Genomic DNA, 47,551 nt, shown 5'->3' with positions numbered 1-47,551 from the left:
GAATATCAGTAGCCCTATAGTTCAAGGTATTAGCATTTTCTATTGTAAGAATGAATAAAATTAAGTCTAAAAAGGCGTTGAGGCTTACGCTAAATACCCTATTACAAAGTAGACTAACATCTTATATCTTATAGGGGAGTAATCTACCACAAATAACCTGTGGATAAAACCTTGTTTTCTGGGGATAAGCCTGTGGATATTTATGTGCATAAGTAATCATAATAAGTTATCCATATTTCACCCACAGGTTATACACAGGGTTACCCATAGCTTAAATTATTGATAATAAATGTAAATTGTTACTTAACCACAGAAAATCAGCTTCCCAATAACAACAATATCTATATATATTAATCAATTAATTATTATTAGAATCAACAAAAACTGTGGATAACTTTAAAATCATCGTCAATAATACAACTTGTTTTCAAACTAGCTAATACGACTTACAGTAATAAATTTATCAAGTACGCAGAGAATAACTAACTTCTTAGATGGATTTTTAAAATCCATAAGCTTTTTACAAAAAGTAAAAAATCGAATAGCGATATCATACTGATTTGAAACGTAGTGAATAGTTTATTGACCCACATCCTATGCAGTGATATAATCCTCCGTTATTACGAATTTAGTCCATTATTTTGATAGGTGAGTTATGAAACGTACATTCCAACCAAGCGTGATCAAGCGTAAACGTACTCACGGTTTCCGTGCTCGTATGGCAACTAAAAAAGGCCGTCAGGTCTTAGCTCGTCGCCGCGCTAAAGGACGTCATCGCCTTACTGTATAATCAGTAGATTGCGATAAGCATGGCTCATAGTGCTTGTTGTGTTTCTATTATTTATAGATTGCGATAGTCAATCATCACAACTGACACTTAGCCATATATTAAAAGCGCCCACATCGGCGCTTTTTTTGTCTCTATATTTTGTTATTATTTTTACTATCGTTATCATCTCTTATACTAGGTTGTACTATGTCTAATACTCCTCCAGCGACACTTAATGCCCGCTTTACTAAAGGGCAGCGATTACTCACGCCTGCAGCCTTTCGTGAGGTCTTTGACGCGCCTGAGCGTAAGCTACATCAGAGCCATCTGATGGCGTTTGTGCGTACTAACACTCATGAGCAGCCACGAGTTGGTATGGCTATTACCAAGCGCAAAGTCCCTACGGCAGTGGCGCGGAATCTAATAAAACGTCAAATACGTGAGCAGTTTCGAATAAAAGCTTGTGGTTTAGAAAACAAAGATATTGTTTTTATCGTTAAAAGTTCTGTTAAAGGTTTAAGTAATAAAGAAATAAAAATGGAAGTAATTAATATTTTAAAAAAAATAGAAAAAAAATAATATGAATTTATTTGTAAAAAAAATAAATAAATACTTATATAAATTAATTTATAATTTAATAATCTTTTATCAAAAAATAATAAGTCCTATATTACCTGCTCGTTGTCGATATTATCCAACCTGTTCAAACTATGGTAAACAAGCTCTAGCTTGGTATGGTGTTTGGAATGGGATTTTACTATTGTTAAAACGCATTAGTCGCTGTCATCCATTGGGCGGACATGGAGTTGATTTTGTGCCTCTACCTTTAGCTTCTTATCATTATCAATACTTGTCCTGTAATCTATCAACTCATGGACAATTTCATGGTTTTTATGTTTATCGAGATAATCATGGCTATGTGACTCGCCTAAATCATATGATGAAATTGACCTAAGACGTAAGCTTTACTAGGCGTTTCAACATATCTACCTAGTTACCCACAAGTTATCCACACTGTTGGTATCATTTAGAACTGTTTTTTAGTAAAATGATGAACATTTTATGTGATTGACTGCTGACATTACCGCTCATTATATGGGTCAATGCTGTGTAGTAGTCATAACACATGCCCTAGTTTTTTTATTCCCTAATTTTTTAATCTAGGAAAGGTTTATGCAAAAGATATTTCGGGTGATGATCATCATTGCGATGTTAATCACCGCTTATCTGCTGATTTTGGCATGGCGTGATGATTATGCAGATGCCCCAGCTGTAGACACGGTGCCAGAAACTGCAGCTTCAGTAGGAGCCGATATTCCTTCTACTAGCGGTGCAGCAGGTGATATTCCAGTACAGACGCTACCTGTGGACAACGGTACAATTGATAGTGCTGTGACTGCTACACCTGCTACTGATGCAGGACTAATCACAGTCACTACTGATCGTTATGACATCAAAATCAATCCAGAAGGCGGTGACATCGTTTATGCTGCGCTAAAGCAGTATGATGCGACCCTTGATAGCGACAAGCCTTTTGTATTGCTAGAAAACAACAGTAACCGCGTTTACGTGGCTCAGTCTGGTCTGATTGGTCAAAATGGTATCGATACCGCAGAAGGTCGTGCCAAATACAGCCATACCGCTAACAATTACGTGATGGAAAAAGGCCAGCAAACGTTATCAGTGCCGCTTACGTACAAAAAAGATGGTGTGACAATTACCAAGACCTTTAGCTTTACTCACGATAAATATCCTATCGATATCAGCTATAAGATTCAAAATGCTTCTACAGCGGCGTGGCAAGGTCAGATGTTTGCCCAGCTAAAGCGTGATGATAGTAAAGATCCAGGTATGTCTGATAAAGGTGCGCTTAGTATGGCAACCTATTTGGGCGGCGCTTGGGGTATACCTGATGATCCATATAATAAGCTGAAGTTTGGTAAATTTAATGATGGAGAATTGACCACGACCAGTGATAAAGGTTGGGTTGGCATCGTACAGCATTACTTTGTGTCAGCATGGACACCTGAAAACTTTACTGGTAAATTCTTTAGCCGTGAAACGGGTGATGATTATTTCATTGGTTTTAACAGTCAGCCTGTTAATGTTGCGCCAAACAAGCAAGTAACTTTGAATGCGACGTTATATGCAGGTCCTAAGGTTCAATCTGAGCTTAAAGATGTGGCAGAAGGATTGAATCAGACGGTTGATTATGGTCTATTATGGCCAATCTCAAAGATACTATTCGCTATCTTGGATGGTATTCATAAAGTCATCGGTAACTGGGGCTGGTCAATTATTCTATTGACTATCTTAGTGAAGTTGGCATTGATGTGGTTCTCAAACAAGAGCTACTATTCAATGGCGAAGATGCGTGCCATCGCACCACGCCTTGCTGCATTAAAAGAAGAGCATGGCGACGATCGTATGAAAATGTCGCAAGAAATGATGGCAATGTACAAAGAGGAAAAAGTCAATCCAATGGCGGGTTGTCTGCCAATCTTAATGCAAATGCCGATTTTCTTAGCCCTGTATTGGGTGCTAGTTGAGAGTGTTGAGTTACGTCATGCACCATGGATATTATGGATTCAAGATCTATCAGCAATGGATCCGTGGTTTATCTTGCCACTATTGATGGGTGTATCGATGTTTATCCAGCAGCAGCTTAACCCGCAGCCAGCTGATCCGATGCAAGCGAAAGTCATGAAATTCTTGCCGATTATTTTCACCGCGTTCATGCTGTTCTTCCCAGCAGGTCTGGTACTATACTGGACAGTGAATAACTTATTTAGTATGACGCATCAGTATATCGTCAATAAAAAAGTAGAAGAAGAGCAAAAGCTTCGTACAGTTAAAGTACTCGACTAATGAAACATTTGTTATTTTAAAGTATAAAAAACCATTGCTACGGCGGTGGTTTTTTTATGCCATTAATGTCATATCTGGTATGAATACCTACTTAAGACTACCCCATAGTCGCAGCCGCCAAGCTATAGTTAAAATACCTTAAAAACGCTACGGTACTGCTGGTATAAATTTTTTGCAGCCTCTGTCTGCTGTAGGCACAGCAAGCAAGAAAAATTAATATCAGCAGTACGTTATGTATCGATATTGCTTTTCCCTGACTATAGATGATATTGGAAAGGACTTACAACGAGAAGATTGCACTCTTTAAAGATTGTTTTGTCAGTGTGCGTTAAGCCGTCTATAATGGAGTTTTTAGTTATTGAGAGTGCTTGTGGATTCCCAAGAGTTGGCGTTAGCCGCCCCTGAGTCATCAAAAAATCTCGGTTTGTCGAGTCTACCTACCATTGCAGCTATTGCTACACCGCTTGGACGGGGTGGGGTCGGGGTTATTCGTCTGTCTGGCACACGTGCGTATAGCATTGCTTGTACACTGACAGGAAAATCAGCATTTAAACCGCGCATGGCAAGCTTCTGCCGATTTTATCAAGCAGATGGCACGGTCATCGATGAAGGGTTGGTGCTGTATTTTAAGGGTCCGCACTCGTTTACCGGCGAAGATGTGATTGAACTGCAAGGTCATGGTGGCATGATTTTGCAAAATCAGTTGTTGGCGCGCGTGTTTGAATTAGGTGCAAAACAGGCAAGTGCTGGAGAGTTCTCTTATCGTGCCTTTGATAATGATAAGTTGGATTTGGTACAGGCAGAAGCCATTGCAGATGCGATTGATGCGACTAGTGCCGCTGCTGCCAGTAGTGCGATTCGCTCGCTTAGCGGTGAATTCTCGCAAAAAATTAATCAGCTACTTGAGCAGTTGATTCATCTGCGTCTGCATGTTGAAGCAGCCATCGATTTTCCTGATGAAGAAGACGTTGATTTTTTATCAGATGGGGTCATACAAGGTAAGCTTGAACAGACACAAGAAAAAATCCAGCAGGTCTTGGCGACTGCTAAGCAAGGACAATTATTACGTGATGGTATTCATATGGTGTTGGCAGGTAGACCTAATGCTGGTAAATCAAGTTTGCTCAATCGATTGGCTGGTCAAGAGCGTGCTATCGTGACTAATGTGGCAGGTACGACGCGTGATACGCTACAAGAAACCGTGGTGCTCAATGGCTTGACGCTACATTTAACTGATACGGCAGGTTTGCGTGAGACAGAAGACACGGTCGAGCGTATTGGCATTGAGCGCGCGCGGACAGCGATTGCTCAGGCAGATATGCTATTAATGGTTTATGATGTAACCCGTGATCTTGAAGAAGAAATCACCCCGTTACAGCTTGCTGAGCAGCTATTTGGTGAGCTACCAGAAGCCAAGCGCTTGTTAATTATCGCTAATAAAAGTGATTTATTAAACAATAATAGCAGCAAAGAAATAATCTCTATTTCACAACAAGAGATTCATAATCGGGGTTACGAGCAAGTGAATGTTTCATGTGAAACAGGCGCAGGCATCAATGATTTAGTCGAAACTTTGTGTGCCAAAGTAGGGTTTCATCCACCAGAAAACAGCTTAATCGCTCGTACTCGTCATTTAGATGCGTTGAGAAGAACGGCTGAATATTTAGCAGAAGCTCATGAGCAGCTAACCGTTTTTAAAGCTGGTGAGTTAGTTGCTGAAAGTTTGCGTCAAGCGCAGCATAGTCTAGGCGAGATTACCGGCGAATTTAGTGCAGATGATTTGCTTGGCAAGATTTTTGGCAGTTTTTGCATTGGTAAGTAATCTTATTTACGGTTATAAATTTGAATGATGTAGCTTCAAGATAGGATTGTGACTCGTTTAATAGTGCTTCATATAAAGACAAGGAAAGCCGTATGCATTGCCCTTATTGTAATGCGTCAGAGACAAAGGTAATCGACTCGCGTCTTGCTGCTGAAGGTGCGCAAGTGCGCCGTCGTCGTTCATGTAATAGCTGTCAAGAGCGCTTTACTACCTTTGAAGTGGTCGAAGTGGTGATGCCGCGTATCATTAAATCAAGCGGTAAGATTGAGCCTTATGATACTGATAAACTACGACGCTCAATTTTATTACCGTTGCAAAAACGTCCTATCACTATCGATGAGCAAGAAGGGATGATTAGCCGAATTGAAAAACGTGTACGGCAAATGGGTGAGCGTGAGGTCAGCAGTAAAGTCTTAGGTGAAATCATTATGAGTGAGCTTAAAACGCTTGATGATGTGGCTTATGTGCGATTTGCTAGTGTCTATCGTGATTTTCAAGACATTGATGCTTTTCATCAAGAGATTGCCAATATCCGGCCTAATGATAAATAACATTGAGTTAAGGTTTGGTGATTCTTAGTTTCTTACTCCTATTTTATCAGTTTAGTCTTTCAATCGTTATGACCAATCATTTAATAAGTCCATTTTTATGTCAAATTCAGACCATTCTCAAGATGCGAAAGACTGCTATTTTATGATGCTTGCTATCGAGCAAGCAAAGCTTGGCTTGTATACCACTAGACCAAATCCTGCTGTAGGGTGTGTCATTGTTCAAGCAGAGGAAGTTGTTGGTCAAGGGTTCCATCCTAAAGCCGGTCAGCCGCATGCCGAGGTATTTGCCCTAAAAGATGCTGGTATACGAGCAGTAGGCGCTACCGCTTATGTGACGTTAGAACCCTGTAGTCATACTGGGCGTACCCCGCCTTGCGCAAAAGCGCTAATAGAATCTGGTGTCATACGGGTTGTCGTTGCTGGACTAGATCCAAATCCACAGGTGGCAGGTCGCGGTGTGAAATTGTTAGAACAAGCTGGTATTGAGGTGACGGTTGGTATCCTTACCGCGCAGGCAGAAGCGTTAAACAAAGGTTTTCTAAAAGCCATGCGTACCCAAATGCCATACGTGCGACTCAAGATTGCCACCAGCCTTGATGGTCGTACAGCGATGGTGACAGGTGAATCAAAGTGGATTACAGGTCCTGCTGCTCGTGAAGACGTACAAAAGCTGCGAGCGCAAAGTGGCGCTATCATTACCGGTAGCGAAACGGTTATCGTCGATAACCCACAACTAAATATACGTTCTAGCCAACTGGGTATCGCGTCTGAGCAAGTTCCACATCCTAAAGTGGTAATACTTGATAGGCGAGGTCGTTTAAAGCATGATCTACAGTCTGACTATCAGTTATGTCGTCGCCCAGACACCCTGTATTGGTGTGAAGATAATTTGACGGAGTTATTAGAGGTACTGGTCGATGAGTATCAGTGCTATGACGTCTTGATAGAAGCAGGTGCCAGTGTTGCTGGTAGTTTTTTACAACAGCAATTGATAGATGAGCTGATTGTGTATCAAGCACCATGCTTGTTGGGGTCAAGCGCGCGAGCAATGGTTGAAATTAACCCCTTGTCACTAGCTCAGCAGTTACGTTTTGATATTGAATGTCATGAACAGCTTGGTTCTGATCTGAGATTAACCTTATTGCCGCTGTGATTTTTAATTATTTATCCCCAATCTTAAAGAAAACTAGGCCAGTTAGGAATAAACAATGAATATGAATATTGGTTTCACATGAAACTGTGTATAACTTCGTTTCACATGAAACTCTTGATTCTGGTTGAATGTGTATTTTATGAATAATTTGTATTAAAATCAATTATTTGTGTTGTAATGATCAGACATACAAATATTGAATGAAAACAATATTAATTGTGGATAACTTGTTAATAACTAAGGCTTTTAAGCTTGTAAGTAAGTGTTTGCCATCACTTATCCACAGTTTATCCCGAAATATATTTGATATAGCACATTTCTTGCTGGGAAAAGCTATCTATAGGCAAGCCTAAATAAAATAAGTACAAATATTATAACGCACTACTGGTGTAAATTTTCCTTGCTTGCTGTGCCTACGCAGACAGAGGCGACGCAAAATTTATCTGAGTAGCGCGGTGTTCGTTTTACTGTGTTTTTTATAGTGGATCGACTATATAACGACAATAAAATAATGAAAAGAGGTTGATATGTTTACCGGAATTATAGAAAGTGTGGGAAAGGTTAAGTCGATGCAACCGACAGGCGGCGACATTCGCTTGACTATAGAGTCTGACGGCTTAGATTTTAGCGATGTGAAGCTTGGAGACTCTATAGCCTCTAATGGTATCTGTCTGACGGTTGTAGATTTTGGTAATAATCATTACTCCGTTGATGTTTCACGTGAAACTATAACGCGAACAGCGTTAGAAGGCTTGAAACCGGGGCATATTGTCAACTTAGAGAAGGCAATGCTACCGACTACACGTTTTGGTGGGCATATTGTCGCAGGTCATGTCGATGGAGTAGGGGTCGTTAGTAAGTTGCAACAGGATGCGCGTTCTATATATATCGAAATTGAGATACCAAAAGAGCTGGCACATTATACAGCGACGAAAGGATCTATCACTCTTGATGGTATCAGCCTCACAACTAACTTAGTGCGTGATAATATTGTTTCACTCAATATCATCCCACATACAGCTCAAGTGACCAATATTGCACAGCATTGGTTGGTAGGAGACAAGGTCAATGTGGAGGTGGATATTGTGGCTAGGTATTTGGAGCGTTTATTAAATAAGTCGCAGGCAGACACTGCAAATATTAGCCCGCAAAGTAATATTACTGAAGCTTTTTTAGCAGATAATGGCTTTATGAAGTAAGTTATATTTAAGACAATAGTCTTATCTTGCTGCAAATTTTATATTAGTAGTAAGTGAGAAGTATGGAAGCTATAGTCAGGGAAAAGTAATATCGATACATCAAGTACTGCTGATATTAATTTTTCTTGCTTGCTGTGCCTACGCAGACAGAGGCTGCAAAAAATTTATACCAGCAGCACTGTAGCGTTTTTGAAATATTTTAACTATATCTTGTTTTGGTATGGTTTTTTGTAAGTGATCACTAACCTCCTTTATGAGTTTTATTAATATTTTTTAGGGTTTAATTAGTGCTGTTAAGACGTCTTGTAGTTTATCCTTATTAATAGGTTTGCCTAAAAACTCATCCATGCCTACCTTTAAGCACGCTGAGCGGTCTTCTTCAGTATTGTTCGCTGTAAGTGCAACGATAGGAATATCATCGCCTTGCGCTCTAATTGCCTGAGTTGCTTGCAACCCATCCATCACTGGCATCCGGCAATCCATCAGAATAAGATCAATCTCTTGACGCTGCGCTTGCAGTACATCTAATGCTTGCTGACCGTCTTCTGCTACCACGCTACGGTAACCAAGTTTGGCGAGCATTTTGCAGGCAATTTTTTGATTGGTAGGACTGTCTTCTACCACTAAAATCAGAGGTGAGATGATTTCATTAGAGTTATTATCTGCTGACACTACAACGCTGTTGTTATACTTAATATCTGCTGCTTGTATGAGTATCTGTCTGGTAGGAAGTGTTAAGCGCAGTAGCTCAGAGAGCAATAAATTCATATCTAACGGCTTGGTTAAAAATCCATCACATCTATCCAGTAGCATAGAAGCGATGCGGCGCTCAGACTTCATACTTAGTAATATCTTTGGTAGCGATATATTAGCCAATAAGTGATTTAATGTATTCTGTTTGTCAATATTACTAGATAACGTATTTGCTAAATAATCTTCTTTTATTTGTTCCTTTACCATATTGGTATGGATGCTTTTTTCATTTTTCATCTTTGATTGATGAGATAAAGCAAGCGTAATGCTTTCATAATAATCGTAGTCGAGGAGCAATATTGGAGCGAGTGTACGCTGGTTTTGCATCAGTTCGTCGTTGAGTTGCTGTAGGGTCACACTATCAGTAGACATAAAAATAGTGACTTTTATAGATAAATGGGTACATAGGCGTTTTAGATGCTCAGCGGCAAGTGGCTGATTGATGATGGCAATAAGATGCAATCGCGTTAACTGTTGATTGAGATGGTAGATGGGTTGATAGTTTGGATTTTGGCAAGGCAGATAAAGATCAAAGGTAGTTCCAACATCAGGTGTGCTGTGTAACTCTATAAAACCACCCAATAATTTAGCAAAACTATGAGCAGTTGTCAGTCCTACATCTGCTTGACTGACTTGAGTATAAATTTGGCGAGCTTTTTGTGAGTAACTCGACTGGTTTAATTGCGTGTTTTCTGGTTGAGCTGTTTGATTAAAATAACTATGAAGTTTATCTCTTTGGGTTGTCTCTAAGCCAATGCTACTATCTTGGATACTAAAGCGAACCCAGTCATGCGCTGGGTTTATTTGTTTGTTGGTATTATCAGGCACTAATTTATTAGTTGCACCGTTCACTAAATCATTAATCAGAAGGGTATTTTTGGCTGATAGTTGTTCTGTATTCACTGCTTCAACCGTCAGTACAACGTAACCTGAACTTGTATATCTAATAGCGTTATCCAGTAAGTTACGTAAGATTGTATGCAAACGTTTATGGTCGGCATCGATGAGGCGAGGGCAATCAGGAGTGAAAAAGTATAGTAACTCAAGCCCATGTTGTCTTGCATCTTTTGTGACCAAATGACAGACCTGTTGTCCTATTTTATAAATGTCGACAGTTTCAATATTCAAACGAGTTTTTCGAACTTCTATCTCCTCTATATCCAGCATCTCGTTGAGCATAATGAGCATAGCATGACTGGTTTCAATCAGAGTATTGACAATCTGGTGCTCTTTGACAGTCAAAACGCTAGTATCAATCGGCTCCAAAGTATCAATCATAGCCTCTAATGGCAGCCGTAAGTCATGACCCATAGTGGATTTGAGTGCATTAAATTCATCGAGTTGTCGCTGTATTTCTATATTTTGTTGCTGCAGCTGTTCGTTTTGGCTAATCAAATCATTTACATTATTCAGTAATACGGTAAAACTGTGAATCTGACCATGCTCACCAAACCACGGGGTAATATGTAGCTGATAAGCTTTTTTATTAGCCCGCCCATATACCATAAGTGTACGTGTAACACGAAGTTTTGCTAGTTGTTGCAGCAGTAACTGGGTGGATTCATCTTCAGTAAAAACAAAATCTGTTAATTTATAATTGCTGTCGTTTTGAAAGGCAGTAGAGAATACTTGTTCAAAACGTTGATTAAAGAAGCTAATTTCACCGTGTCTCATAACCATCAGCATCGGTAGTGGGGCGTGATCAACCAAACGCTCTAGGCGATGCTTTAGAGTGGTAATATGACGATGATTGTTATGCAATTGATAGTTAATACGACTAAGTGCGTGACCCAATTGCAAAAATTCAGGCGTAGATTCTTTGCTGACAAACGGTGGTGGTGTATATGCCTCTTTTGCATGACTGCTTAAGTTGTCAGTATAAAGCAGTAACTGTACCCAATTGGCACGGCGTTTTAGTGCATATAGCAATGCCAAAGTAAAAAACATGATGGCGGTCATTAAAGGCAACCAATAGCGATAAGATACCCAGTTAATATTGATCGGCTTATGACGCAAAACGGTATATAGTTTATGACCGCTTTTAAGCTCAATGGTTCCGATCAGTTTATCGTTGGATAACGTATAGGTGCTATGAGTATTCTTATTTGACAATAGCGAAGTCTCAATGCTTGAAAACATTATCCCCGTAAATTCACGTTCATCAGCTTCAGTTTGATGGTAGATATAGGTCTCACCAGAGGGCATCATAAAAATTAGCTGATAACTGATTCCTGCCAAAAAAGGCTTCTCCATTATCTTTTTAACGGCAGGGTTTATAGGATTGCTAATCTCGGAAATCTGATACTGCAAGGTATGAAACGTCTCTACACTGTGCTGCTTGCTAGCATTCTTCATCTCATGAAACATGATGAAATAATACAATGACAACATGGCAAATAATGTCAAAGTATAGAAAGCCAACAGGCGTTGTAGAGACTGAAAGTGTGGCATAAAGGCATGACCCTAATTCGGCATAATAATACACAGTAAATTTAAAATGGTTTCGTTAGATTTTACTGCTATATTCTTTATTATTAGCCTACAACAAAGCAATAAACAATATTGATAGCTAGTATATGACAATGTAAAAAATGAGACTCAGTCTTATTGCTATTATAAAGATAATCAGATGCATTAGTAGCGCTTGATTGTGGCTATTACAATCATGGCACAACGCCACAAACTCACCTATAATAGCTTTATTACTTATTAATATTGCCTAAACTATGACCATAATTGCTTGTACTCCTGATGTCTCTCTTAATAATGATAACTTTAAACCGACGCGTACAGAGCCGTTAAGAGTGGTATTTGCTGGCACGCCTGAGTTTGCTGCGCTGAGTCTTGAAGTATTAATCAAGCAGCAACAAGCCTTAAATATCGATATTGTCGCTGTCTATAGTCAGCCTGATCGTAAAGCCGGACGCGGACAAAAGCTGGCGGCATCTGCGGTCAAGCAAGTAGCATTGGCACATAATATCGCTATTGAGCAGCCAGAGACCTTTAAAAAATCAAGTATAGAAGGGATGACAGCAAGGCAAACTTTGCAAGACTATCAGCCCGATGTGATGATTGTCGCGGCTTATGGTTTGATTCTTCCTATTGGTGTCTTGAATACGCCGACTTATGGTTGCTTAAACATCCACGCCTCATTATTGCCACGTTGGCGAGGTGCAGCACCTATTCACCGTGCGCTATTGGCTGGTGATGATGAGACTGGCATTACTATTATGCAGATGGATAAGGGGCTGGATACTGGCGATATGCTTTATAAAGTCAGTGCTCCTATTGAGTCGGATGATACGGCTGCCAGCCTTCATGATAAAATGGCTGAGCTTGGTGCGACCGCCATTATTACTGTGTTACAAGATTTACCACACTATCAAGCTCAGGCTGTACCTCAAGATGACAGTCAAGCCAATTATGCTGAAAAACTTATCAAAACTGAAGGTGAAATTGATTGGACGCAGTCAGCTACTCTGATAGAACGACAAATTCGCGGCTTGACCCCATGGCCAGGTACTTATACCTTTTTGGCAGGTCAGCGTGTTAAGGTTTTAGCTAGCTTGCCTGTAAACACAGCGCAGCCAACCGATAAGTCAGCAGGGACGGTCATTAGTGTTGGGCGCAAGGCAATCTTAGTCGCTTGTGGTCATGACAGTAATACTGATAATGGTGTTGAAAAACCGGAAGCCAGCACTTTAGCTATTACTCAGCTACAGTTTGCAGGTAGCAAGCCTATGAGCGCCGAACAAATTTGTCATGGCAATCAGCTCAATGATGGCGATCAGTTCCATAAAGAGACAAAATAATTTCATCTAGATATACATAACCCAAATCGCAAAAGACGCTAACCATTAGACGTCAAGGAAATTCAATTTAATGAGACAAACCAGTACTGCGCCAAGAAACAATAAGCTCAAACCTTCAAGCAACCTTATCATGAATGGTAGCGTTCGCGTTCGTGTAATTCGTACTTTACTGGCGATTCAAAATGGACAATCGCTAGCAAGTGTCCTTGATCCGCTATTAAACAGTTTACATGACGGCGATAAAGGTTTTGCTCATGCGTTGCTGCTAACAACGTTGCGTCAATGGTATGCGCTCGAGCGACTGTTAGATAGTCTGGCTGATAACCCTATTGATGAAAAAGAAGTACGTACGACTATTCAAGTAGGTTTGACACAGCTGCTCTATTTGCAAGTGGCTGATCATGCGGCGATTCACGAAACGGTTGAAGCAGCAAAAGAAATTGAGTTTGCACATGCGACGGGTTTAATCAACGCCATCTTGCGTAAAGTTGCTAAGAACCCAAGTAAGTTCCGTAAGAAGTGTGATAAAAAACACAGCTTACCTAATTGGCTTGCTTACCAGCTCAAGCAAGACTGGAGTGAGCAGTATGATGTTCTGATGCAGGGTTTACGTCAACCCGCGCCGATGTTTTTACGAGTGAATACAGCGGTTACCTCGGTAGAAGATTATCAGCAAGCATTGGTAGAATTTGAAATTGAAGCAGACTTAGTTGAGTTAACGAGTGGTTTTAACTTACTCCACTCGTCAGATACAGCCACATCTAATAGCATATTAACCAAAGGGTTAAGACTACATCAAAGTACCGCAGTCAATGCCTTGCCGCAATTCGCTGAAGGGGCTGCTAGTGTACAAGATATGCATGCTCAGCTTGCAGCGCCGCTTATCCATAACGCGCTACTCAATAAGCTGAATATTAAAAACGATGCTGCAGACGTTGATACAGAGACCAATAGTAACGAGATCCATATTTTAGATGCTTGTGCCGCACCGGGTGGTAAGCTTGCTCATTGGTTAGAAATAATTAGCTCAAATGAGTCGTCGTTGTTTCACGTGAAACAAAACGATGAATCAGTACCTGTGGTTTCAAAAGTGAAGGTTACTGCGATAGATAATGAAGCGCCGCGTATCGAGCGTATTTATACTAATTTACAGCGCTTAAATTTAAGTCAGCACGACTTGCAGCAAGCTGAGAAAAATATCGAGCTTAATATTGTCTGTGCTGACGCCACTACATGGCAAGGGGCTGGTAAGAAAAAAAGCAAACTCGTATTTGACGCTATATTATTAGATTCACCTTGTACAGCGACTGGCGTGATTCGTCGTCATCCTGATATCAGTATATTGCGTACTGAAGAAGACGTCGAGCAAACGGCATTGCTACAAGCCGATATCTTGCATAATCTATGGCCACAACTTAAAGTTGGTGGGTATCTGTTATATGTTACTTGCTCTATCTTAAAGCAAGAAAACGTCGAGCAAATGCAGGATTTCATGACTTACTATAATAATGTAGCAGCCGTTGAATTTAGCGACGATTGTAATTGGGGTATTGCGCAAGCTATTGGTCGTCAGTGCTTGCCAATAGATAGCGAGAGTGGCGATGGCTTTTATTATGCCTTGCTGCAAAAAACTGCTGAATAAACTGTTTTAATTAATCATCTCATTGTAGACAGGACAATCTAATGAAATATATCAGTACCCGTGGTCAGACAGCGCCGATGGATTTTAGTGATGTGTTATTAATGGGTCTTGCGCCAGACGGTGGTTTGATGTTGCCTGAGCATTATCCGAATATTGATAGTGCAACGCTGACTGAATGGCGCGCGCTGAGCTATCCACAGCTGGCGATGGCGATTATGCAGCACTTTGCTACCGATATTCCTGCGGCTGATTTGCAAGATATCATTGAGCGCACGTATACTGCTGAGATATTTGGCTCTGATGAGATCGTTCCTGTCCGCAAACTTGAAGATAATTTATACATTTTAGGCTTATCAAACGGCCCAACGCTGGCATTTAAAGATGTTGCTATGCAGTTCTTAGGCAACGCCTTTGAATATGTGCTGAAAAGAAAAGACGCGCGTATTACTATTATTGGTGCCACTAGTGGCGATACAGGCAGTGCGGCAGAATATGCACTGCGCGGCAAAGAGAATATCGAAGTCTTTATGCTGTCACCGCATGGCAAAATGAGTGAATTCCAGCGCGCGCAGATGTATAGCCTGACTGATAAAAACATCCATAATATTGCCATCGACGGCATGTTTGATGATTGCCAAGATATTGTCAAAGCGCTACAACAAGATGCTGATTTCAAAGCGGCTTATAACTTAGGTACAGTTAACTCGATTAACTGGGGTCGTATCCTAGCGCAAATTGTTTATTATTTTAAAGCCTACTTTGCCGTGACTTCAAGTAACGACGAAAAGGTTAGTTTTAGCGTACCATCAGGCAACTTTGGTAATATTTGTGCCGGTCACATTGCACGTGAAATGGGTCTGCCAGTTGATCGTTTAATCGTCGCGACCAACGAAAACGACGTATTAAATGATTTCTTTAATCAAGGGGCTTATCAGCCGCGTCCGACTGCCAAAACTTATATTACATCCAGCCCTTCAATGGATATCTCTAAAGCTTCTAACTTTGAGCGTTTTGTTTATTTGCTATTAGATAAAGATAGCGCGCGCGTCCATGAATTATTTGAAGGTGTGAAATCTGGTCAAGGTTTTGATTTGCCTGATTTGATGGAGGCGGTTAATACTCGTTATGGCTTTGCTGCGGGCAAATCTACCCATAGCGACCGCCTGCAAACCATCAAAATACTTTATGAGCAGCATGGAGAGTTGGTTGATCCGCACACTGCTGATGGCATCAAAGTTGCTAAAGAATTACAGCGCGAAGGTGAAGTGATTGTTTGTGCCGAAACAGCGTTACCCGTTAAATTTGCTGATACGATCGTTGAAGCAATAGGTCAAATAAATATTGCTCGTCCAGCCCATACCCAAGGTTTAGAGGGTTTACCGCAACATGTGGTGGTGCTTGATAATGATGCTGAGTTGGTTGCTGAGCAAATCCGTCAACAGGTCACGCCAAATCATGGCTAGTTGATTTTATTTTTAGCCAATTTTTAAAATGAATGTACAATCCAAGGTTACGCTATTGTAAAAAAGTGTTTATGATTGTGTTATGGTGGATATAATTGTAATATTAGAAATCGCGTCAGTAGGTCATCGGTTTACCAGACGCTTTTTTAACAATCATATCTGTCACTCATATCAGTCATTAACACTGAATAGCTGCTCTATAGACGCTATGATAAGGCACTATAAGTCTTTATTTTCCCTAAATTCTTTATTATTATTTTTAAATGAAGGTAAAATAAGTCAACTTAAGTAGCCTTGATTATAGCGCTATCAGCGTTACATATTGTGGATATAACCATGAAGATGAGCTTAAAAAACATCGTAAAAGCGCTATTGGTGACAACCTTTAGTGGTGCAATGCTGATGAGCACCGCCCACGCTAACAATCCGCCGCCGACCATTAAAGCAGATGCGCCCAATCGCTATATTGTCAAAAAAGGCGATACTTTGTGGGATATTTCAGGACGTTATTTGGATAGTCCATGGCGCTGGAAAGAGATTTGGGCGACCAATAAGCAAATCAAAAACCCTCATCTTATTTATCCTAATGATGTTTTGATTTTATGCGTCATACAAGGTAAAACTCTGATCGGCGTTGATACGGGCGAGGGTTGTGCAGGGATTGAAAAACAGTTAACAGGCAATGTGGTGACTACGACAGTCGCTGTTACCTCTGCTGTCAATAGCATTCCGCCGATTCCTTGGTCTGCCATTCAGCATTGGCTTGATAAGACACTAATTGTCAATCCGCAAGATTTTAATACCACGCCTTATATTCTAGCCTCTAAAAAAGGCAATTTAATCACCGCCAGTGGTGACAAGGTCTATGCCAAAGGCGTGCCACTGCTTGTAGGTCAACGTTATGGTATCTACCGTGAAGGCGAGATGTATATCGAGCCAAAAACGCAAAAAGTCATTGGTTTAGAAGCCACACAAGTGGCAACGGGATTGGTTACGTCTACGGCAACCAATGGCGTGACGAGCTTGCAGCTTATTGACAGTTACGGTAAAGAAGTGCGTGAAGGCGATCGAGTATTTGTTGAGCTTGATAATGCTATCCCACCAGTCTTTTATCCGACGCCTGCAACCGTTAATCGCGGTGGTATGATTGTTCGTGTGATGGATTCTATCAGCTCAGCTGCCAAAGGTAGTGTAGTGGCAATTAACTTGGGTCGCATACATGGTGCGAAGCCGGGTGATGTGTTGACTGTTTATCAAAAAGGCGCAGTCATACGTGATATCAAGGACAATGATACACCGGTACGTTTGCCGAGTGAGCCAAGCGGTATGGTGATGGTGTTCAATAGTTTTGACAATATCAGCTATGCTTATGTGCTTGAGTCTGAGCTGCCACTGAGCGTTGGTGATCAGCTGTTGCCACCTCCTTATTTATAACGCTGCCTCAAGTTTTAGTGAGCAGATCCTAAATAAGCCTATATAGAGTCATACGATGATGACGGTAGCCACTTTTACTTTATCAGATGAGCAGCGTGCAGTACTGGCGCTGTGGTTTGAGTTAAATGCGTCATTATCATCTTATCATAAACTCATTCATAACTATGATAGTGCGCAGCTTGCATGGCAAGCTGGCGTAGAGTCGTGGCGTCAATTAGGGATTCATCATAGCCATTTGATACGGCATGGACATCCAGAGAAAACGCGCGCCAGTATCGATACCATTCAACAAGCATTGATAGAAGAAAAGTACGGTCTATTATTTGCCGACCAACCTAGTTATCCTGCTCAATTGTTAGAAATCTACGATCCGCCGCCGCTGTTATTTTATCGAGGTAATAGTGAATTGCTGTGTTGGGCGCAAATCGCTATTGTTGGCAGTCGCAAGCCGTCGGCACACGCACAAAAAATTACCTTTGATATGGCACAGTATCTTGCGCAAGCAGGCTACGTCATTACTAGTGGACTTGCCATTGGTGTGGATAAACGTGCCCATCTTGGCGCATTGGCACAGACCGATGTAGCGTGCCAAGGTCGCACAGTTGGCGTTATGGGCACGGGTATTGATGTTAATTATCCCAATCATCATGATCGTCTGTTTAGCCAAATTATTGAGCAAGGTGGTTGTATCATCAGTGAACTATTACCGCATACGCTACCACATAAGCATACTTTTCCACGTCGCAACCGCTTGGTTGCAGGGTTGAGCCTTGCGACCATCGTCACTGAGGCAACGATTAAAAGTGGCTCGCTTATTACTGCGCGCCTCACATCCGAGCAAGGTAAGCAAGTTTTTGCGATTCCAAGTCATATAGACAATAGTAATGCTGAGGGGTGCCATCATTTGATACGTGAGGGTGCGACCTTGGTTTATCATCCTCAGCAAGTATTGGATGATATCAATGTGCAATTGCCAAGCCAGTCTCAGCAGCATCAACTTGATCATAATTCAAAAGCACAGAGGCTTGATAAGTCAGTATTTAATCAGTCTGCTACCATTGAAACAACAGTAAAACCTCGGGAAATGACGCCAGCGCCTAGTATTACTGTGCCTGAGCATCTAACCACCTTGTTTGAAAAGTTGGACTGGCATGGTCAAGATTTGGATGCACTTATCCTTGTGACTGATCTTGTGCCCGCACAATTGATTGGGCAGTTGATGGAGCTAGAGCTATTGGGCGCAGTGACGGTCCAAGGTGGACGCTATTTACGTATTTAATTATACTGATATTTTTAAATATACTTGCAGCACTGCATTTTTTGTAAAATAAATTTATGCTATTTCTTTTCATTCTCTTTGTTCTAAAGGCATTATTTATGTCCTTATCTACATCCCTTATTACTGACTCTACTATTCAAGCGGCTACTTGGCTTAAAAAAGGGCAGCTGCTCGCGTACCCAACCGAAAGTGTATGGGGCATTGGTTGTGACCCATTCAATAAGCAAGCAGTCATGCGGCTACTTGCTATCAAGCAGCGCCCAATAGAGAAGGGAATGATTGTGGTCACTGACAGTCCCAGCCGCATTAAGGCTCTGCTAGAAGGTTTAAGTATTGACCAACGTCAAAGGGTGCTTGATAGCTGGCAAACTGGTTCGAAAGACACTACTGCCAAACAAGCGCATACTTGGCTACTACCTATTCCAAAAAATCTACCGGTTACTATTCCATCATGGATTACTGGGGCTCATGATAGTGTTGCCGTACGTGTTATTGACCATTCTTTGATTAAGCAACTGTGCGCGCAGATGGTATCAGCCAGCAATCCTTACGGTTTTGTCGTCTCGACAAGTTGCAACCCATCAGGTCATCTTCCTGCACTGTCACTCAGCGAAGCGAAAGGTTATTTTTTAAATCACAATGAAAACTCGAATGAGATTGTTGGCTATATTCAAGGTGAAACCTTGGGTTATCAGTTACCAAGCCAAATAGGCGATGCATTGACAGGGCAAGTTATTCGATAGTTTAATATTTAATAGCCAAAATTTCGTATAACTATCTCTGCTTCTCATTACTCAGCCATAACGTCTACACTTGTCCCCTTGTTTTCATAGTGGGCCTTTTGTCACACTGATGAGAACACAATTAATAATAAGGATAATAAGTGATGTATATTCTAATTAGCGGTGGTTCGGGATTTTTGGGTAGTGCTTTTAGCCAAGAGCTCTTGATGCGCTACCAACAGATGGGAAAAGAGTTACAGATTACTTGGTTGACCCGTGATGGTAATCAAGCACATCCTAGTGATGTCACAATGATAACCTATGATGAACTTGCAAATTCAGATGCAGACTTTGATGTGATTTTAAATCTAGCGGGTGCAGGTATTGCGGATGCGCGCTGGAGTGACGATCGTAAAGAGCAATTGCTAGCCAGTCGAATGAAGCCGACAAAAGATATACTGGCATTTGTTGCCCGCAGTCATGTAAAGCCAAAATTGCTCATCAGTGGTTCCGCGATTGGTTGGTATGGCAATCAAGGCGATAAATCCTTGACTGAGAGCAGTGGTTTTCAGACAGATTTTGCCCATCAGCTATGTGATGACTGGGAGCAATTGGCGCGACAAGCGACTGACTCAGGCGTGCCAGTGGCGCTTGTGCGTACGGGTGTGGTCATCCATCCTACAGGCGGTATGCTTAGCAAGCTTTTGATCCCTTTTAAAATGGGCGTTGGAGGGCAGCTGGGTAATGGTCGACAAATCATGAGCTGGATCAGCCGTGATGATTGGGTGGCAGCCGTGATATTTATTATAGAGCAGCACCTTAATAATAGTGCTTATCAAGTTAATGAGGATGCACAGACTGCTCGCCATACCGCAAGCAATAAAGATGTAAAAATTTATAATTTGACCGCGCCAACCCCCGTGACCAATCATGTTTTTACCAAAACATTAGGTGCTTGGCTACATCGTCCGACCTTTTTTACTTTGCCAGAGTTTTTACTTAAGCTGATGTTTGGTGAGATGTCGACACTGCTTATTGATGGACAGAAGGTATTGCCGAAAGCATTGCTTGATGCTGGGTTTGAGTTTAAACATCAAACACTTAAAGAAGCCTTGGAACAACAAGAAATAAAATAAGCAGGTTTGCCACAATAGATAGTAGTTGCTATAGCTAGTTCATAAGCTAAAAAGCGGATTGTTCCATGTGAAACAATCCGCTTTTTAGTTTTTATAAAGGGACAAGAACATAAATAGTTTCAGGTTTCAATAAACAAAAACTCTGTCTTCAACAGGTAAGAATATTGACGTACTATACGTGCGTCTTTGGCTGGTTAAATTTTGTTATGTGGCTTTCTATAATAGGTACGCAACTACTGGCGTTTATGACGAGTATGATATTTTGGTGGTTAATCAAACCAAAATCTCGCTTTAGTCGTATAAGTTTAGTCCTTAGTATTTTTGTGATTAATAATACTTTTCTTATCTACGGGTTGAGTGAGTTTTGGCGAGAGCGCTTTCATGTCTATCTGTCCGCCAGTATTTTGCAAGGCTTTATGGTGTATGCTGGTTTGGTCACCGCTATCATTGCTATTATTTATACTCAGGTTTTTAAACGGAAGCTCAATAACGTATCTATTCGCGCGTTTGCAGTCGCTGTTTATACGGGAATTATAAGCTTGGCAGTATTTAATGCCTACTCTCCAGTCATTCATCATTTAACGGTAAAAACGGACAAAAACTTAGTCAAACCGATGAGAATCGCCTTAGTTTCTGATACCCATTTGGGTAGATGGTTTGGTAATCAGCAGATAGATAAAATGGTTGCGCTAATAGATGGGCAAAATCCTGATGTGGTGCTTATCGCTGGTGACGTCATGAACGACTCTACTGATGCTTATGATAAAACCAATATGCATGAGCATTTATCAAAATTAAGAGCGCCACTTGGCGTTTATGCAACTTTGGGTAATCATGATTACTCTGGTAATGAGATTGCGATTGCCGAAGCGATTGAGCGTGCCGGCATACAGGTGATTGATAATAAAAGCGTATGGTTGGATGACGCGGTACTGCTGGTTGGGCGTTCAGATGCAACAGACCCTAAGCGTCCTGCTGCAGCAGATTTGATGGGTGATATTCAAACTGATAAACCAGTGCTGTTTTTGGAGCATAGCCCTGAGGCTTTAGCAGAAATAAAGGACTTACCGGTTGATTTACATTTATCAGGTCATACTCATGGCGGTCAAATATTTCCTTTGACCGTTTTATTAAAATGGTTTACGCCTTTGGTTTATGGCTTTAAAGCAGTAAATGGTAGCCAGTTTTTGGTCACTTCAGGCTATGGTATTGGAGCAGTGCCATTTAGGCTAGGGACGCGCTCTGAGATTTGGTTGATTACTTTACAACCGACCTAATGCGCTTCAATATATTGTGATTAAATGAATTTAGCTCAGAATAAAAACACAGTGCTTAAACCCCGCTCAAGGATTTGCTCATGCGTTACGCCTTTATTCTCACCATTATTGTGCTGCTAGAGCTTTTTAGCACGGGTGCAGCGCTCAGCTTGCAGTGGTGGCTTCAGCCTTGGATAGATTCGACAACTACATCGATTACGGTATGGATAGGGGTGTTTTTAATCACGCATGTTCTATTATTACTAAGCGTTACCAAGCTATTTTCTAATAGCTATCGCTGGATGAGTGGTTGGATGTTGGTGATGCATTTCATGATGCTGACTGCGGTAGCGACTGGTATATTGTATGCAGGGTCTTGGCTTTTAATCCCCTTGCTTGATAGTATGCTTGACCATTCAGAGATAATTGCTGCTGGATTACGCATTTTTGCGCTGCTGTTTTTTATAGGGCTGTTTGCATATGCTTTATATAGCGCTTATATACCTGTTGTGCGTGAGCTGTCGATTCATATTCATAAACCTTTAAACAATCCATTGCGTATCGCAGTCGCTAGTGATTTACATTTAGGTCGGCTATTTGGTAATAAAGCTATTGAGCGGCTGCATATCATGCTAAGCAAGTATCAAGCAGATGTCTTATTGATGCCAGGCGATATCATGGATGACAATACACAGGCATTTAATACTTATAATATGAAAGATAGCTTGGCAAAACTTGTCGCCAGTTTGCCATATGGTGTCTATGCGACGTTAGGTAATCATGATTTATATGGTCATGAGCAGCCCATCAGCAACTCTTTACGCGCGGCGGGCGTGCAGTTATTAAATGATGAAGCAACACAATTCATCCATCAAGGAGAGGTGGTCTGGCTTATGGGACGCTTTGATAATCACAAGCGTCAGCGCGTCGCAACGGCTGAGTTGCTCGCACAAGTCAATAGTGCTGAGCCCGTAATTCTTTTAGATCACAGACCCAGCGCTATCATCGAACACAGTCAACTACCAATAGATTTACAAGTATCAGGACATACCCATAACGGTCAAATATTCCCTGTTAATTTTATTATCAGCGTGATTAACCGTTTAGGTTATGGCTATGAAGCCATTGGCAATGGACATTTTGTGGTGTCCTCAGGCTATGGATTTTGGGGGATACCATTTCGACTAGGCTCTCGCTCAGAGATTTGGATAATCAATCTTATAGGTGCCAATATAGGTACTCAAATTTAAGGTCAATAAGCACTCAAATATTAAAATTCTAATTAAGCGCTCAATAGCGCTCTTGTTTTTATGATTTCACGCACAAAATTAGCAAACCCTATGATGATATGCTGAGTTTCTTGCCCCAATCTTCGATGAACGCTCATAAAATGAATAAATCCATGCGGTGCGCCAAGTACCGTATGGGTTTGTACGGCTATACCATAGCTCTTTAGTTGATTGGCATAAGCAAACGCTTCATCACGTAAGACATCCAATTCTGCCGCAACGACATAACTTGGGCAAACCTGTCGATTATTACCAAGCATCGGTGACGTCAGGATATGCTGGCGCGGTAACGGACTATTTTCTAAACAAGCGGCATCAAAAATGGCAACATCAGCATGGTCGAGTAATAGACCTTCACCATATAACTCCCAGCTTGGATAATCGGTCTCAATATCGGTCACAGGATATAAGGGCATTTGTGCCATAGGATGTGGTAAACCTTGTAATATATCAAAGGTCTTTTGACCTTCATCACCTAGGTCTAACCAAGCCTCTTTATTTGGCGTGATGATTTGCTGAGCCATCAAAGTAGATAATCCACCACCTGCGCTATCACCTGCTAATACAATGCGTGATGGCAAAGCACCAAATTCTTCACAATGTTCAGCTAACCAAGCATAGGCACTGATACAGTCTCTTACGGCAGCAGGGGCAGGGTGTTCAGGTGCTAAGCGATAATCAACACTAATGATAGGCCAACCCGTCTGCTCACAAATGGCATGACAAAATTCATGATGGGTATTAAGGTCACCAATACAAAATCCACCACCGTGAAAAAACAATAGCACGGTCTCATCAGGATTACTGGTGTACTCTTTTTTAAAGCCAAAACCATTATCAGAGGTCCTATTTTGATAACAGCGAATGGTCATATCACCGTCGTCGGCATTGGCAATCGTTCTATCTTGCCAACTGATAACGCTATCACCTTTTTTATGAAACTGTTTCAAATTGCTAAGCAAGTTGTCAGACGCCTGCTGCCATACTTTTGGTGCTTGCATAGCGACCGCATCTGTTGCAAAGCGTTTACGCAGCTCAGACATCTCTATCAGCTGCAAAGGCGTTTTTAGCTTGCTATTGACCGCAAGTATTAAGCGCAGATGGGCATCAACATGCAAATATTGCTTTGAAGTAGGTCCATCTAAATACTTTATCAAACTCTCAAGAATCGGCGTCGGTAAGCAGCCAAAGCTTTTTATAGCATAGTGCAGTAGATGCGGTTGATAGTTAGTCGTCAGCTGGTGCTTGAGTATCTTTTCTTTAATAGATACGCCTTTATCCCTGCGACTATCTTGTAAGAAATTCTCTTCTATATACATTATTTCAGCTGATACATTGATATCAGTGCTTTTAGGGTTCTTATCTTGTCCAAATGACATAAGATTTAAGGTCTTCACCGCTTTATTGAGTAAGGTGTTGACTGATAGTACTGTTGAACTAGACATAACACCTCTTAAAAATCATGGTGAGTGCTTATTAAGGGTAAGTACTCACTGTTAGTATTTTGCTGACATCTGGCAGATGTGTAATGACTGTTATATATTCAATTTTGATTATAGCAATCATAAAATAATCAAAAATTAAGTTGGGTAGTCTTTGGTAATAGTTTGGGTACAAAGCGTAAAGGATTGGGAATAAATGACGACTTTTTGTACCTTTTGTTGGCGTAACTACATATTTATGGTTAATAAAGATCAGCAATGTGTATGCAAAATTGATGGATATCCGGCTGTTTCTTCTTTATTTGCATAGTGTTTTTTATTGGTGAGAAAAATTCCTTGCATTGGGCTTGAAATTTGCCTTCACAACCTTTATCAAGCAGCTATTGAATTATGACACTATTAAATTATGACACTATCAAGGAGTTATCATGAGCGCGCAAAATAACAACCACGAATCGATCGATCAAGATGTTTCGCATAACAATGTCTCACATGACAACGTGGCACACGATGAGAGCATCTTAGAAGAGACCTTAAAAGAATTTGACCCACAAAATAATGCTGGTGAAGAAAGTGTCATCGAAAACGATATTGATCTTGAAACTTTTAGAGCCCGTATCGCTGAGCTAGAAGGCGAGGTTAAACAAGCTAAAGAAAGTACCGCTCGTGCCAATGCCGAAACTTACAATGCGCAAAAGCGTATGGAGCAAGAGGCGGATAAGAGCAAACGTTTTGCACTACAGAAATTTGCCAAAGAGCTTTTGGAGGTGGTGGACAATTTGGAGCGTGCGATTGAAAACGCCAATGCAGATGATCCTGTGACTGAAGGCGTGAGACTGACACATAAAGCATTGCTAGATGTGCTGAACAAAAATGGCGTCGAAGCGGTCGAGCCACAAGGCGAAAAATTCAACGCTGATTTTCATGAAGCGGTCGGTATTGACGCTGATGCGCCAGCCGATACTGTTGGTACAGTCTTGCAAAAAGGCTATAGCTTAAATGGTCGTTTATTACGTCCGGCGATGGTACGTGTCGGTCAGTAGTAAGTAGGACAGGCGCTCAAGCAGTAGTATGTTAAGCATATAACGTCGCCAATGTAGTCCTAGATGTTTATAGAGTATATAGACAAAAGATATTCAGTCTTTAACTGTGCTAAACCTTATTATTAGTGAGGGTTTTCACAAAAAATCACACAAAAGGCATTATTTGCAGGGCTATCGACTTGAAAAAATACATAAGTAAACCGATATAAAGCAACAAGTGAACGACTACGATCTAGTGATCGACGGTCTGATGAAATAAAATCTTATTTAAAAATAAATTAGGAGCAATTCATTATGGGTAAAGTCATTGGTATTGATTTAGGTACTACCAACTCATGTGTCGCAGTAATGGAAGGTGATAAAGTCAAAATCATCGAAAACGCTGAAGGTACTCGTACCACACCATCGATTGTTGCTTATAAAGATGACGAGATCCTTGTTGGTCAGTCAGCCAAGCGTCAAGCGGTTACCAACCCAAACAATACGCTTTTTGCTATCAAACGTTTGATTGGTCGTCGTTTTGATGACAAAATCGTGCAAAAAGACATTGGTATGGTGCCTTATAAAATCGCTAAAGCAGATAACGGTGATGCATGGGTTGAAATCAACGGCAAAAAACTGGCACCACCACAGGTTTCTGCGGAAATCCTGAAAAAAATGAAAAAAACAGCCGAAGATTATCTTGGTGAAGCCGTTACTGAAGCCGTCGTTACTGTACCTGCTTACTTTAATGATTCACAGCGTCAAGCAACTAAAGATGCCGGTAAAATTGCGGGTCTTGATGTAAAACGCATCATCAACGAACCAACTGCTGCTGCTCTTGCTTATGGTATGGACAAAAAGCAAGGCGATAGCACTGTTGCAGTTTATGACTTAGGTGGTGGTACCTTTGACGTATCAATCATCGAAATCGCTGACGTTGATGGCGAGCAGCAGTTTGAAGTACTAGCGACCAACGGTGATACATTCCTTGGTGGTGAAGATTTTGACTCAGCGTTGATTGACTTTTTAGTTGCTGAATTCAAAAAAGACCAAGATGTGAACCTAAAAGGTGATTCTCTTGCGATGCAGCGTCTAAAAGAAGCCGCAGAAAAAGCAAAAATTGAGCTATCAAGTGCCCAAAGTACTGAAGTAAACTTGCCGTATATCACTGCTGATAGCAGTGGTCCTAAGCATTTGGTTGTGACTATCAGTCGCTCAAAACTTGAGAGCTTAACTGAAGAATTGGTACAACGTACCATGGGTCCTTGTAAGATTGCCCTTGAAGATGCGGGTATAAAAATCGGCGATATCGACGATGTTATCTTAGTTGGTGGTCAGACTCGTATGCCATTGGTACAGCAAAAAGTACAAGAGTTCTTCGGTCAAGAGCCACGTAAAGACGTGAACCCTGATGAAGCAGTCGCAGCCGGTGCAGCCATTCAAGGCGCAGTATTGTCTGGTGAAAAAACTGACGTATTGCTACTTGATGTAACACCGTTGACGCTTGGTATTGAAACGATGGGTGGTATCTTGACGCCAATCATTGAGAAAAATACCATGATTCCGACTAAGAAATCACAGGTATTCTCAACGGCTGAAGATAACCAACCAGCAGTTAGTATTCAGGTTTATCAAGGTGAGCGTAAAATTGCGAACCAAAATAAACAGCTTGGTCGTTTTGATTTAACGGATATTCCACCAGCACCACGTGGTTTGCCACAAATCGAGGTGAGCTTTGACATTAACGCTGACGGTATCATGAATATCTCAGCGACTGATAAAGGTACTGGTAAAGCACAAAGTATCCAAATTAAAGCGGATTCTGGTTTGTCGGACGAAGAAGTTGAACAAATGATTCGTGATGCTGAAGCCAATGCTGCTGAGGACGAGAAATTCGCTAATCTTGCGCAAGTGCGTAACGAAGCGGATGGTCGTATCCATGCGGTACAAAAAGCGCTAAAAGATGCCGCAGATAAAGTATCTGACGATGAAAAATCATCAGTAGAAACAGCTATCTCTGAGCTTGAAGCAGCGGCGAAAGAAGATGATCATGAAGAGATTAAAGCTAAGCTTGAAGCATTAGACAACGCCTTCTTGCCAGTTAGCCAGAAGATTTATGCTGATGCAGGCGCAGGTAGCGAAGGTATGGATCCAAACCAGTTCCAACAAGGTGCGGATAACGCTAGCGAAAGCAATCAAACAGATGACAATGTGGTCGATGCTGAGTTCACTGAAGTAGAAGACGATAAAAAATAATTCTACTACTAAGCAGCTAAATGAAAAAACGCATCCTTCGGGGTGCGTTTTTTTATTTCGTTAATAAGATTGCAATTCACATGTCACGCTTTAAAAGCGCTTATCATCAGCACATCATAAGTCAAATTTACATAAGGTTGATCTTTTTTATTTAATTCAGAAAACTGTTGCCAATAATCTTGCTCAAATTGTTTTAGACGGGACTTGGTCCATGTAAATGGCTTACCACTACTTGACTGATCTTGCGTTCGATTAGTCGAAACCCCTGTCAGCTTCATATGTTTAAGAACAGCGTAGGGATTGGCAAAAGGTACATCAAAGCGCTGAGCTGATAGTTTGATATTCTCAAAACCTGCGACTTCTAATGCTGATTGCCACTCACTGATAGCTGGATAATGTAACCCTTGGCCCGTTAATTGCTTAATTTGCAAAAAGTTATCTGGCGTAAAAGTATTAAAGACTAATTGTCCTCCTGCTCGCAAACATTGGGCAGATTGTTTTACAAAGCTCAATGGGTTATCAAACCACTGTACCGCATTTGCACTGATTATTAGGCTGTGCTCTATCAAACTGGGTTTTATTGAGTTAGAGCCTTCGAGTAATTCAATGGTTTCAGCATCGCCAATTATTATGTTGGCTGTTGGTACTATCGATTGCAATATCGCTGCCCTTTCAGAACACAGCTCATTGATAAACCAGTGCTGACTTTGAATGTTCTCTGACAACAAACGTGTCATTTGACCTGTGCCTGCACCAATTTCAAATACGCTATCTTGCTTCGTACGAGCGATAAGGACAAGGAGATGCTGACAGATTTGCGCTTGAATATGGGCATGCTGGTCATAATCGCTAGCAGTGGCAAAATGACGCGCGATGTTTTGTTTTCTTGTGCTAAGGATGTCAGGTGTAGCAGGAGGTTTCATGTTGTTTTTTGCATCCAAATAATTCGCTTAACGCTAAAAGAAAGTAGTTACTAAAAAATAATAGCATTATAAATGCACTATCAGCCGCTGACAGTCCTCATGGCTAAGCGCTGCATTCATCACTAAGCGAATACGAGCAGTATTGGCAGGAACAGTAGGCGGTCTGACAGGTAAGGCATAAAATCCTGCTGCTTGTAGCTGCTTTGCTTTTTCGACAGTAAGCGCATTATCGCCTAGTATGTAAGGGACGATAGGGGAGGCATAGCCTGCATCTTGATGAATGAACGACACGCGATATCGTTCGGGAATAGCGTCACTAAGCGTGGCGGATAACTGTGCCAGATGAAAGCGCTGCTTATTTAAATTTGGCATTTTTGCTAAAATAAAACGTGTCCATGCGTGGTTAATGGGTGGTAATGCGGTGCTAAAAATGAGGGGACGCATCTGATTAATTAGCCATTGTTTGATTACATCATCACACATGATATAGGCACCAATAGAAGCAAACGCTTTACCAAAAGTTCCCACCAGATAATCAATATCAGCCAGTGTTTGGGTTTCTTCTGCCAATCCTAAACCTGAATCACCTAAGATACCGATAGCATGGGCCTCATCGATATATAGCTCAATACGAGCATCTTTTGCTTTTAATTGTACCAATTGCGCCAAGTCTGCGCGGTCACCATCCATACTAAAAATACTTTCCGTGACAATAATAATGCGCTCAACACTTGAGTCTGCTTGCTCAATAAATTTGGCTAAATGCTCATAGTCATTGTGACGGTAACGACGATAGCTGACCAGCTTACTTTGGCTCAGGCGTATGCCATCGATAATGCTAGCGTGTACCAGTTTGTCTGCCAAAATTATGGTTTTAACTGGCAATGTCGTCAGTGCAGGCAAAATACCTATATTGGCATGGTAGCCGCTGTTGAATACCAGTGCCGATTTTGATGAGGATAGGTTTTTCTTGTCTACGGCGTTTTGATACCATTCTTGTAGTTCAGACTCCAATACTTGCAGATGTTCATTGTTACCTGTCAAGAGCCTAGAGGAGGTGGCACTCATTCTAGGCATACTATCGACTGGAAATTGATTGAGTTGATTAAGGAACTCGCTCTGGAGTTGCTTATTACTGCCCAAGCCAAGATAGTCATTGCTAGCGATATTGAGTAATCGCTTGCCTTCGCTAATCACATATTGCTCATGATGTTGTAATTTAGGTATCTGACGGTATTGATTCGCTGCTTTTAGCGCGTTGAGCGACTCTTGCAGACGATTGATAATAAGAGCAGTCATTGATATCCCTTCTTTTATTTAATCGCTTTTATTTAATCGGTTTTACTTATTAAAATGAGTTTCTGAGTAAATCGTCTCAAGAATAAGTAGGGATTATTGCACAAACTGAGTCGTTGTAACAAAAGATTTCATATAACTGCCTTTGTAACTTCAACACTGATAAACACTTGCAAAACTTAACTTTCTTACCATTAAACACTGACAGAGTTTCTGACATGGTTTGTTACTATGTATACATCGTTAGCAAACAAGGCGATATGGCTAAAAGTCCACATAAATAAATAACTTGTTTGTCCACAGTAATTGTAAGGAGATACACATGAAAACTCTACAGAAAACTCTAATTGCATTAGCAGCCGGTTCATTACTAAGCATGGGTGCACAAGCTGCCGTTTCTTATGGAAACGGCTACACTGGTCAACCATACGTTGGTGCTAAAGTCGGTCAGTTTGATTTAGACGTTGATGGCGCTGATGATCCAACCGCATATGGCGTATATGCAGGCTACAATTTCGATCCTAACTTTGGTATTGAAGCCGAATTTGTAGGCTCAGATGACGCAGATTACAGAGGCGGTGACATCGACGCAAAAACTTATGGCGCTTATGGTACCTACCGTTATGCTTTCCCAAATACTGGTCTCTATGCTAAAGGTAAGCTAGGTGTTGCTAAGACTGAAGTGGAAGGCAAGAATACTTTGACACAAAACTTCTCGGATAGTGACACTAGCCTAGCCGGTGGTGTAGGTCTTGGCTACTCAGTAAATCCTAACTTCAGTGTTGAAGCTGAGTATGACAAGCTAGGTAGTGACGCAGATCTTATGACTGTCGGTGCACAGCTAAAGTTCTAATTTCTTGATACTTAATCTCTTTATATTAAAGTATTAATAAGAACGCCCAAAATAAAAAACGATCGCTTCGGCGGTCGTTTTTTTTTGCTTTTTTTAAGCACAATATAGATAGTCTTAGTTTAAGGCAAATATGGATGCGCTTTAATACTAAGAAAGGTAATAGGATTAAGATATTGTTTTTATAGCGCTTTTAAAACGTCCTTGGAGGAGGAAATGTGCTACATTGAAAGCTAGGATAACAAAGATAGGGAATAAAGCAATGATGGAGACTCTTTGGATGATTGAACCTTGGCATTGGCTGGTATTAGGCTTTTCGCTGCTGATTGTCGAGATGTTTGTGCCAACCTTTGCCAGTCTTTGGTTTGGTGCTGCTGCTATCATAGTGGCTGCGCTTGCATGGCTTCTGCCTATTTCGATATCCCTGCAAATCATTATCTGGTTACTCCTCTCCGCTATCTTTTTGCTGGCATGGTTTAAGTTTATCAAACCTTTATCGGTTGATCGTACAAAAGCAGGACTTGGGGGCAGTGTGATTGTCGGTGAAATAGGCATGATTATTGTGCAGCCGCAGCCAGATAGAGCCGGTATGGTGCGTTTCAATGTGCCTATTGTGGGTGCCGCTGAATGGATGTGCCGCACTCGAGGCGAGCAAGTGGCAGTCGGTGATCGAGTAGTGGTAACAGATATCGTTGGTAACGAGCTGATTGTGAGTAGCATGACATCGAAGGCAGCTGTGAGCCAAAATACGCACGTATAATAATAAGGATAAATTATGGAAAGCTTTAGCATTGTTATGGTAGTTTTGGTTGCACTGGTAGTCTTTACTGTGTTTAAGGGTGTGCGAATCGTACCACAAGGGTATAAATGGGTGGTACAGCGTTTAGGGAAATATAGCCAAACGTTAGAGCCAGGTTTAAACCTTATTATCCCTTATGTCGATGATGTTTCTTACAAAGTAACGACCAAAGACATCGTCCTTGATATTCCGTCACAAGAAGTGATTACCCGCGATAACGTCGTTATTATCGCTAATGCTGTGGCTTATATTAATATTATTCGCCCTGATAAAGCGGTCTATGGCATCGAAGATTATGAGTATGGTATCCGTAATCTGGTACAAACGTCTTTACGTTCAATCATCGGTGAGATGGATCTTGATAGTGCCTTATCTAGCCGTGATGAAATAAAAATGAAGCTAAAGCATGCCATCTCAGAAGATATTGCAGATTGGGGTATCACGTTAAAGACAGTAGAGATTCAAGATATTAATCCGTCGCAGACCATGCAGGCTTCAATGGAAGAGCAGGCAGCGGCAGAGCGTCTACGCCGAGCGACAGTGACCCGTGCTGATGGACAAAAGCAAGCGGCTATCTTAGAAGCAGATGGGCGTTTAGAGGCCTCACGCCGTGACGCTGAGGCGCAGGTAGTACTGGCGAAAGGTTCAGAGGAGTCTATCCGTCTAATCACTGCGGCAATGGGCACTGAAGAAATGCCAATTGTCTACTTACTTGGCGAGCAGTATATTAAAGCGATTCGTCAGCTGGCTGAATCTGATAACTCAAAAATGGTGGTATTACCCGCTGACATTCTAAGTACCGTAAAAGGCATGGTCGGTGATAAGCTTAAGGTTTAAGCAACTGTGCTTTGACCACATGCTATAAGCACAACGTATAAAAACAGCCAGTGAGTATGCTAAGCACTGGCTATTTTCTTGCCTTTAATTTGTCCATCATTTTTTATGAAATACCATTTTTAAATACTAAGAATATTGAGATAAGGAAAATGATGATGACTGAGCAGAAGCTAAATATAGACATAATCTCAATTGTGGATTTCCCGCAAGGCAGTCCATTACCTTATATAGTTAAAATACCTTAAAAACGCTACGGTACTGCTGGTATAAATTTTTTGCAGCCTCTGTCTGCGTAGGCACAGCAAGCAAGAAAAATTAATATCAGCAGTACTTGATGTATCGATATTGCTTTTCCCTGACTATAGCGTGCTTGACGCAACGCATACTAATGCTGCCTATCCTGAGAAAAACTTAGAGATTCGCGGTGGTGGCTATGGTTCAGATGCGGCGGCACATCCAAGCAATGGCAATCCTATCTCTGGACTACCCAATCCAAAAGCCTTTGGCGGCACCAATGAAGTACCTTATGATATTAATGGTCAACCGATAACGGTGAATCCAGATTTACCGTTTGATGAAATGACCAACCCTATCAGAGATGGGGTGGAAATTGCCCGTATCAATCCTTTTGCACATGACGAACGCAATAATGTGATTATTAACGGTAAGCAGGTGTTATTACCGGCAGAGTTTACCAAGCGCCGCGCCAATCGTGGTATGGAAGCATTAACCATTATGCCAGATCAGACTACGCTTGTAGGTATCATGGAGTCCTCTATGGACAATCCTGATAAATCGGGTCGTGGCTCTAGTTTGGTTCGTATCGTTGCTATTAATCTAATCTCAGGTCAGATAGCACAATATTTATATCGTCTTGACGCAGCAGAGCACGTGGCATCAGGGATAGTCGCTATCAATGAACATGAATTTTATCTTATTGAGCATGACCGCAAGTTTCCTTTACAAGATAAATCGGCAAAAATACCTAGATAAAGAAAAAACCATAGAGGATGCCAATCGACTGTATCTTGTGATGCCGAGTGAATAAATATGGATAATTATTTATAAGTTATAGTTAAAATATCTCAAAAACGCTACAGTGCTGCTGGTATAAATTTTTTGCAGCCTCTGTCTGCGTAGGCACAGCAAGCAAGAAAAATTAATATCAGCAGTACTTGATGTATCGATATTACTTTTCCCTGACTATATAATAGTTATCGCTAACCAAAAACAGACCTCAATCGAGGTCTGTTTTTGGTTAAATAACTTTTGAGAAGCGGTCTTTATGTTTTTTATCCAGATATTCATCGAATACCATGGCGACATTACGGCCCAATAAGCGACCTCTTGGTAACACGCGAATGCCAGCAGCATCCATATCAATCAAGTGGTCTTCTTGCATGTCACCAAGCTGTTGAATCTCATTGATAAAGTAGGTAATAGCATCGATGCCAAATTTCTGATTGATATCTCTAAAATCCATATAATCATGACACAATAAATTCATAATCACGTATTCACGTAAGCGATCTTTGACAGAAGTTTTAATCACATTGACCGCTGGCATGATGGTAGGATTATTACGTGCCGCATCGATATTGTCTTTATATACTTGCAAATCAGTATGGTTTTGTAGGATATAACTGCTGTTGGCATTGGCAATTTGACTGATTGAAGACACGCCAAAGCCCAGTAAATCACAATCGCCCATGATGGTATAGCCCTGAAAATTACGATGCAACTTGCCCTCACGCTGGGCGATGGCCAGCTCATCATCAGGTTTGGCAAAATGGTCAATGCCAATATATTGATAACCGGCTTCAGTTAAGGTATTGATGGTATAACCGAGCATCGTGAACTTATCAGATGGAGTAGGTAAATCGTCCTCTTTGATTTGACGCTGCGCCTTAAAGCGTTCAGGCAAATGAGCATAATTAAACACCGACAAGCGATCTGGTGACATCTCAATAACACGGCGTATGGTTTTATCAAAGGTTTCAAGCGTTTGATGTGGTAAGCCATAAATCAAATCGACATTAATAGAATGAAAGCCTAATTCGCGCGCCTCATTTAATACATTTTCAATAAGCTCTGCTGAATGCACACGATTGACTGCAATTTGTACGGTCTCGTCTAAATCCTGTACGCCTAAGCTGACGCGATTAAAACCAAGAGTACGCAATACTTTTAAGGTCTCGCTACTGAGTTCGCGCGGGTCAATTTCGATAGAGTAATCACCTTGATCTTCTGGTAAAAACTCAAATTGGGTTTGCAAAAACTCCCACAGTTGTATCAACTCATTGTCTTGTAAAAAGGTTGGCGTACCACCACCGAAATGCAGCTGTTTAACCAGTGGTTTTTTACCGTCCTCTGGTGGCGTTAATAAGCTACGTTTGTGTTTAATTTCAGCAATTAGATACTCTAAATAATCGCCTGCATCGCTATTCTTTTTGGTGATGATTTTATTGCAAGCACAGTAATAGCAAAGATGGCGACAAAACGGGATATGGAAATAAAGTGATAGCGGCGCATGAGCTTCGCGCGCTTGCAGGATTTTTGTCTCAAGCCCTTCTAGTATCGATGAAAACTCTAAAGCAGTTGGATAAGAGGTATAGCGTGGTCCCGAACGATTATACTTATTAATGATATCTTGATCGAATGCTGGCAGTTGTTTGCTGGTGATGCTGCCACGAGTACTGGCATATGGATTGTCCGGTTGCATAACAGGACGCACTGTAGTGGGCTGCTCGCTCGCATTGATGGCGTGTTCAGGTGTGCTATTGATATCAAGTTGTTCTGACATGCGAGATTCCTCGTTTGACTGTATCGATCGCTATTTTGAATAATAAATTTATGGCTTTGCTAATAGCTGTATTTCTTGCGAAAGCTAATAAAAAACGATTGAAATAAGTAATAGCTAGTATAACAAATCACAGCTTATAGTGGCATGGACAGTAGTTTTGGGATATACCCATAAGGTTGTATGGTTAGATGATAAAAAATCTCGCTGACAATATTTTTTAAGTGAATCAAAAATAAATCCACAACATTTGCGCACTTATTAATAATCCTCTATGATCGTTAAATCTCTCTATAGGAAAGGCTTATGTCGTTTGCTCAAGTCTATACCCGCTCGGTCGTCGGGCTGCACGCACCTGAAGTCATCATTGAAGTACATTTGTCGCAAGGACTGCCAGCATTGACCATTGTTGGTTTGCCTGAAGCGGCGGTACGTGAGAGCAAGGATAGAGTTCGCTCAGCGATACTCAATTCTGGATTTCAGTTTCCTAATAGACGTTTGACAATTAATTTAGCACCCGCCGATTTACCAAAGGATGGTGCTCGCCTTGATTTACCGATTGCTATCGGTATTTTGGCAGCCAGTGATCAGTTGGATCCAACGGTATTGTCAGGGTTTGAGTTTATTGGGGAGTTGGCGCTCAACGGTGAGCTGCGGCAAGTAAGCGGGAGCTTGGCGGTTGCAAGAGCGATGAAAGCCGAGGTATTGGCGACGCAACTGTTAAAAGGTGATGAGAAGATGTCGTCAATGCGGCAACTCATTGTCCCAACCATCAATGGGGCAGAGGCTAGCCGTGTCGATGGTATCACTGTATTAGCAGCGCCAAACTTAAAGGCCGTATGTAATCATTTGCAGTCGCTCACCGATAGCAGTTTTTTGGATGAACGGTTAACCGAAGTAGAGCCGAGTCAAATCCAGCAGCATATAGGCTATCAAGTAGATTTGGCAGACGTAAAAGGACAGCATCATGCACGCCGAGCCTTAGAGATTGCCGCAGCAGGTGGTCACTCATTATTATTCACAGGGCCGCCCGGTTCAGGCAAAACATTAATGGCTTCGCGATTGCCGACCATCTTGCCGGACTTAAGTGCTGAGGATGCGTTAGAGGTTGCCAGCACGTATTCCGTTGCTGATAGCGATTATGATTATGGCACACGGCCTTTTAGACAAGTTCATCACACCATATCAGCGGTGGCATTGGTCGGTGGGGGTTCACGCCCTAAACCGGGTGAGATTACGCTGGCCAATAAAGGCGTTTTATTCCTTGATGAGTTGCCAGAATTTGATCGGACAGTATTGGAGGTATTGCGCCAACCCTTAGAAGCCAAACAAATTACCATTAGCCGTGCCAACTCTCAAATGACGTTTCCGGCTAACTTTCAATTGGTCGCTGCGATGAACCCGTGCCCGTGTGGCTATGATGGTGATGGCTCAGGGCGATGTCGCTGCCGACCTGAGCAGATTAAACGCTATCAAGATAAGCTATCAGGTCCGCTACTTGATCGTATTGATTTGCATATCACCGTACCAGCATTATCAATTGCGGATCTGCAAAACGCTCAGGCGGGAGAAACCTCTGAGCAAGTACGTACTCGAGTATCGGCAGCACATAATCGTCAATTAATACGACAGAATAAGGTCAATAATGAGCTTAGTCCTAGTGAGATTGATAAATATATTCAGCTAGGGGCGGGCGAGCAGCAGCTATTACAACTTGCTCAGCAGCGCCTTAATTTATCTGCTCGAGGCTATCATCGGGTACTACGCGTTGCACGAACAATTGCTGATTTGGCGGACAGCACAGATATCACAAGCGCCCATGTATCTGAAGCGCTCAGTTATCGTAGTAAATGATAGCTTTGGGTTCTAATTATCGGCAGACGAAAACTTTAATAGATAGTCAACCAAATCTGCAAAACGATCAAACGCCTCAGTCGGGTTTAAATCGCGGATATCTTGCCCATAGTTATAACCGTAGGACAGACCAAGCGTATCTATATTGGCATTCTGACCCGCCAATATATCGTTTCTAGAATCGCCAATCATAACCGCTTGTTCTGGATTAACACTCAGCGCCTCACACACATGTAATAGTGGCGCGGGGTCTGGTTTTTTGCTAGGCAAGCTATCACCGCCAAGCACTTCGCTAAAGATGTCTTGCCAGCCAAAGGATTGCAGTATTTTTGGCACAAAACGAATTGGCTTGTTGGTGACCAATGCCAGCGTATAGCCCGCTGCTTTGAGCTTTTTTAGTCCGCTATCCACGTTTGGATAGGCGACGGTTTTGCTGCCACTGATATTTTTATAAGCATTAAAAAATATTTGCTCAGCATGGTCGACGCTTTCTTTAGTTAATTCTCCCTCTAACACCTCTATCTTACCAACCAAGGCACGCTCAACAAGCATTCTTGAGCCATTACCAACCCAGTTACGGATGCTGGCGAGAGGATAGGGCGTTTTACCAAGGGTAGTTAGCATTGCATTGGTTGCATCCGCCAAATCTGGCACGCTATCAATCAATGTGCCATCAAAATCAAAAATTAAAAGTTGCTTGTCCATGATGTCTATCCGTTAAAAGTGCGGTATGTTTTGTTAAGACTTGTTTGATGGTGGTTACCATAGCATAAGCAAGCAGTAAGTTTTAATGTTGCGAGCTTATTTGATGTCTTGATAGTGCTCACGGTGTCGAGCTTTCAGCGCTAAATACTCTTTATTTTCACGGCATAAATCCCATTTTTCTTTAAAAATGCGTGCAGACTCTGCTTTGATAGGATCTTCGATTTGCCGAGGCAGCTCTTCACGTCCATGGGCGCCGCTTTGACCTTTTTTATCATCAGGGACCGCCCCTTTATATTTTTTACCGCCTTTATGATTGGCATAGCGACGGGCACGGGTAAAACCCATTTGGATAAATTTTCGAGCCATATCAGCGCCGACAAAGTCATCAGATGCCAGATAATCTAAAAACATCTGATAAATGATATCGCTACTCTCACGCGCAATCTCAGGCGTCGCAAAGCGCCAATGTGGCAGTATCTCAGACTTGTAAGGCTCTACCAGTAGCACCCCTTGCTCCCCTCTACCGACACGGTATAGCTCGGGCTGCGCGCGCAAATCTAAATTTTTATAATCCAAGTCATAATCAAATTCTCTCATTATCTTACCTATCGGCTAGCCCTAGATAGCCTTAGTATAAAGAGCTGACATGACCTAAATGTAGCATAAATATGTTATAGATCAGTGAAAGCAGAGTGTAAGAGCCGTCAGCTAACTTGCAGCCATAAAAAAACCCTCAAATATCGCTATTTGAGGGTTTTTAGAATTTTTTCAACAAATGGTGGCTCGAGGCAGGTTCGAACTGCCGACACACGGATTTTCAATCCGTTGCTCTACCGACTGAGCTATCGAGCCGTCTTCGTTGAGGACGCTATTAAACTAAATATACGCCCTGCTGTCAAGTTGTTTTTTCATTATATAAGACAAAAGCGCATAAATAATCGGATATTGATGAAATCAAAGGTTTGAAAGCCTCAGTTAATCTTTAACGCGCAGTAACTCATACTCGCTCATAATGCGATGGATATCGGCATCAACCGGCACAAATGCACGCACGCCTTTTTTGACCTCGGCATCATAAACCAGTTTAATAAACTTAGCATCAATCGCACGACCGCGATTTTGCAGATGTACGGTGAGATACTGCAAGCGTTTGGCATCGGTCTGCCCATCATCAAAACAGCCAACTGCGGCAATAGGCTTGTCATTAAACATCCCAACATACAGCGTTTGACCACGTTTAAACCCTTGCTCTATGATAGCCAATACCTCAGCGCCATTAGGTTGGCTATCATCGGTGTCATAGAGGGCTTGCAAGCGCTCGGCTAATTCGTTGTCACGAGCAGGTTTTCTGATGAGTGGCGCATCCAAGCTATTGATGGCGATGGCTTCTAAAGGCATGTTCAATTCCTATAAGTTGATGCAGCAAGGCATAATAGAATCAGCAAGGTCACGATTGATAAAACTAAATTCACTATTTTAGCAGAATGACATAAATTTGTGCGTGGTTTACGGCTTGGTCGTGGCGGTAAATGTTAGGGTTTGCTATGATGAGGGTAGACAATGGCGCTTATGCCAAAAATTCAATATTCTAGATTGATAGAGAGTCACTATGACAGCCAATGCCTCTGAGCAAAACCTTTCACCGAATCCAAATCTATATGGTCGTCCTGTACGTACGGCGACTGTGGAACGCAACACGGCTGAAACGCAAATCACTTGTACCGTAAACCTTGATGGTACTGGGCAAGGGGTTGTGGATACAGGCGTACCATTTTTGGATCATATGATCGATCAAATCAAGCGTCACGGTTTGTTTGACCTAGACATCAAATGTACCGGCGATACCTTTATTGACGATCACCATAGTGTCGAAGATACAGGCATTACGCTTGGACAGGCGTTTAATAAAGCGCTTGGTGATAAAAAAGGTATCCGTCGCTATGGGCATTTTTATGCGCCACTTGATGAAGCTTTAACTCGTGCAGTAGTTGATTTATCGGGTCGTCCAGGCTTGCACATGGACATTCCGTTTACGCGCTCACATGTTGGGACATTTGATGTTGATTTGTTTAGCGAGTTCTTTTATGGCTTTGTCAATCATTCATGGATGACCGTGCATTTGGACAATCTAAAAGGCAAAAACAGCCATCATCAAATCGAGTCAACCTTCAAGGCCTTTGCTCGTGCCCTGCGTATGGCGTGTGAGTATGATGAGCGTGCGCTTAACACCTTGCCATCGACCAAAGAGGCTTTCTAAAGTGACCAAAATTGCACTATTAGATTATGGTATGGGTAATTTGCACTCAGCCAGTAAAGCATTGTCCGCGGTCGGTGCAGAGGTCTCTATCACCAATGACCCAAAAGTCGTCGCAGCAGCAGATAAGATTTTCTTTCCAGGCGTCGGTGCTATGCGTGATTGTATCGCTGGCATGCAGGAGGCAGGTATTGACGAGGTCATACGTCAGGCGATATTTAATAAGCCCGTTATGGCTATCTGTGTGGGTATGCAGGCGTTGTTTGAGCAGTCCGCTGAGAATAGTGGTACAAAATGTTTGGGCATCTTAGATGGCAGTGTAGAAGCGTTTGACCCGACATGGAAAGATGAGCAAGGGGCGACCATCAAAGTGCCGCATATGGGCTGGAATACCATCAGTGGCATGGATTTTGAGCATCCATTGTGGAGTGGTATCGAAGATAAGGCGCACTTTTACTTTGTACACAGCTATTACTGCGAGCCTAGCGAGGGCGCGCAAGTGGCTGCTGTTTGTGATTATGGTCAGCCGTTTTGTGCCAGCATCTTGCAAGACAATTTATTTGCCACTCAGTTCCATCCAGAAAAAAGCCACACCGCAGGCTTGCAGCTATTAAAGAATTTTGTAGACTGGGATATTTAAAGCGCATACATTAAAAATTTGATTGAGTGCTAAGGTAGGTTGGCAAATGCGCAATCTACCTTTTTTATTCTCAACTATTTTCATCTTCAGTTAACAGTTTTTAGTTATACTCTCAGGCATTCTCTACCTGCTTATACTTGGAATACTCTAGTGGATTTTACCGATTTTAAACTCAGTATTGTTGAAACAACTGACCTTGCCAAAGATGCTCTACATATCTATGTTGGTATCGGGGTCTATCTGCTTTGTCTGCTCGTGCTACGCCCTGTGATTAAAAGTCAGGGTATCAGATCATTCATAGCTTTAATCATCGTGACTGGCGTTGCGCTATTGGGTGAGTATCTGGATAATAGAGATACAATCGAAGCGCTAGGTCTGGCTGGTATAAGCCGTGAACAAATAGTCGCGAGCATCCGTGATTTGATTAATACCTGCTTACTGTCTTATGTGCTTTTTGCCTTAACCAAATGGACGACTATATTTCATCCAACCAATAAGCCTCAGTCAATGACTAAGCGACAGAAAAAAACGGACTATTAATGAGTCCGTTTTTTAGTTTTAGCGCCAAAGATGTTTACTTGGCGTCATCATATAACGCGCGTACCACCTCACCAATCACTTTGATACCATCCGTTAGCGTTTGCTCATCGGCGGCGATACTCATGCGAATACACTCGTGCGCGTGCTGATAGTCCGTAACATCGACACCCGGGAAAAAGTACTCACTCGGTACAATCAACGTGCCTTTTTCTTTAAGACGCTCGTACAGCTCAAGCGTGCTAATTGGCAAGTCTTTAAACCATAGCCATAAGAATATCGCACCTTCAGGCTTATGAATCATGAGCGGATAATCGCCCAAGGCTTCTTTTAGCAGCTTCACCGCGAGAGTCGCCTGTTTTTGATAGAACGGCTTGATATCATTATCAGATAACTGCTTGATACGATCGTTTGCCACCAATGGTGTGGCAATCGCGGCACCAAAACGTGTCGGCGCTAGATTCACCACCGCATTCATCGCGCTGACCGCTTCGATTACTTTAGCATCGGCAACGACGATACCCGTACGCATACCGGGTAGGCCGATTTTAGACAGACTAAAGCACAGAATGGTGTTGTCATCCCACGTCAGATGCGCGTCAGAGTAGATGATGTTAGGGAAGGGCATACCATAGGCGTTATCGATAATCAGCGGCACATCATAACGCTTGGCAATCTCGGCCAGATGCGCCATTTCGTCATCGGTCAGCACGTTGCCCGTCGGGTTGGTTGGGCGCGAGCAGCAAATCGCACCGATGCGACCCTCAACCAGCGCTGGCAAGTTCTCTAACGCGTCAAAGTCCACGCGATATTTAAAGAAGCCTTCCTCACCCTCATGCGTCACTTCATCGATATGCGGTAATACGGCTGCGAAATGCTGACCTTCGACGTGCACGTCGCTATAGCCGATATACTCAGGCGTCAATGGCAATAAAATAGATTTATCGACAAATTGGCTTTCTTTATCTTGACTGTTTTCATCCGTGAACGCACCGCCAAATAGATTAAACAGATAGAAAAAAGCATTCTGTGAGCCATTGGTCAGCGCGATGTTTTCTGCCGTCAGATTCCAATCGTAATGGCGATTAAAGAAGCCGACTAACGCATCAATAAAGGCGGCATCCCCTTGCGGATTAGAATAATTCGCCATGCTAATAATGGCGCTACTGTTGGCTTCACCTGTATCGTTATCAACGCCCAGCGACTTATAAGTCTCCAAAAACAACTCATTGACGGCTTCAATTTTGGCAGGGTTACCGCCGCCCAGCATGTTGACTGGCTGATCGCTCTTTAGCGCATCACCCAGATCGTCCATCAATTGTGAGATGCCAGTGGGCTGGGTAAATTTTTGACCGAACTTTGAGAATTTCATAAGGCTACCATGCTGTTTTGGAGGGTGTTATAAGTTGGTATTGAACCGATAAAGTTGGGCTAGTATAGCAAATGAGAAGTATAAAATAAGCAAAGTGCGGGGTAGATATTAACTTATATGTCTATACAGCTTATGAAGAAAAAAAACGCCTTCTACAGTAATAGAAGGCGTCTTAAATCTTTTAAATCTTGGTTTTATGAGCTTAGGGTTTTGTAGCTAATCCTGCTCTGCGCTTGTAAGCGCCATACTCTACCAAGCTATCGCTGCAATCAGGGCTAAAAACCCTTGTTACGGCAAAGTTCATTAAGATAATCAAAATTCTAACATGAGTTTGGGTAGCAGGTTGCGTTTCACGAGTTTATAGATCAAACAATCTATAAACCTAAACATATTATATTAAGCTCTTAGTGGTGTGCTGACCACACCCTACAAACCTATTATATTAAAAATGATACTGTACGTTACACTCGCTAATTGACCGCGCGCTTGCTTGATATGCTGTTGAGGAAATGAAATATGTACAATTTATATAAACTAAGTTAATATTGTTTAAAACTAGTTTTTTGGTTAATTTAGACCAAAAATAGCTACTAAAATAGTAAAAGAGGTGCCTTATGCTGATTGAATTCACTATCAAGAACTTTCGTTCTTTTAAAGATAGTACCACTTTTTCTATGATCAAGTCGCAAGGTAGCGAGATGGAAGTAAATAATACATTTTCACCTAAAGTACTTAAAACGCCTGATCTGCTAAGATCAGCTGTTATTTATGGTTCCAATTCATCTGGAAAATCGAATATAGTTAAAGCTTTGGGTTACTTAAGGTTTCTAGTTCTTAATTCTACAGAGTTCAAACCTAATCAAAAAATACCTACAGATGTCTTCATTTTTAATGATGAAAACTCTGATTTACCTACTGAAATTAATATTTCATTTGTAGCTAAGGCTTCATCGAAAGTTGAAACATCCCTACCTAATGGTGCCTCTGAAGATAAAAGGCTAATTCGTTATGACTATGGGGTTATATTCAATAAAGATTATGTCATAGAAGAGTGGTTACATTCTTATCCTAAAGGAAAAGTACAAGAATGGTTTTATCGTAAAAGGAACGAAAAGGTTGAGAGTAAATATGAATACTCATTTAGTAGTTTATTTAAAGGAAGTAAAACCAACTGGGAAAGTAATACACGTTCTAATGTTCTTTTCTTATCTAATGCTGTAAACCTTAATAGTGAACAATTGAAACCTGTATATGATTGGTTTGATAATGTAATACACGTAGGCACGGATACAAGAACATATTTTGGTGAAGGCTATACTAGGTCTGTATGTGATGATAATTCTTATAAACAAGGAATTTTAGGCTTTTTGAAGTCTGCTGATATAGGTATCGATGATTTTTCTGTTGAAAAGGAAGAAATAGATATAAATAAGCTTACTCTACCATCTGATATGCCAGACTCATTTAAAGAAAAAATTATTGAACAGATTTCTGGTCAAAATATAATTGATTTAAAGTCTGCTAGAAATGTTAAAGGTACGTTAAAGTATTTAGATTTTGATGAAGAATCTGAAGGTACAAAAAAGCTTTTTGCATTAGCTGGCCCAGTGATTGACACTCTTGAAGATGGAAGTATCTTAGTACTTGATGAGCTGCATAATCATTTACATCCTAAGTTGGTTGAGTTCATCATCAAAAGTTTCCATAACCCAAAAGTAAATAAAAATAATGCACAATTGATTTTCACTACCCATGATACTTACTTAATGAAAAAGAAGTTCTTTAGACGTGACCAAATCTGGTTCGTTGAGAAAGGTATGGATTATTCATCCCATGTCTATTCCTTATATGATTTCAATATAAGAAAAGATAGAGGGTCTGAGTACGAAAATCAATATCTTGAAGGTATTTTTGGTGCAACTCCCTTTATTAATGAGGATTACTTCTTTCAACTGGGAGAGAAGTGATGGCTAGAAAAAAATCAGAAAGACACTTAGGGCGCCAATCTAAGGGTCTTAAGCTTAGAGCTAAGGTGTTAATAGTATGCGAAGGACAAAAAACTGAAGAAGAATATTTTGGATATTTGAGGAAGAAATATCGTTTAAGTACAACGGAAATTATAATAAAGGAAGACGGAGGATCTTCTCCTAATAGCGTATTTAAAGATGCTTTAGAGTTATACAATAGGAGTCTTAAAAGAGATCAAGTTTCATATGATATAGTTTATTGTGTCTATGACCGTGACGAATTTAGTCAACATGCAGACGTGAAAAATAAAATAGAGCAACAAGCTAACTTTAATCTAATTTTTTCTGATCCTTGTTTTGAAGTTTGGTATTTATTTCATTATGATCCTTTAACTAAACCATTTATGAAGAAAGGGAGTAAAACTGCGAGTCAACAAGTCAAATCGCAAGCAAATACACTACTGAAAAGTATTGGTAGTAATTATCTTGAATATCTCTTCAATAAAACAGAAGAAGCTATTAAAAATGCCAAGAGTAATGCAAAACAAAACATTTCTAACCCCTACTCAAATGTGTATGAACTAGTTGAGAAGATGAAAGAAATAGGTGATATGAGTTCTTAATTATCTACGGTGATTGTAGTAGGTATGCAATTACCGTAGAGCTAACCATAACTATACTGATACTTAATAATGGTTCCAACATCCGCGTTGAGAGGTTTTTTGCAAAGCCAAAATTGAATACGCTTAAATCATCGCCCTGACTCTCGCCATAATCCCGCGTCCAATCACCAATCTCACATAAATCACGGCAATCGCAAGCAATAAGCCAATTAATGCCGCACCGCCAATAGCCAAGCTCATCCACGGCACACTAAATTGTAGATTAAACCACTGAGTGATCGCCGCCCACGCGCCCACATTTGCGATGATGACCGCAAACACAGCCGCACTGATACCCAGTACACTCAGCTCTAAGATATTGAGCATATATAAGTCGCGCTTTTGCATACCGAGCAGTCTAAACGACGCGCTTTCCTTCATGCGATCTTGTGAGGTCGATAGCAACGAGCTAATCAATACCATCACGCCAGTGAGTAGGGCGAGTAGGGTAAAGACATAGACCAAGCGGCTCATTTGTACCACCAGCCCTTGGATTTGCTGAGCGATAGCTGTACCATCAATGGTCGTAACGGCAGGAAACTCACGTACCAGTTTGCCCTGTATCTCTGGAATCTCATCGGCTGGCACATGCGCAGTGGCAAATTGAATCTGCGGAGCCGCCGCCAACACCGCTGGCTCAAATAAGAAGTAGAAAAAAGGGCTGGGGCCTTGCTCAAAACGCGAGCGAATACTGGTAATCTGCCCAACGATTTCGATACCTTGAATATCAAAGCGAACCTGATCGCCCATATCGACATTCAGTAGAGTGGCGGCTGTGTCCAAAATAGACAAAGGTACGACGTCTTGGTTTTGCTCACTTTGATTATCAATAGGCGCGTAAAGCTGATCGTCTTCTATGGCATCCACAATGAACTCAGTGTCCATCACCGTATCGGCATAGCTGAGATTAAAGACACGCGTGGGTTCATCAAAGCCATCCTCAGGCTCAATATCTTGTACTGGTACATCATTGGCAGTAATAACCCGTGAGCGAATCACAGGATAGTAGCTCACGGGCGCACCGATTAGGTTATTGATCTCGTCATGTTGATCGCTTTGGATGTCTAACAAAAATAAATTGGGTGCATCTTCAGGATACGCGTTGATGAACTGGGCATTGATACTGTGATTGAGCGTGGTAATTAACGTAAGTACAGCGACCGATAATGATAACGTCACAAAAAACAGCGCAGACTGATTGCCTTTGCGGGCAAGGTTATGAATAGCAATGCGCTGCATCCAGCCAATACCAGAGCGTTTGGCGAGCTTGGCAAGTAGCCACAACCAACCACGAGCCAATGCCCAAAATATCGCCACAAAGCCGATAAGTCCTATCAATAGCTGCGCGCCCAGTAGCCATGAGCCAACTTCATAAGCAAAAAACGCATACAGCCCTGCCAGCATTAGCCCATACCATAATAATGGTACGCGTCGATACCATTTCAGGTTTTGCGCAGGCGAGCTGACACCTTGATTGAGCAACGTAGCAGGCTTGGTAGTGTTAAGGGTACTTAAACCGCGTTGGGCGATCAGTAGTGTCAGTACTAAAGCGATCACGGTAGTTTTAATCGCACTGATAGGATTGATGGCGAGGCCAACGTCTGGCGGCAAGATAGCGATCAGATACGGCTGGCCGACTTTGAGTAAGCCAAAACTTAGGACGATTGCGGCGATACAAGCGATGACAGCCGTGGCGACCAGTAGTTGATAATAGCTACGTTTGAGTGACGCTAGAGGTTCACCCAACGCCAAGCGAATCGCATTGCTAGATTGCTGCTTGGTCACAAAAGCCGTGATGACTCCGTACATCGCGACCGCTGATAATAAAAGCACGGCAATGACAAGTAGCTTTAAAAACATCAATACATTGTCTGAGATGTTTGAGATAGAGGTATCTGCAGATTCTGCGTCAGACAGCTCAATGTCAGGATAATTGGTCAGTATTTGCGTCAGCGCGTCACGCTGCTGCGTCATTAATTCAGGCTCACCTGCCATCTCGATACGGTAGTTTATGCGGCTACGCTGCCCCAGTAAATTGGTGGCAGCCAAGGCATCTTGTTGCATTAACACACGGCCACCAAAGCCAAATGCGGTCAGTGGGCGATCAGGCTCGGTCGTCAGCACATCACTGATGGTAAACTGCCCATCACCAATGGTAATACGGTCACCAATGCTCGCGTTCAA

General features: G+C 41.7%; 39 protein-coding genes and 1 tRNA gene (1 of these 40 running past the window's edge). 29 read left to right on the top strand and 11 right to left on the bottom strand.

Annotated elements, in window-relative coordinates:
* Positions 1–655 precede the first annotated feature (655 nt).
* The 8 genes from rpmH to AC0J5Y_RS12415 all read left to right on the top strand — a co-directional run bounded on the left by rpmH (position 656) and on the right by AC0J5Y_RS12415 (position 8,362).
* Positions 656–790, top strand: a complete 135-nt coding sequence (gene rpmH, locus AC0J5Y_RS12450; RefSeq protein ID WP_007394757.1) for a 50S ribosomal protein L34 — start codon at positions 656–658, stop codon at positions 788–790.
* A gap of 186 nt (positions 791–976) precedes the next feature.
* Positions 977–1,348 (top strand): ribonuclease P protein component, encoded by a 372-nt coding sequence (rnpA, locus tag AC0J5Y_RS12445; protein WP_475130961.1) that lies wholly within the window; start codon positions 977–979, stop codon positions 1,346–1,348.
* Between the two features lies 1 nt (position 1,349).
* A complete protein-coding gene (gene yidD / locus AC0J5Y_RS12440) occupies positions 1,350–1,724 on the top strand; it encodes a membrane protein insertion efficiency factor YidD (protein WP_475130960.1) in 375 nt (124 codons plus the stop codon).
* 218 nt (positions 1,725–1,942) lie between these two features.
* Entirely contained in the window at positions 1,943–3,637 is a 1,695-nt protein-coding gene (gene yidC / locus AC0J5Y_RS12435; RefSeq protein ID WP_475130959.1) for a membrane protein insertase YidC, read from the top strand.
* Between the two features lie 385 nt (positions 3,638–4,022).
* Positions 4,023–5,459: a tRNA uridine-5-carboxymethylaminomethyl(34) synthesis GTPase MnmE gene (gene mnmE, locus AC0J5Y_RS12430; protein WP_475132171.1), complete on the top strand. Its 1,437-nt coding sequence runs from the start codon at positions 4,023–4,025 to the stop codon at positions 5,457–5,459.
* 92 nt (positions 5,460–5,551) lie between these two features.
* Positions 5,552–6,010 (top strand): transcriptional regulator NrdR, encoded by a 459-nt coding sequence (nrdR, locus tag AC0J5Y_RS12425; RefSeq protein WP_475130958.1) that lies wholly within the window; start codon positions 5,552–5,554, stop codon positions 6,008–6,010.
* A 97-nt stretch (positions 6,011–6,107) separates the two neighbouring features.
* Entirely contained in the window at positions 6,108–7,163 is a 1,056-nt protein-coding gene (gene ribD / locus AC0J5Y_RS12420) for a bifunctional diaminohydroxyphosphoribosylaminopyrimidine deaminase/5-amino-6-(5-phosphoribosylamino)uracil reductase RibD (protein WP_475130957.1), read from the top strand.
* A 527-nt stretch (positions 7,164–7,690) separates the two neighbouring features.
* A complete protein-coding gene (locus AC0J5Y_RS12415) occupies positions 7,691–8,362 on the top strand; it encodes a riboflavin synthase (RefSeq protein ID WP_475130956.1) in 672 nt (223 codons plus the stop codon).
* 273 nt (positions 8,363–8,635) lie between these two features.
* On the opposite strand, the gene AC0J5Y_RS12410 is transcribed toward AC0J5Y_RS12415, so the two are convergent.
* Entirely contained in the window at positions 8,636–11,566 is a 2,931-nt protein-coding gene (locus AC0J5Y_RS12410) for a response regulator (RefSeq protein ID WP_475130955.1), read from the bottom strand.
* 275 nt (positions 11,567–11,841) lie between these two features.
* Between AC0J5Y_RS12410 and fmt the strand changes: the two genes are divergently transcribed.
* The 9 genes from fmt to AC0J5Y_RS12365 all read left to right on the top strand — a co-directional run bounded on the left by fmt (position 11,842) and on the right by AC0J5Y_RS12365 (position 23,109).
* Positions 11,842–12,927: a methionyl-tRNA formyltransferase gene (gene fmt, locus AC0J5Y_RS12405; protein ID WP_475130954.1), complete on the top strand. Its 1,086-nt coding sequence runs from the start codon at positions 11,842–11,844 to the stop codon at positions 12,925–12,927.
* Between the two features lie 70 nt (positions 12,928–12,997).
* Positions 12,998–14,569 (top strand): transcription antitermination factor NusB, encoded by a 1,572-nt coding sequence (locus AC0J5Y_RS12400; protein WP_475130953.1) that lies wholly within the window; start codon positions 12,998–13,000, stop codon positions 14,567–14,569.
* A 41-nt stretch (positions 14,570–14,610) separates the two neighbouring features.
* Positions 14,611–16,032, top strand: a complete 1,422-nt coding sequence (gene thrC / locus AC0J5Y_RS12395) for a threonine synthase (protein ID WP_475130952.1) — start codon at positions 14,611–14,613, stop codon at positions 16,030–16,032.
* A gap of 336 nt (positions 16,033–16,368) precedes the next feature.
* Complete coding sequence (locus AC0J5Y_RS12390; protein WP_475130951.1) at positions 16,369–17,466, top strand: LysM peptidoglycan-binding domain-containing protein; 1,098 nt, start codon at positions 16,369–16,371, stop codon at positions 17,464–17,466.
* Between the two features lie 55 nt (positions 17,467–17,521).
* Positions 17,522–18,745: a DNA-processing protein DprA gene (gene dprA, locus AC0J5Y_RS12385; RefSeq protein ID WP_475130950.1), complete on the top strand. Its 1,224-nt coding sequence runs from the start codon at positions 17,522–17,524 to the stop codon at positions 18,743–18,745.
* A gap of 98 nt (positions 18,746–18,843) precedes the next feature.
* Positions 18,844–19,488, top strand: a complete 645-nt coding sequence (locus AC0J5Y_RS12380) for an L-threonylcarbamoyladenylate synthase (protein WP_475130949.1) — start codon at positions 18,844–18,846, stop codon at positions 19,486–19,488.
* Positions 19,489–19,631: 143 nt separating this feature from the next.
* A complete protein-coding gene (locus tag AC0J5Y_RS12375; protein WP_475132170.1) occupies positions 19,632–20,603 on the top strand; it encodes a TIGR01777 family oxidoreductase in 972 nt (323 codons plus the stop codon).
* Positions 20,604–20,926: 323 nt separating this feature from the next.
* Positions 20,927–21,880: a metallophosphoesterase gene (locus AC0J5Y_RS12370; RefSeq protein ID WP_475130948.1), complete on the top strand. Its 954-nt coding sequence runs from the start codon at positions 20,927–20,929 to the stop codon at positions 21,878–21,880.
* A gap of 80 nt (positions 21,881–21,960) precedes the next feature.
* Positions 21,961–23,109, top strand: a complete 1,149-nt coding sequence (locus AC0J5Y_RS12365; protein WP_475130947.1) for a metallophosphoesterase — start codon at positions 21,961–21,963, stop codon at positions 23,107–23,109.
* Between the two features lie 32 nt (positions 23,110–23,141).
* Here AC0J5Y_RS12365 and AC0J5Y_RS12360 read toward each other — a convergent pair whose 3' ends face one another.
* Entirely contained in the window at positions 23,142–24,593 is a 1,452-nt protein-coding gene (locus tag AC0J5Y_RS12360) for an alpha/beta hydrolase (protein ID WP_475130946.1), read from the bottom strand.
* 425 nt (positions 24,594–25,018) lie between these two features.
* On the opposite strand from AC0J5Y_RS12360, the gene grpE reads away from it, so the two are divergent.
* Positions 25,019–25,633, top strand: coding sequence for a nucleotide exchange factor GrpE (gene grpE, locus AC0J5Y_RS12355; RefSeq protein ID WP_475130945.1), 615 nt, complete (start codon positions 25,019–25,021; stop codon positions 25,631–25,633).
* A gap of 294 nt (positions 25,634–25,927) precedes the next feature.
* A complete protein-coding gene (gene dnaK / locus AC0J5Y_RS12350; protein ID WP_475130944.1) occupies positions 25,928–27,871 on the top strand; it encodes a molecular chaperone DnaK in 1,944 nt (647 codons plus the stop codon).
* A gap of 83 nt (positions 27,872–27,954) precedes the next feature.
* Here the strand turns inward: dnaK and AC0J5Y_RS12345 are convergent, their stop codons facing one another.
* Both AC0J5Y_RS12345 and AC0J5Y_RS12340 read right to left on the bottom strand, forming a co-directional pair.
* Positions 27,955–28,794, bottom strand: a complete 840-nt coding sequence (locus tag AC0J5Y_RS12345) for a methyltransferase domain-containing protein (protein ID WP_475130943.1) — start codon at positions 28,792–28,794, stop codon at positions 27,955–27,957.
* A gap of 66 nt (positions 28,795–28,860) precedes the next feature.
* Positions 28,861–30,093 carry an 8-amino-7-oxononanoate synthase gene (locus AC0J5Y_RS12340; RefSeq protein WP_475130942.1) on the bottom strand — a complete coding sequence of 411 codons (1,233 nt, stop codon included), beginning with the start codon at positions 30,091–30,093 and terminating at the stop codon, positions 28,861–28,863.
* 319 nt (positions 30,094–30,412) lie between these two features.
* Between AC0J5Y_RS12340 and AC0J5Y_RS12335 the strand changes: the two genes are divergently transcribed.
* The 4 genes from AC0J5Y_RS12335 to AC0J5Y_RS12320 all read left to right on the top strand — a co-directional run bounded on the left by AC0J5Y_RS12335 (position 30,413) and on the right by AC0J5Y_RS12320 (position 33,569).
* A complete protein-coding gene (locus tag AC0J5Y_RS12335) occupies positions 30,413–30,943 on the top strand; it encodes a porin family protein (protein WP_475130941.1) in 531 nt (176 codons plus the stop codon).
* 259 nt (positions 30,944–31,202) lie between these two features.
* A complete protein-coding gene (locus AC0J5Y_RS12330; RefSeq protein ID WP_475130940.1) occupies positions 31,203–31,700 on the top strand; it encodes an NfeD family protein in 498 nt (165 codons plus the stop codon).
* A gap of 15 nt (positions 31,701–31,715) precedes the next feature.
* Entirely contained in the window at positions 31,716–32,576 is an 861-nt protein-coding gene (locus AC0J5Y_RS12325; RefSeq protein ID WP_011514749.1) for an SPFH domain-containing protein, read from the top strand.
* Positions 32,577–32,942: 366 nt separating this feature from the next.
* Positions 32,943–33,569, top strand: a complete 627-nt coding sequence (locus AC0J5Y_RS12320; RefSeq protein ID WP_475130939.1) for an esterase-like activity of phytase family protein — start codon at positions 32,943–32,945, stop codon at positions 33,567–33,569.
* Positions 33,570–33,834: 265 nt separating this feature from the next.
* On the opposite strand, the gene hemN is transcribed toward AC0J5Y_RS12320, so the two are convergent.
* Positions 33,835–35,298: an oxygen-independent coproporphyrinogen III oxidase gene (gene hemN, locus AC0J5Y_RS12315; protein WP_475132169.1), complete on the bottom strand. Its 1,464-nt coding sequence runs from the start codon at positions 35,296–35,298 to the stop codon at positions 33,835–33,837.
* 384 nt (positions 35,299–35,682) lie between these two features.
* On the opposite strand from hemN, the gene AC0J5Y_RS12310 reads away from it, so the two are divergent.
* The gene (locus AC0J5Y_RS12310; protein WP_475130938.1) at positions 35,683–37,230 is read left to right on the top strand and encodes a YifB family Mg chelatase-like AAA ATPase; all 1,548 of its coding nucleotides are present in this window, start codon (positions 35,683–35,685) and stop codon (positions 37,228–37,230) included.
* 12 nt (positions 37,231–37,242) lie between these two features.
* Here AC0J5Y_RS12310 and AC0J5Y_RS12305 read toward each other — a convergent pair whose 3' ends face one another.
* The 4 genes from AC0J5Y_RS12305 to AC0J5Y_RS12290 all read right to left on the bottom strand — a co-directional run bounded on the left by AC0J5Y_RS12305 (position 37,243) and on the right by AC0J5Y_RS12290 (position 39,333).
* Positions 37,243–37,935: a phosphoglycolate phosphatase gene (locus tag AC0J5Y_RS12305; RefSeq protein WP_475130937.1), complete on the bottom strand. Its 693-nt coding sequence runs from the start codon at positions 37,933–37,935 to the stop codon at positions 37,243–37,245.
* 96 nt (positions 37,936–38,031) lie between these two features.
* Complete coding sequence (locus tag AC0J5Y_RS12300; protein WP_475130935.1) at positions 38,032–38,532, bottom strand: DUF4385 domain-containing protein; 501 nt, start codon at positions 38,530–38,532, stop codon at positions 38,032–38,034.
* A 179-nt stretch (positions 38,533–38,711) separates the two neighbouring features.
* Positions 38,712–38,787, bottom strand: a tRNA-Phe gene (locus AC0J5Y_RS12295).
* A 123-nt stretch (positions 38,788–38,910) separates the two neighbouring features.
* Positions 38,911–39,333 carry a hypothetical protein gene (locus AC0J5Y_RS12290; protein ID WP_475130934.1) on the bottom strand — a complete coding sequence of 141 codons (423 nt, stop codon included), beginning with the start codon at positions 39,331–39,333 and terminating at the stop codon, positions 38,911–38,913.
* Between the two features lie 211 nt (positions 39,334–39,544).
* Between AC0J5Y_RS12290 and hisB the strand changes: the two genes are divergently transcribed.
* The 3 genes from hisB (at position 39,545) to AC0J5Y_RS12275 (ending at position 41,369) form a co-directional block, all read left to right on the top strand.
* Positions 39,545–40,192 carry an imidazoleglycerol-phosphate dehydratase HisB gene (gene hisB, locus AC0J5Y_RS12285; protein WP_475130933.1) on the top strand — a complete coding sequence of 216 codons (648 nt, stop codon included), beginning with the start codon at positions 39,545–39,547 and terminating at the stop codon, positions 40,190–40,192.
* A complete protein-coding gene (hisH, locus tag AC0J5Y_RS12280) occupies positions 40,146–40,829 on the top strand; it encodes an imidazole glycerol phosphate synthase subunit HisH (protein WP_475132168.1) in 684 nt (227 codons plus the stop codon). The genes hisB and hisH overlap by 47 nt, the downstream gene beginning before the upstream one ends.
* 150 nt (positions 40,830–40,979) lie before the next feature.
* On the top strand, positions 40,980–41,369 hold the full coding sequence (locus AC0J5Y_RS12275; protein WP_475130932.1) for a hypothetical protein: 390 nt from the start codon (positions 40,980–40,982) through the stop codon (positions 41,367–41,369).
* A gap of 34 nt (positions 41,370–41,403) precedes the next feature.
* Here the strand turns inward: AC0J5Y_RS12275 and AC0J5Y_RS12270 are convergent, their stop codons facing one another.
* Positions 41,404–42,738 carry a valine--pyruvate transaminase gene (locus AC0J5Y_RS12270; protein WP_475130930.1) on the bottom strand — a complete coding sequence of 445 codons (1,335 nt, stop codon included), beginning with the start codon at positions 42,736–42,738 and terminating at the stop codon, positions 41,404–41,406.
* A gap of 614 nt (positions 42,739–43,352) precedes the next feature.
* Between AC0J5Y_RS12270 and AC0J5Y_RS12265 the strand changes: the two genes are divergently transcribed.
* Positions 43,353–44,705: an AAA family ATPase gene (locus AC0J5Y_RS12265; RefSeq protein WP_475130929.1), complete on the top strand. Its 1,353-nt coding sequence runs from the start codon at positions 43,353–43,355 to the stop codon at positions 44,703–44,705.
* Complete coding sequence (locus AC0J5Y_RS12260) at positions 44,705–45,328, top strand: RloB family protein (protein WP_475130928.1); 624 nt, start codon at positions 44,705–44,707, stop codon at positions 45,326–45,328. The genes AC0J5Y_RS12265 and AC0J5Y_RS12260 overlap by 1 nt, the downstream gene beginning before the upstream one ends.
* Before the next feature lie 123 nt (positions 45,329–45,451).
* Here the strand turns inward: AC0J5Y_RS12260 and AC0J5Y_RS12255 are convergent, their stop codons facing one another.
* Positions 45,452–47,551 carry the 3' portion of an ABC transporter permease gene (locus AC0J5Y_RS12255; RefSeq protein ID WP_475132167.1) on the bottom strand. Its footprint extends 471 nt past the window's final position, so only the last 2,100 of its 2,571 coding nucleotides appear in the window; its start codon lies off the right edge, out of view — the gene reads right to left on this strand; it ends in the stop codon at positions 45,452–45,454.

The sequence above is a fragment of the Psychrobacter sp. TS_SC_6 genome (assembly GCF_056156305.1).
Note: the sequence above shows the minus strand (reverse complement) of the source record. Positions and strands in the feature narration are given on the sequence as shown.

Bases quoted from the DNA above. Each gene is read 5' to 3' on its own strand.
- rpmH (WP_007394757.1), top strand. From the start codon at position 656: ATGAAACGTACATTCCAACCAAGCGTGATCAAGCGTAAACGTACTCAC.
- rnpA (WP_475130961.1), top strand. From the start codon at position 977: ATGTCTAATACTCCTCCAGCGACACTTAATGCCCGCTTTACTAAAGGG.
- yidD (WP_475130960.1), top strand. From the start codon at position 1,350: ATGAATTTATTTGTAAAAAAAATAAATAAATACTTATATAAATTAATT.
- yidC (WP_475130959.1), top strand. From the start codon at position 1,943: ATGCAAAAGATATTTCGGGTGATGATCATCATTGCGATGTTAATCACC.
- nrdR (WP_475130958.1), top strand. From the start codon at position 5,552: ATGCATTGCCCTTATTGTAATGCGTCAGAGACAAAGGTAATCGACTCG.
- ribD (WP_475130957.1), top strand. From the start codon at position 6,108: ATGTCAAATTCAGACCATTCTCAAGATGCGAAAGACTGCTATTTTATG.
- AC0J5Y_RS12415 (WP_475130956.1), top strand. From the start codon at position 7,691: ATGTTTACCGGAATTATAGAAAGTGTGGGAAAGGTTAAGTCGATGCAA.
- AC0J5Y_RS12410 (WP_475130955.1), bottom strand. From the start codon at position 11,566: ATGCCACACTTTCAGTCTCTACAACGCCTGTTGGCTTTCTATACTTTG.
- fmt (WP_475130954.1), top strand. From the start codon at position 11,842: ATGACCATAATTGCTTGTACTCCTGATGTCTCTCTTAATAATGATAAC.
- AC0J5Y_RS12400 (WP_475130953.1), top strand. From the start codon at position 12,998: ATGAGACAAACCAGTACTGCGCCAAGAAACAATAAGCTCAAACCTTCA.
- thrC (WP_475130952.1), top strand. From the start codon at position 14,611: ATGAAATATATCAGTACCCGTGGTCAGACAGCGCCGATGGATTTTAGT.
- AC0J5Y_RS12390 (WP_475130951.1), top strand. From the start codon at position 16,369: ATGAAGATGAGCTTAAAAAACATCGTAAAAGCGCTATTGGTGACAACC.
- dprA (WP_475130950.1), top strand. From the start codon at position 17,522: ATGATGACGGTAGCCACTTTTACTTTATCAGATGAGCAGCGTGCAGTA.
- AC0J5Y_RS12380 (WP_475130949.1), top strand. From the start codon at position 18,844: ATGTCCTTATCTACATCCCTTATTACTGACTCTACTATTCAAGCGGCT.
- AC0J5Y_RS12375 (WP_475132170.1), top strand. From the start codon at position 19,632: ATGTATATTCTAATTAGCGGTGGTTCGGGATTTTTGGGTAGTGCTTTT.
- AC0J5Y_RS12365 (WP_475130947.1), top strand. From the start codon at position 21,961: ATGCGTTACGCCTTTATTCTCACCATTATTGTGCTGCTAGAGCTTTTT.
- AC0J5Y_RS12360 (WP_475130946.1), bottom strand. From the start codon at position 24,593: ATGTCTAGTTCAACAGTACTATCAGTCAACACCTTACTCAATAAAGCG.
- grpE (WP_475130945.1), top strand. From the start codon at position 25,019: ATGAGCGCGCAAAATAACAACCACGAATCGATCGATCAAGATGTTTCG.
- dnaK (WP_475130944.1), top strand. From the start codon at position 25,928: ATGGGTAAAGTCATTGGTATTGATTTAGGTACTACCAACTCATGTGTC.
- AC0J5Y_RS12345 (WP_475130943.1), bottom strand. From the start codon at position 28,794: ATGAAACCTCCTGCTACACCTGACATCCTTAGCACAAGAAAACAAAAC.
- AC0J5Y_RS12340 (WP_475130942.1), bottom strand. From the start codon at position 30,093: ATGACTGCTCTTATTATCAATCGTCTGCAAGAGTCGCTCAACGCGCTA.
- AC0J5Y_RS12335 (WP_475130941.1), top strand. From the start codon at position 30,413: ATGAAAACTCTACAGAAAACTCTAATTGCATTAGCAGCCGGTTCATTA.
- AC0J5Y_RS12330 (WP_475130940.1), top strand. From the start codon at position 31,203: ATGATGGAGACTCTTTGGATGATTGAACCTTGGCATTGGCTGGTATTA.
- AC0J5Y_RS12325 (WP_011514749.1), top strand. From the start codon at position 31,716: ATGGAAAGCTTTAGCATTGTTATGGTAGTTTTGGTTGCACTGGTAGTC.
- hemN (WP_475132169.1), bottom strand. From the start codon at position 35,298: ATGCAACCGGACAATCCATATGCCAGTACTCGTGGCAGCATCACCAGC.
- AC0J5Y_RS12310 (WP_475130938.1), top strand. From the start codon at position 35,683: ATGTCGTTTGCTCAAGTCTATACCCGCTCGGTCGTCGGGCTGCACGCA.
- AC0J5Y_RS12305 (WP_475130937.1), bottom strand. From the start codon at position 37,935: ATGGACAAGCAACTTTTAATTTTTGATTTTGATGGCACATTGATTGAT.
- AC0J5Y_RS12300 (WP_475130935.1), bottom strand. From the start codon at position 38,532: ATGAGAGAATTTGATTATGACTTGGATTATAAAAATTTAGATTTGCGC.
- AC0J5Y_RS12290 (WP_475130934.1), bottom strand. From the start codon at position 39,333: ATGCCTTTAGAAGCCATCGCCATCAATAGCTTGGATGCGCCACTCATC.
- hisB (WP_475130933.1), top strand. From the start codon at position 39,545: ATGACAGCCAATGCCTCTGAGCAAAACCTTTCACCGAATCCAAATCTA.
- hisH (WP_475132168.1), top strand. From the start codon at position 40,146: ATGAGCGTGCGCTTAACACCTTGCCATCGACCAAAGAGGCTTTCTAAA.
- AC0J5Y_RS12270 (WP_475130930.1), bottom strand. From the start codon at position 42,738: ATGAAATTCTCAAAGTTCGGTCAAAAATTTACCCAGCCCACTGGCATC.
- AC0J5Y_RS12265 (WP_475130929.1), top strand. From the start codon at position 43,353: ATGCTGATTGAATTCACTATCAAGAACTTTCGTTCTTTTAAAGATAGT.
- AC0J5Y_RS12260 (WP_475130928.1), top strand. From the start codon at position 44,705: ATGGCTAGAAAAAAATCAGAAAGACACTTAGGGCGCCAATCTAAGGGT.